Genomic DNA, 43,838 nt, shown 5'->3' on the forward strand with positions numbered 1-43,838 from the left:
CCCCCCCCCCCACCCCCCCCCCCCCCCCCCGGCCCCCCCCCCCGCGGGGGGGGGGGGGGGAGGCGTTCGGTGCGAGGGGCGGGTCAGGTGGCCGCGAGGCGCAGCTTCTCGGCTTCGACGTCGAACGTCGCCTTCGGCCACTGCGGGTCGATGTCCTCGAGCGCCTCCAGCAGCAGGTTCTGGACGGCGAGCCGCCCGTACCACTTGTGGTCTGCGGGCACGACGAACCAGGGCGCGTGCTCGGTCGACGTGCGCTCGAACACCGTCTGGTACGCCGCCATGTACTGCGGCCACAGCTCGCGCTCGTCGACGTCGGTCGGGTTGTACTTCCAGTGCTTGTCGAGACGGTTGAGGCGCCGCATGAGTCGCTTCTTCTGCTCATCCGGCGAGATGTGCAGCATCACCTTGACGACCCTCGTGCCGGAGTCGGTGAGCTGACGCTCGAAGTCGTTGATCGCCGCGTAGCGACGCTCGATCTCCTGCTCGGGGGCGAGGCGCCTGACCCGGCCGATGAGCACGTCCTCGTAGTGCGAGCGGTCGAAGACGCCGATCATGCCCGAGTCGGGAAGCCGCTGCTTGATCCGCCACAGGAAGTCGTGCTTCAGCTCCTCGTCGGAGGGCTTCTTGAACGCCGCGAGCACGATGCCCTGCGGGTCGACGGAGCCCACGACGTGACGGATGATGCCGCCCTTTCCGGCGGAGTCCATCGCCTGCAGTACCAGCAGCACGGAGGCGTTCGTCTCATCGACGCGGCTGCGCGCGTACAGACGCTCCTGGTACTCGTCGAGCTCGGCGGCACCGGACTGGAGGTCGTCCGCCGCGTGAGCCTTGTCCTTCTCGTATCCCGGGGTCGAGCGGGTGTCGACGTCGGCGAGGACGAAGCCCTCGCGGACACGGAGGAGATCGGCGACGTCGCCGCTCCAGTGCTTCTGACTCGAGGCGATCATGGAGCCATCATGGCGGATGCCGCCGGCTCAGCGCTCGAGCGGAACCTCGATGAGCTGACGACCGCCGACCGGCGATGTGAGCACCTGGTCGAGAGCCGCCCGCGTCGTGACCCGGCGGTACTCCCAGCCGTACGCGAGCGCGAGCTGCTCGAGGCGCACGGTGTGCGGCGTGAGGAGCACGCGGTCCATCACGTCCGCGCCCGCGACGGCGGCCACCTCGAGCCCGTCGAAGATCGTGCCGCCGCCGTCGTTGCCGACGATGAGCTGGAGCCGCGGCTCGGCCTCCTGGGGAGGCAGGAGCATCGCGCCGGCGTCGTGCAGCAGCGCGAGGTCGCCGAGGATCACGCGAGTGACCCCGGCTCCGCGCGCCGCCTGGCTCGCGAGGGCGATGCCGGTCGCCGTGGCGATCGTTCCGTCGATGCCGGCCAGCCCGCGATTGGCGTGCACCGGCACCTTCTTGCCCGCGAGCACCTGGTCGGCCACCCGCACCAGGCGCGACGAGCCGAACACGAGGCGGTCATGGGGCCACGTCGCCCGCCAGACGGCGTCGACGAGCGCGGCACGGTCGACGGGCGCGCGGATCACGCCGAGCTCGGCGGCGATCGCTCCGAGCCTCTCCTCCGGCACCGCCGACGCGAGACCGTCGGCATCGGGAGCCGGCGGGGTGAGATCGACGGATGCTGCGCGCGACGCGTGCATCCACTCCCCGAGCCATTCGCGATCGGGGTCGCCCGTCGCGACGGCGATGCGGTCGGCGGCCAGGGTGGCACCGTTGAGGTTGAGCGGCTCGCCCGGACCCCGCACGGCGACGACCTCGATCTCGGGGTCGGAGAGCAGCGCGGCCGCCTCCCGGCTGAGGGTCGGGTGACCCAGCACGACGACGCGCTCGATGCGGCCGCCGAGCTGCGGGTCGCGCAGCAGCGCGCGATAGCCGTGGACGAGCTGACGCCCGAAGCGCGCGCCGCTCACGATCTCGGCGACGAGCGGCCATGCGCCGACGTGGGCGAGCTCCTCCGCGTCGGGGCCGGCGTCGGATCCCGCGAGCACGATGGTACGGGGACCACGGTCGAGCACGAGCGGCGCATCCTCCGGCTCGGTCGGCAGGTCGGCCTCGCCGATGCCGCCACCGCCCTGGTACAGGGCACCGGATGCCTCGTCCTCGGCGTCGACCGCCACCGGGGGTCCGTCGGGGTCGTCGACGACGGCGGTCTCGAGCTCGGCGGCGGGCACGCCCATCCACGCGGGGAGGGCCCCAGACAGCGGCTCGCGGTACGGCAGGTTCAGGTGCACGGGACCCGGCGAGCGGGTGCCCGCACCCAGCGCCGCGGCGACCGCGTCCTCGGCGAGCAGACGGAGCATCGCGCTCTGCTCGTGGGTGCCGTCGGGATCGAGCGCCTCGGGCACCGGCACATCGGCCTCGAGCCGCACGGTGGGCGCGAACATCCCCGGCTGGCGCGTCGTCTGGTTCGCTCCGACCCCGCGCAGCTCCGGGGGCCGGTCGGCCGTGAGCAGCAGCAGCGGCACGCCGGCGTGATGGGCCTCGAGCGCGGCGGGCAGCAGGTTCGCGACCGCGGTGCCCGACGTGCAGACCACGGCCGCCGGCATCCGCGTCTCGCGTCCGATGCCGAGCGCCGTGAAGCCCGCGACGCGCTCGTCGATGCGGACGTGGAGCCGGAGGGCGCCGCGCCGCTCGAGCTCTGCCGCGACCAGGGCGAGCGCCTGCGAGCGCGAGCCCGGGCTCAGCACGACGTGGCGCACACCGAGCTCTACGAGCCGGCACAGCAGCGCGGCGGCGGCATCGGTCGCGGGCGCGGAATCGAGCGCGCCCCCGGCGCTGTCGGAGTCGGTCACGTCAGCCGAGGGCCCCGCGCTGACCACGGGCGTCGTCGTCGCCGTCCGCGGGACGGATCGGCGGCTTCGGCTGCGGCGGGGTGCCCGGCGTCGCGGTGCCGCCCGCGGCGGCCGCACTGCCGGGTACGGCGGTGTCGTCGGACGCTGCGGGACCACCTGGCGGGTTGAAGCGGGGGTCTTCGCCCTCGGCGTCGAGCTGCGCGAGCTCCTCCTCGAGGCGGCGGATGCGCTCGTCCTGGTCGGAGATCGTGCCGATGCGCCCGAGGAACTCGGGGTCGTCATCCGGGGCCCTGCGTGCGGCGACCGACGAGGCGCGCCCACGACCGACGATGAGCCAGAGGATGCCACCCAGCACCGGCAGCAGCACGACGATGAGGATCCAGATCGGCTTGCTTACGCCGCGGTGGCGGGTCGGGGGCTGGACGGCGCAATCGACGATGGTGAAGACCCAGAACGCGGTCGCCACCAGGGCCAGAATCAACAGCACCCGAGGCATCTTCCCATCCTAGGCGGGCGGGGCCCCGAGTGGGCGTTCGCGGGCGCTCCGTGACGCAACCGTCGCAGAAGCGGCCTCCGCGGCGGAACGTAGGATGGATGGGTGAAAGCGCGCTCTGCCATCGTCTACTCGGTGCTGCGGCTGCTGGCGTTCCTCGTGCCGTTCGGCATCCTGATGCTGTTCCCGATCATGCGCGAGTACTACTGGCTCGCCGCCATCTTCGCCGCCCTCATCGGCCTGAGCCTCTCGGTGCTCTTCCTCCGCAAGCCCCTCGACGACGTCACCTCGGGCCTCGCCGCGCGCCGCGCCCAGGCGCGCGCCGCTGCCAGCGACGAAGAGGCGGAGGATGCTGCGGCCGACGCCGCCGCCCCCGCCACGCCCGACGGCGAAGCGCCCGAGTCCCGCGCCTGACGCCGGGGCGCAGCATCCGTCAGCCGATGAAGGCCCACATGAGGAAGGCGCCGTAGGCGACGGACGTCAGCGATGTGAGGCCGAGGGCGACGACGAGCTCGCGCGGGTCGCGGTAGGTCCACACGATGAGGATCGCGGGTGCGCCGGCCAGCAGCGCCAGCAGCGTGAGCCACGCGATCGGGTAGCCGATCCACGCCAGGAACGCGGCGATGGCGAACGCCACCAGCAGGAACACGGTGAACAGCCAGCGCGTCGCGGTGCGGCCGATGAGCACGGTGAGCGTCCGCTTGTGGGCGGCACGGTCCTGGTCGATGTCGCGCAGGTTATTCGCCAGCAGCACCGCGCAGGCGATGAGGCCGACGCCGACGGCGCCGAACCACGCCTCCTGCGGGAGCGCGAAGGCCTGCACCCACGTCGTGCCGAGCGTCGCGACGAGACCGAAGAACACGAAGACGAAGAGCTCGCCGAGGCCGTAGTAGCCGTACGGGCGCTTGCCGCCGGTGTAGAACCAGGCGGCGAGGATGCACACGGCGCCGGCGGCGATCAGCCACCACTGCTGCGTGCGGATCGTGATCGCGAGTCCGGCGATCGCCGCGATCGCGAAGAACGCCAGCGCGACGATGAGCACGGTGCGCGGCTTCACCGTGCGGCCGGCCGTGAGACGGGCGGGGCCGACCCGGAAGTCGTCGGTGCCGCGGATGCCGTCGCTGTAGTCGTTGGCGTAGTTCACGCCGATCTGCAGCGCCACCGACACGATGAGGCAGAAGAGCGCGATCACCCAGTGGAAGACGTCCACCACGAGGATCGCGGCGCCCGTGCCGACGAGGATCGGCGTGATCGCGAGGGGCAGCGTGCGCAGGCGCGCCGCGCCGATCCAGTCGCGCGCGGTGGGCTTCTCGACGTGCGCGGGGTCGCGCGAGACGTGCGCCTTCTGCGGGTTTCCGCGGGGAGGCTGCTTCTTGCGTCCGGCGGTGGTGCGCTTCTTGCTCGGGGTTCCTGCCACGAATGCACATCTTAGGGGCCGAGTCGATGTGGCACCCGCATCCGTCAACCCCCTGACGGATGTCGGCACCCGGGGCGAGGATGAAGCCCATGCTGAGCATCGGATCCATCGTCCTCACCGTGGAGGACATCTCACGCGCCGGCGACTTCTGGCGCGCGGCCCTCGGCTACGTGAACCGCAATGAACCGGGCGACGACTGGGTCATCCTCGATCCGCCGGGCAAGGCCGACTGGTCGGCGCCCGGGGCGAGCCTCGCGCTGTCGGTCACCGGGTACCCGCAGCACTACCCGCCGCGCATCCACCTCGATCTGTACGCCGAGGACCAGGCGGCCGAAGTGCAGCGCCTGATCGGGCTCGGCGCCCGCGAGGTCGACTGGCACGACTACCCCGACGACGCCGACTGGGTCGTCCTCGAAGACACCGAGGGCAACCGCTTCTGCGTCGTCGACACCGGCCCGTACCCGCCGGGCTGACTCCAGCGGCGTCCCGCGTCAGTGCAGGGCCATCACGGCGCGGCGGATCGCCTCACGGTCGGGCTTGCCCGAGGGCAGCGTCGCGAGCTCGTCGACCAGCACGAGCCGTGACGGGCGGGCGTGCGCGCCGATCTCGGCCTGGACGGCGGCGCGCGCCTCCTCGAGCTGCACGGCTTCGCTGCGCCGCAGCGCCTCGCCCCGGGAGGCGACGACGACGGATGCCTCGCCCCACCGTTCGTCGGGAATCCCCACGACGACGGCGAGAGCGAGGCCGGGGATCCCCCGCACGATCCGCTCGACGCGGTCGAGCGAGACGTTGATGCCGCCCGAGACGATGACGTTGTCGATGCGGCCGCGCACGCGCAGAACCCCGTCCTCGAGGAGTCCCGCGTCGCCGGTGCGGTACCACCGGGATCCGTCGCGGTCGCGGAGGAACGCAGCATCCGTCAGTTCGTCGTTGCCGAGGTAGCCGTCGGCCAGTGTCGGGCCGGAGACCTGCACCTCGCCACGCTCGATGCGCAGGCGCACGTTGCCCAGGGCCACGCCGTCGTACACGCAGCCGCCACTCGTCTCGGTGGAGCCGTAGGTGCGCACGATGCGCGCGCCCGCGGCCTCGGCGCGCTCGAGGGTCGCCGCGGGGAGCGCCTGTCCTCCGACGAGGATCGTCTCGAAGGAGCGCAGCGCCGCGAGGACCGAGGGGTCGTGCTCGGCCGCGTCGAGCAGCTTCGACAGCTGCGCGGGCACCAGCGAGGTGTAGCTCGGCACCCGCTCCCCGCGCTCGGTCGACACCATCATGAGCGCGGCCGCCGAGAACGCCTGCGGAGTGAAGGAGCCCGCGAGGATCGCGGGCTCGCGATCGGCGACGAGGGAGCGCACGAGCACCTGCAGACCCGCGACGTAGCTCGCCGGCAGCGCCAGCAGCCACGCGCCGTCGCCGATGCGGTCGGCGGTCGACAGGGCGCTCGCGGTGAGCGCGTCCCGGCTGAGGACCACGCTCTTCGGGATGCCGGTCGACCCGGACGTCGTCACCACCACGGCGGTGCCCGCCCGGACGTCCGCGGGGAGGCCGCTGACGAGGCCGAGGCCGAGCGCCGGTCCTGCGCCGTGCAGCGCACCGCGCAGGCCCCGCAGGATCTCGCGGGGGTCATCGCCGATGACGGGGACGAGCTTCATCGCGGGCGCCGGATCAGAAGTGCCAGGGGTAGGGCGACCAGTCGGGGTCGCGCTTCTCGAGGAACGAGTCCCGGCCCTCGACGGCCTCGTCGGTGCCGTAGGCGAGGCGCGTGGCCTCCCCCGCGAACACCTGCTGGCCCACCATGCCGTCGTCGACCGCGTTGAAGGCGAACTTCAGCATGCGGATCGCGGTCGGCGACTTGGTGAGGATCGTGCGGGCCATCGACACGGCCTCGCGCTCGAGGTCGGCATGCGGCACGACCCGGTTGACCGCGCCCATCTCGTAGGCGCGCTGCGCCGAGTACTCCTCGGCGAGGAAGAAGACCTCACGTGCGAACTTCTGCCCGATCTGCCGCGCGAAGTACGCCGAGCCGTACCCGGCGTCGAACGAGCCCACGTCGGCGTCCGTCTGCTTGAACCGGCCGTGCTCGGCCGACGCGATCGACAGGTCGCACACGACGTGCAGCGAGTGCCCCCCGCCGGCGGCCCACCCGGGGATCACCGCGATCACGACCTTGGGCATGAACCGGATCAGCCGCTGCACCTCGAGGATGTGGAGTCGCCCGGCACGGGCCTGCGCCTCGGCCGGGACCGCGGACTCGTCCTCGGAGTACTTGTAGCCGTCGCGCCCGCGGATGCGCTGGTCACCGCCCGAGCAGAACGCCCAGCCGCCGTCCTTCGGGCTCGGTCCGTTGCCCGTGAGCAGCACGACGCCCACGCGCGGGTCCTGGCGGGCGATGTCGAGCGCGCGGTAGAGCTCGTCGACGGTGTGCGGGCGGAAGGCGTTGCGCACCTCCGGCCGGTCGAACGCGATGCGCGCGATGCGGCCGTCCTTCGAGACATGGGCCGTGATGTCGGTGTAGCCGCCCTCGGGCCGGCCGGGCGCCTGCTGCCACTCGCTGTCGTCGAAGAGTTCAGAAACGCTCACCCGGCCAGCCTACGGGGGGCTCCGCGCGGGCGTCATGTGCAACCGGACACCGGCGGCCGGGGCCTAGCCTGGATCGGTGACTTCGACTCTTCGCGCCGTGGCGGCCGCCGCGGCATCCGCTGCCCTGCTCTTCGCCCTCGCCGCCTGCTCGTCGGGCGCCCCCGAGGCGGCCCCCACGGCCTCCGACACGCAGGCCGTGCAGGTCAGCGACGAGGCGTGCGCCGACGACGCCGGCATCACCGTGGTCGTCGACGCCTCCGCGCTCGGCGAAGACGGCAAGGAGTGGTGCATCGCGACCGATGAGACCCTCGTCGCCGCCGATGCGTTCACACTCGTGAATGTCACGACCGAGGGCACGGAGCAGTATGGCGACCAGGTGGTCTGCCGCGTGAACGGCGTGCCCGCTGAGGACCAGGCGATCACCGCACCCGACGGCTCGGAGTACTTCGAGACCTGCAAGACGATGGCTCCGGAGTACGCCTACTGGTCGCTGTGGGTCAAGCCCGCAGGCGGCGAGTGGGACTACGCACAGGAGGGCGCATCGACCCAGAAGCTCGAGCCCGGCGAGGGCGTCGAACTGCTCTTCACGCTGAACGGAGAGCCGGCGGCGCCGACATCCTGACATGACGTTCCGACCCGGTCCCCTGCGAGCCGCGGCGATCCTCGCCGCAGGGTTCGTGGCGGCCCGGGTCGTCTACCGCATCCTCTTCCACGGCGCCGACGGCGACGGCTTCGTCCTGCTGGACCTTCCGGCGGTGCGACTGCCGTCGCCGTTCGCGCATGTGGTGCTGCTGGGTCCGGTCACGGTCGATGGACTGTGGGATGCCGCCGCCAGCGCCCTGCCGATCACCCTCGCGATCCTCGCGTTCGGGGTGGTGAACGCCCTCGTCGACCTGCACCGCGTGTTCGCGCGGGCGTCCCGGCGCGGCCCGCTGCGGGGCGTCGCGCGGGCGCTCGCGATCGCCGCGGCCACCCTCCCCTCGCTCGCCGACGGCGCCCGGGCGGTGCGGTTCGCGCAGCGCCTCCGCGGCGAGCGCGGCGGGGCACGGATGCTGCTTCCCCTGCTGGAACGAACGCTCGAGCGGGCGGGGGCGGTGGCCGCCGCCCTCGAGCTTCGGGGCTTCGCCGGACGCGGGTTGGACGGAGACTGCCTCGCACCGGTCCAGGCCGAGGGCGCGGAGATCGGGTTCGGCGACGGCGGAGCGAGACGAGGCATCCGTCTCCCGGCCTCGCTCGCGCTCCCGGCGGGGACGCTCACCCTCGTCGCGGGGCCGACGGGGTCGGGCAAGTCGACGCTGCTGCGGGCGGTCGCGGGCCTGCACACGCACACGGACGGCGGCTGGATCGCGGGGTCGCTGCAGGTCGTCGGCCACGAACGCGCGACCGTGCCGCCGCGTGACCTCGCAGAGCGCGTGGGCGTGGTGCTTCAGCATCCGCGTGACGCGTTCGCCACCGAGCGCGTACGCGACGAGATCGGGCTCTCTCTCGAGCTGCGCGGCGTCGCCCCCGTTCTCGTGACCGCGCGCGTGGCCGAGATCGCCGGCCGGGTCGGCGCGACGGCGCTTCTCGACCGCCCCACGCGCGGGCTCTCGGCGGGCGAGGCGACGCTGGTGGCGATCGCCGCCGCGATCGTGGAGCACCCCATCCTGCTGCTGGTCGACGAGCCGCTCGCCGACCTCGACGCCGACGCGCGGGTGCGGATCGCCGGGCTCCTGGATTCCCTCGCGCACGAGGCGGGGATGTGCGTCGCGGTGGCGGAGCATCGCGTCGACGCACTCGCCGGGATCGCCGACTCGGTGCTGCGGATCGACGGCGGTGCGGTCGCAGCGGTCGGGCCCGATGAGCCGGGTTCGGGGCGGACGACGGACGTTCCGGGCGCACGGTCGGCGCCCCGAACGCGCAGCGCGCGCCCCGAATCGACGGGGTCGTCGGACGTCGTGCTGCGCGCCCGCGGCATCACGGTGCGGCACCGGGGTGCGGTGGCCGTGGCCGGTGCCGACGTCGAGCTGCGCGCCGGCGAGATCGTCGCGCTCGTGGGACCCAACGGCGCGGGCAAATCGAGCCTGCTCGCGGCGCTCGCCCTTCCCGCGCGAGGGACCAACATCGAGTCCGCCGGTCGAGTGGCGCTGGTTCCCGACGCCTCGGACGACCTCTTCGTCTCCGACTCGGTCGCGGCCGAGTGCCGCCGCGCCGACCGCCGGGCGGGGCGTGGCGCGGAGCCTGCGGCCGCGATCCGGTTCGCCGGGTTCCTGGGTCTCGACCCGGACGGACCGGCGTTCACCGCGCGGATGTCGCGGCATCCGCGCGACCTCTCCGCGGGTGAGCGCCGCTGCCTCGCGCTGGCGATCCAGCTCGCGGGCGCGCCGCGCGTGCTCCTGGTCGACGAGCCGACCCGCGGCCTCGACCCCGCCGCCCGCGACATGGTCTGGGCCGCGCTGGACTCACTCGCCGCCACGGGCACAGCGGTGCTGGTGGCCACGCACGAGCCCGAGTTCGCCGCCCGGGCCGACGGGGCGCTGTCGATGCGGGCGGGCGTGCTGGCCGCAGCATCCGTCCCGTTCCCTCTCGCTCTCTCCCCCGTCCCCGCCCCCGACGCCCCCGCCGCCCCCGACCGATTGCAGGACGAACCCCGGGTCGACGGGTTCGCTGCCCGGAATGCCGCGGCCGATGCCGGCGTCCGGGGCAATGGTCCTGCAGACGGCGCACCGCGGAGCCCGTCGGGCGGCGCAGCCGACGCAGCCCCACGTCGCCTCAGCGGCCGTCTGCCGGTCCTGGCACTGGCGGCTGCGAACCTCGTCGCGCTCGGGGCGTTCTGCTGGCCGCTGGTCGCGACGGCGGTGCCGGAGCAGGCCTATGCGGCGGTGCCGATCGCGGCGCTCGCGCTCGTGCCCCTTGCGGCGCTCGTCGTCGTGGCCACCCTCGACGGGAGCGTGCGGTCGGCGCACATGCTCGCGCTCCTCGGTACGCTCGCCGCGATCGGCGCGGCCGTGCGCATCGCGGGCACGGGCGTCGGCGGTGTCGAGGCGGTGTTCATCCTGCTGATCCTCGCGGGGCGTGCCTATGGCGCGCGGTTCGGCATGCTGCTCGGCATGGCGACGATCGCCCTGTCCACCCTGATCACGGGCACCTTCGGCCCGTGGACGCCGTTCCAGATGTTCGCGTGCGCGTGGGTCGGCGCGATCGCGGGGCTCCTCCCCCGGCGGATCTCCCGCGGGACCGAGATCGCGATGCTCAGCGTCTACGGCGTCGTCGCCTCGTACGCGTTCGGCCTGCTGATGAACCTGTGGTTCTGGCCGTTCGCCGTCGGCTACGGCACCGGCATCTCGTACGACGGCAGCGCACCGCTCGACGTGAACCTCTCGAGCTTCCTGCTGTACTCGCTGGTCACCTCGACCCTCAGCTGGGACACCCTCCGCGCGATCACCACCGTCATCGGGCTGGTCGTCGTCGGTCGCCCGATCCTCGCGGCCCTCCGCCGCACCAAGCCGCTGGCTACGCGGACGCAGCCCGTGCCCGCCCCGCGGGAGCGCGCTTCTGCCCTATCGTGAGGGTCACGTGCCGGGAGGAGCCCACGTGACCACTGCGACCGCAGCGCCGCCGACGAGCCTTATCGGGGCGTACGTCCCCGAGATCATCTTGCTCGCCAAGCGCGGTCTCCTGTGGGCGGTTCTGTACGGCGTGCTCACCCTCGCCTCGAGCGGTGGATGCCTCGACCCCGCGTCGGGCGGCGACCAGATCTGCTACACCGCGACGCTGCGTCCCTCGCCCCTGACGTGGCTCGTGATGGCGTTCGCCTTCGTGGTCGCCCTGAGCCGCGCCGCGAAGGCCACCACGACCGCCCAGATCACCCGGATCCTCCGGATCGCCGCGACCGCCCTGTGGGTGGTCCCGCTCCTGGCCGCCGTGCTCGGGGTGATGTCGTTCATGACGGCCTCGCCCGAGTCGTGGCTCGACGGCGGCGTGCCCGCCAACGTCGACTTCCGGATCACACCGGGCTGACACGGATGCCGCGGCCCGCGGCATCCGTGCATCACCAGCGCGCCCCTCAGACGGAGAAGTACTTCGCCTCGGGGTGGTGGAAGACGAAGGCGTCGGTCGACTGCTCGGGGTGGAGCTGCAGCTCCTCGCTGAGCTCGACGCCCATGCGCTCGGGGCGGAGGAGCTCGACGACCTTGCGGCGGTCCTCCATGTCGGGGCACGCGGGGTAGCCGAGGGAGAAGCGGGCGCCGCGGTACTCGAGCTTGAAGAGGCCTGCGGTGTCGGTCGGGTCCTCGTGCGAGAACCCGAGCTCCGAGCGGATGCGGGCGTGCCAGTACTCGGCGAGCGCCTCGGTCAGCTGCATCACGAGCCCGTTGAGCTCGTAGTAGTCGCGGTACTTGTCCTCGGCGAAGAGCTTCGCGGTGACCGAGTCGATGTTGGCGCCCGCCGTCACGAGCTGCACCGGAAGCACGTCGACCTGGCCCGACTCGCGCGAGCGCACGAAGTCGGCGAGGCACAGGTGGCGGTCGCGGCGCTGACGCGGGAAGTGGAAGCGCAGGCGGTCGGTGCCGAGCGTGCCGCCCGACCCGCCGTCCGGGGCAAGCAGCCCCGGCACCCCCAGCACTCCCGAGGGGTCGTCGCCGTGGTGCAGCACGACGACGTCGTTGCCCTCGGAGACGACCGGGAAGAAGCCGTACGCGACGGACGCGTCGAGCATTCCCTCGCCGAGGATGCGGTCGAGCCAGTACCGCAGCCGCGGGCGGCCCTCGGTCTCGACGAGCTGCTCGTGGGTGGCGCCGTCCTCACCGCGGCCGGGCTTGAGGCCCCACTGGCCCATGAACGTCGCGCGCTCGTCGAGGAACGCCGCGTAGTCGTGCAGCGCGAGGCCGCGGACGATGCGCGTTCCCCAGAACGGCGGGGCGGGGACGGGATTGTCGGATGCCACGTCCGAGCGTGCCGGCATGGCCTCGGGCTCCGTGAGCGTGAGCTTGGAGCCGGCGGCGTGCCGCCGCTTCTTCAGCGCCGGCAGCCCGACGGACGCGGGGTCGGCACCGCGCGCGATCTTCACGAGCGGATCCATGAGCGCGAGCCCCTCGAACGCGTCGCGGGCGTAGCGCACCTCGCCGTCGAACAGTGAGGCGAGGTCGTCCTCGACGTACGCGCGCGTGAGGGCCGCACCGCCGAGGATCACCGGCCACTTCTTGCCGAGGCCGCGCGACGTGAGCTCCTCGAGGTTCTCCTTCATCACGACCGTCGACTTCACGAGCAGGCCCGACATGCCGATCACGTCGGCGTCGTGCTCCTCGGCCGCCGCGATGATGTCGGCGATCGGCTGCTTGATGCCCAGGTTGATCACGTCGTACCCATTGTTGGTCAGGATGATGTCGACGAGGTTCTTGCCGATGTCGTGCACATCGCCGCGGACGGTCGCCAGGATGATGCGGCCCTTGCCCGAGGCATCCGACTTCTCCATGTGCGGTTCGAGGAGCGCGACCGCGTTCTTCATCACCTCGGCCGACTGCAGTACGAACGGCAGCTGCATCTCGCCGGCGCCGAACCGCTCGCCGACGATCTTCATGCCCTCGAGCAGGTGGTCGTTGATGATCTGCAGCGGTGCCAGCCCGCCCTCGCGAGCGAGATCGAGGTCGGCTTCGAGGCCCTTGCCCTCGCCGTCGATGATGCGGCGTTCGAGCCGCTCCCCCACCGGCAGCGCGGCGAGCTCGGCCGCACGCTGGTTGCGCAGAGCCGCGGTGTCGACGCCCGCGAAGAGGTCCAGCATCCGTGCCAGCGGGTCGTACGTGACGTTGCCGTCGGCGTCGTACTCGCGACGGTCCCACACCAGGTCGAGCGCGACCTTGCGCTGCTCCTCCGAGATCGAGGCGAGCGGCACGATCTTCGCGGCGTCGATGATGCCCGAGGTGAGACCGGCCTCGACCGCTTCGTGCATGAACGCGGAGTTCAGCACGCTGCGGGCGGCCGGGTTGAGGCCGAACGAGACGTTCGAGACGCCGAGCGTGGTGTTGATGCCCGGGTACTTCGCGGTGATCTGGCGGATCGCCTCGATCGTCTCGATGGCGTCGCGGCGGGTCTCCTCCTGGCCGGTCGCGATCGGGAAGGTCAGGCAGTCGACGATGATGTCGTTGACCCGCATCCCCCACTCGCCGACGAGCTCGTCGACGAGGCGCGACGCGATCTGCACCTTGCCCTCGGCCGTGCGGGCCTGGCCGTGCTCGTCGATCGTCAGCGCGACGACCGCGGTGCCGTGCTCCTTCACGAGCGGCATGATGCGGCCGAAGCGCGAGGTCGGGCCGTCGCCGTCTTCGTAGTTCACGGAGTTCACGACGGGCCGGCCGCCGATGAGCTCGAGCCCGGCGGCGATGACCGCGGGCTCGGTCGAGTCGACGACGAGCGGCAGGGTCGAGGCGCTCGCGAAGCGCGAGACGACCTCGCGGATGTCGGAGACGCCGTCGCGCCCGACGTAGTCGATGCACACGTCGAGCAGGTGCGCGCCCACGCGGATCTGGTCGCGGGCGATCTCGACGCAGTCGTCCCACCGCTCCTCGAGCATCGCCTCGCGGAACGCCTTCGAGCCGTTCGCGTTGGTACGCTCGCCGATCGCGAGGTACGAGGCGTCCTGCTGGAACGACACGTGCTGATACAGCGACGCGACCCCCGCGTCCAGCTCCGGGCGACGCGCCGCGGCGCCGCCGACCGGACGCAGGCGCTCGACGACCGCGGCGAGGTGCTCGGGCGTGGTGCCGCAGCATCCGCCGACCAGTCCCAGACCGAACTCGCGCACGAACTGCTCGTGCGCGGTCGCGAGCTCGACGGGCGTGAGCGGGTAGTGCGCGCCGTTCGCGCCGAGCACGGGAAGGCCCGCGTTGGGCATGCACGCGATCGGCACCGTCGCGTGCTTCGACAGGTGCCGCAGGTGCTCGCTCATCTCAGTCGGGCCGGTGGCGCAATTGAGCCCGATCGCGTCGACGCCGAGCGGCTCGATGGCGGTCAGCGCCGCGCCGATCTCGGAGCCCATCAGCATGGTGCCGGTGGTCTCGACGGTCACCTCGACGAAGATCGGCAGACGGATGCCGCGGCTCACGATCGCCTGACGACAGCCGTTGATCGCGGCCTTGGTCTGCAGCAGATCCTGCGAGGTCTCGACGAGGAACGCGTCGGCGCCGCCGTCGATGAGCCCCTCGGCCTGGAGCGCGAAGGTCTGCTTGAGGTTGTCGTAGGTGGTGTGACCGAGGCTCGGGAGCTTCGTGCCCGGGCCCATCGAGCCGAGCACCCACCGCATGCGGCCGTCCGCCGCCTCGGCGGCCTCGACGCGCTCGCGCGCAATGCGGGCACCCTTCTCGGCGAGCTCGGCGATGCGGTCGACGATGCCGTAGTCGTCGAGGTTCGACCAGTTCGCGCCGAACGTGTTCGTCTCGACCGCGTCGACGCCCACCGCGAGGTACGCGTCGTGGATCTCGCCGACCACGTCGGGGCGCGAGACGTTGAGGATCTCGTTGCACCCCTCGAGGCCCTGGAAGTCGCCGTCGATCGACAGGTCGTACCGCTGCAGCATCGTGCCCATCGCGCCGTCGGCGATGACCACCCGCTCGCGCACGCCGTCGAGCAGCTGCTGCGACCTCTCGGGTCGCGGAACCCCGTCGATGTCGAGGGCGAACCGGGGTGCGGGCGGTGCTGCGGTCACCTCGGCGATTTTAGTCGCCGGGGTCTTCGGCGTCCCGTTCCATGACGGACGAACACCGCAGTCCGTGCCCGATGCGGACGCTGGTCCGGGAGGCTCAGGTCCGCGAGAGCACTGCTGGTCGCCGAGAGGTGGGGAACCAACCGCCCTCTCGGCGACCCGCTGCACTCTCGCGGTTCGGGCGAGGCCGGGACGACGGATGCTGCGCCCCGGCGCGGTGCGCCGGGGCGCAGCATCCATGGGTCCGAACGTCAGGCGTTCTTGGCGTCGCGCCAGGCGAGCCAGCTGCGGATGAGGTCGAAGTCCCAGTCGGGGCCCTGGAAGCCGATGGTGAAGAGGCGCACGCCGGCGTCGTGGAGGCCGTCGGCGTGGGCCTCGTCGCGCTGGTGCAGCTCGTTCGAGATCACGAGGTTCGAGGTGTCGCGCTGCTCGCGCTCGGCCCACCGCTCGATGACGTCGAGCTTGTGGGGCAGATCGATCGCACGCACGTAGCTGTGCCAGATGTCGGCGTGCCGGGCGACCAGGCGCAGCGTCTTCTGCTCGCCCGCGCCGCCGATCATGACCGGGATGTCGCGCGTGGGGGCCGGGTTGAGCTTCTGCCAGCGCGCCTCGATGCGCTCGAGGCCGGCGGCGAGGTCGTCGAGGCGCGAGCCGGCGGTGCCGAAGTCGTAGCCGTACTCCTCGTAGTCGCGGGCGAACCAGCCGGATCCGGTCGCGAAGATGAAGCGGCCGACGCCGTCCTTCGCCGAGATGTGGTCGATCGTGCGGGCCATGTCGGCCTGCAGGTCGGGGTTGCGGTAGCTGTTGCAGTTGACGAGGGCGCCGAATTCGACCCGCTCGGTCTGCTCCGCCCAGGCGGCGAGCATCGTCCACGACTCGAAGTGCAGGCCGTCCGGGTCGCCGTTCAGGGGGAAGAAGTGGTCCCAGTTGAAGAGGATGTCGACGCCCATCTCCTCGAGGCGGAGCACCGCGTCGCGGAAGGCGGAGTAGGGCGCGTGCTGGGGCTGCAGCTGCACGCCGAGGCGCACGGGAGTATCGAGGAGGGGCATGGGGAAAGCGTACGGCCGGCGAGAGGGGGCGGTCCTCGTTCGAGGGAATGCGCCGAGATGCGGACCGCCCCAGGGGGTTCGGTCCGCATCTCGGGTCAGACCCTCAGCTGAGGATGCGTGATGAGCCCCGGCGCGCACGCGCCGCCTTGAGTGCGGCGTCCACCGTGTCCCAGATCGCGACACCCGCGATCACGAAGCCGACGATGATCGTGATGATCTGACCGACCTCGGCGCCGTCCTCGGGGATGATCGTCGGGAAGTACGCCGGGTTGATGAGGTGTCCCTCGAACAGCAGCCACAGCGCAGGCACCGCGATGACGAGATTCAGGATGCCGTTGGCCACCGCGAGGCCGACGGTCCAGCGTCCGATCGCGTAGACGACGATCGCGAGCACGGCTTCGAGGGCCATCACGGCGAACAGCGCCAGGATCCACCAGGGCCAGAGCCCCGGGTCGAGGAACGACAGTCCGGGCTCGGTGGGCACGAAGCCGATGAACAGGTCCCACAGCACGACCCCGACCATGATCCCGAGGAACGCCAGCGACGTGATCATGTCGCCGAGGCCGACGCCCTTCTGGCGCGGCTCGGGGAGCTGGTCGGGCGTCCAGGGCTGGCCGGTCATCGTCTCGTGGCCGGTGCGCTCGAGGATGACGAAGACCAGCGTCGTCCAGAACGCGAGGTGCACGACCACCGAGAGCAGCAGCGGCACCAGCGCGCCGATGATCTCGCCGAACGTCGCGCCGTCGAGCACCATCGCGAGCGAGACCCCGAAGGCGGCGCACGCGGGCACGATGTACAGCAGCAGCTTCAGCAGCCGCCACCAGTCGAGGAAGTAGCGCGGGCCGACGAGCCACAGCGGGCGGTCCGTGTAGCCGGCGGCGAGCTTGTCGGGGTCGCCCAGCTCGGTGAGCACGGCGCGCTCCGCGGAATCGCGCGGTTCGCCCTGCTCGACGCGGGCCTCGATCTGGTCGTCGATCGACGCGCGCAACTCGGCGGCGAGGTCGGCGCGCTGCGCCTCGGGGACGGTCCGCATGGCGGCGTCGACGTAGCGGTCGGTGAGGGTGGCGGTGATGGTCATGTCAGTTCTCCTCGGGGAGGGCATCGATCGCGACGGCGATCGCGCGGAAGTCGTCGGTGAGGGCGCCGGCGAGGCGGAGGCCGGCGTCGCTGGTGCGGTAGAACTTGCGGGGACGGGACTCGTCGGTGTTCCACTCGCTCGTGAGATAGCCCTGCTTCTCGAGGCGCCGCAGCAGCGGGTACAGCGTGTTCGCGTCGGTCGGGAAGCCGCGCTTGCCCAACTCCTCGAGCAGCCCGTACCCGTACCCCGGCGTCTCGAGCAGCCGCAGGCACGCGAGCACGACGGTGCCGCGCCGCAGTTCCTGCAGGTGCGTCTCGAGGATCTCGGATTCGTTCATGTCTCACACCATACTGTGTGTCACACACTATCGTCAATGGCACTTTATAGTTCGCGCCAGAACTGGGATGCTGAGCCCATCGCGAGAGGAGGCCTCGACGTCCGAGAAGCCGAGCCGCTGGATCCGCCTGAAGTGGGCGATCTTCGGAAAGCCCGTGAGCCACGAGGAGTACCGGAACGCGCAGTCCTCCTCGTACCGCGATGCCCGCGTGGTCGGGCACTACGAGACACGCGACGCGCGATTCCACGCCGGCGGGTTCTGAGTCCGCGCAGGGGCAGACTGAGTACGTGACCATCGCCGCTCCGCTCCCCCCGCTCGCCGAGATCCTCGACACCGCGCACGTGGTGGCGCTGCCGCTCGCGACGCGGTTCCGCGGCATCGATGTGCGCGAGGCGCTCCTCTTCGAGGGCCCCGAGGGCTGGGCCGAGTTCTCGCCGTTCACCGAGTACGACGACGTCGAATCCTCGACGTGGCTGGCTGCTGCCATCGAGGATTCACGGATGCCCCGCCCCGCCGCCCGCCGGGAGCTCATCGGCGTCAACGCCACCGTGCCGGCGGTGGCCGCAGCATCCGTTCCCGACGTGCTCGCGCGGTTCGAGGGCTGCCGCACCGCGAAGGTGAAGGTGGCCGAGCCCGGTCAGGTGCTCGCGGACGACGTCGCGCGCGTGTGCGCGGTGCGCGAGACGATGGGGCCCGAGGGGCGCGTACGCATCGACGCGAACGGCGCCTGGAACGTCGACGAGGCCGAGCACGCCATCCACGCGCTCGCGGAGTTCGACCTCGAGTACGCCGAGCAGCCATGCGGGAGCGTCGAGGAGCTCGCGGAGCTTCGCCGACGCGTGAAGTACATGGGCATCCCGATCGCCGCCGACGAGAGCGTGCGCAAGGCCGCCGATCCGCTCGCGGTCGCGCGAGCCGGGGCCGCCGACCTCCTGGTGATCAAGGCGCAGCCGCTCGGCGGCCTCCGGCGAGCGCTCGAGATCGTCGAAGAGGCCGGCCTCCCCGCGGTCGTGTCGAGCGCCCTCGACACGTCGGTCGGGCTGTCGATGGGCGTCGCACTGGCTGCCGCCCTTCGCGAGCTCGAGTACGACTGCGGGCTCGGCACAGCGTCGCTGTTCACCGCGGATGTGGTCGACCCGCCGCTCGTGCCGCGGGGCGGCGTGCTCGCCGTGGGCCGCGTGAACCCCGACCCGGCGCCGCTCGCCGAGCACGCAGCATCCACCGACCGCCGCCAGTGGTGGCTCGACCGGCTGGCGCGCTGCTACGCGGTTCTCGAAGCTTCCTGACGGCCCGCGCGACCGGGCCGAAGGGCGCGCGTCAGAAGAGCGGGCGGCCCTCCTTCAGCCGGCGTCGCACGTCGCGGAGGCTGCGGCGCAGCGGCGCCTCGCGCACGGCGAGCGGCGCGAGCCGCATGAATCGCGCGAGCCGCCGGTCGAAGGCGTCGAACGCCCGCGCGTCGGCGTCCGTCCACGGCAGCTGCATGAGTGCGCGGAAGTCGGGACCGAGATAGCCCGCCACCAGCCGCTGCCGCAGGCGGAGCAGACGCGCCGGCACGCGACGCCCCAGGTACTCCAGGCGAACGATGCGCATCAGGTAGTCGCGCGTGGTCGGGTCGATCGAGAGGTCGGCGAGACTGTCGCGCCAGTACTCCCGGAACGCACCGCGCGAGGGCGGCCACGCCTCCGGCGGCAGCTGCAGCGTCGTGCCGAACACGCTGCCCTGGCGGTAGAACCGCTCGGCGAAGGCGCCCGCCAGCGGACCGTGCACACGCTCGTATGCCTGCTCCGCCCCGAGGTAGAGGCATGCCGCCACCCACTTCGTACGCCGGCGCAGCTCGGCCTTCGTCGCCGCCGCGGCGCCCTCGGCGCCATCGCCCGTCGTCATGAGCGCACTCTAGCGCAGAAGTGAACGCTGATTCACAGAACTGCGCAGGGCTCCCTGCGGCCCGTGGTCGCTCGACGAGGGGCGGGAAGCGGGTGCGGTCTACCGTGGCGCAGGACCCCAGGTCGCGTATTGGGCGTCGTCGCCGGGCGGGCTCAACGCCAGCATGCATCGACCCGCCGTGAGGGTCTCAGGCGACGCGTCGAACACCTGGAAGTACGTGGTCGTGACCCCGGGTTCGAGTGCGGCACTCTGCTCCTGACCCGGGAAGCCGGGGATCGCGACCTCGGCGGCGATCTGCGAGCCCTCCTGGTCCGACGCGATGTACAGGCCCGGCGGAAGCGGCATGTCGGACGCGGGTACGGCCATCGCCTGAGGATCGACCAGGGTGACCTCGATCGGGCATGCCACGTAGCCGCCAGTCACCGGTGCGGGCGCCGAAGCCTCCGCCGCGGCATCGGTCACATCGATCGGGGCGAGCACCTCCACGATGGCGGCATCCCGCAGCGTGGCCGCCGACTGGAGCGTCAGCGGCGTGCCGAACGGAAGGGGGTCGAGTACGGACGCCCCACGACCGGAGAAGTCGTGCGCGTGCAGGTTGTCGATCGGATCGCCCCAGAAGGCGTTCTGGCGGTCGCTGTTGAGCACCCACTCCAGACGCCACGAGTACACTCCGCCGGTCGGGTCATCCGCCGGGACGTCGAAGAAGTCGTAGAAACGCCCGTGGGGATCTCCGCTTTCGCGAAGTTGCACCCGCGTTGGGAACCCCTCGAGAGAGAGCTGTACGGGGTCGGACCGCGCCCGCGCACCTGCGGTCCATTGCCCCTCCGGCAGCACATGCACGCCGTTCTCATCGGTGAAACCCGCTTCGTCCAGCGCGTGAACGGCTACCGGCACCGCGATGTACGCGCCATTGATGGGTACGGGAAGTCCCGCGTCGCGAGCGCGCGCGGTGACGTCGATGGGCTGGCTCGCCATGACCTCGATCGCCGGCTCGTGCGTACCGATCGACGTGAGCCGCACCTCGGTTCCGTAGGCGAGCGGATGCTCGGTGGACGAGATGTGCTCTTCGCCCGACAGATATACGTCGTACGGCTGGGTGACGCTGTCGAGGCCGCGCAGCACCGAGGTGCCGTACAGAGTCAGCAGCAGCCCGCCTACACCGACGAACACGACGATGGTCGCCGGAATGCGCATGCGCGCGGCTGGGCGGAACCAGGCGACCACGACGAGCACAAAAGCGGCGGCGAACAGCCCACTCACGAACGCGATGCGTGCCGCCGGCTCCCAGATCGCGAGGAGGAAGTTCACGACCTGGCGTGATCCGAGCGGGAACAGCAGCGCCACTATGCCGATGAAGCCCAGCACTGACAACCCGAGCGACACGGCAGCGGGCGCATTCCAGCGCCGCGTCGGCGCGCCGACGTCGGCACGGTGTTCCGAGGTGGACACACCGTCTCCCCCCTGCACCGCGCCCCCGCGCGGCGTACGCACAGTGTCTCGTGTCGATCGCTCGCTGCCAAGAGGCGTCGGCGGTGAGGGAGGCTCGGATCAGAGGGGGTCGACGAGGGCGGTCGCCAGGAGGGCGGTGCGCTCGTTCACGAGTGCGTGCATCTCGGGGGCACTGAGGCCTGACATGATGGCATACGCCGACGTGTCTTCCCAGGTCTGCAGGATGACGCCGGCGAACTCCTGCGGAGGCACCCGCAGACGGAAGCGATACGCGAGCGCGAGCTCCTCGATGAACGAGCCGACGCGCTCGACCATGCCGGTCTGCCACGCGAGGTAGGTCTCGGCCAGCCGCTGGTCGCGCATCGCGCGGGTGCGGATCTCGCTCGTCAGCAGGATGCCCTGCTTCTTGTCGAACGCCACGTCGAGCAGCTGGCGCACGAGGGTCCCGGGCTCGAGGTCCTCGCCGCGCTCCTGCAGCTGGGCGACGCGCTCGGCGACCTCGTCGATCTTCTCGCCGGCGACACGCTCGGTGAGGGCGAGCATCAGCTCGTCCTTGGTCTCGAAGTTCGAGTAGAACGCACCGCGGGTGAATCCTGCGCGCTCGCAGATCGCTTCGACGGATGCTGCGTCCAGGCCGACTTCCGCGAAGACCAGGGCGGCGGCGTCCAGCAGCTTCTGCCGGGTCGCCTCGCGGCGACGAGAGGTGCCGGTCGCTTCGGCCACGGGGGTGTCGGTCATCGGTCCTCCATCTCGTCCAGTCTCACACGCACTACTCAGGTTGGGGCGGGCAACCCGCCCTACGATACACTCATGTATCCGATACAGCGCTGTATCGACGGTTCCCGAACTCTCCACCCGTAACCGGAGGCGCTGTTGTCGACTCTTCTGTATGCGCTCGGTCGCTGGACCTACCGTCACCCGTGGCGGGTGCTGGTCTCGTGGCTGATGCTGCTGGGCATCGCCCTCGGCTTCGCGATCCCGCACCTGGGCGGGACGGACAACTCCTTCTCGATCCCTGGCACCGAGGCCCAGGAGGGCATCCAGCTGCTCGATCGCAGCTTCCCGCAGGCGAGCGGGACGAGCGCGCAGCTCGTCATCGTGACGGCCGAGGGCGACCGGATCGATGAGGATCCGTACTCCGGCGCCATCGACGACACGGTCGCGCACCTCGAAGACCTCGACGGGGTCATCGCCGTGACCGACCCCTTCAACGAGATGGTGACGGGCATGGTGGCGGACGACGAGTCCGCCGCAATCATCCGCCTCCAGTTCGACGGCCAGTCGACCGACGTGTCCGACGAGACGAAGGAGGGCCTCGAACAGGTCGCCGACGATCTGCGCGAGACGCTTCCCGAGGGCTCGCAGGTCGCCATGGGCGGCGACCTCTTCTCGACCTCGGTGCCCGCGCTGTCCCTCATCGAGGCGGTCGGCGTGCTCATCGCGCTGTTCGTGCTCATCGTGACGTTCCGCTCGTTCGCGGTGGCGTGGTTCCCGCTCGTCTCCGCACTCATCGGCGTGGGCCTCGCGATCGCGCTCATCTTCGTGGCCACCGCGTTCGTCTCGGTGTCGTCGACGACCCCGATGCTCGCGATCATGCTGGGACTCGCCGTCGGCATCGACTACGCCCTCTTCATCGTCGCGCGACATCAGGACCAGGTCCGCGCCGGGGTCGAACCCGAGGAATCCGCCGCCCGCGCGACGGGCACGGCCGGTTCCGCGGTCGTCTTCGCCGGCATCACGGTGCTCATCGCCCTCATCGGCCTCGGCTTCGCCGGCATCCCCTTCCTCACGACGATGGGCATCGCCGCGGCTGTCGCCGTCGCCATCGCCGTCGTCGTCGCGATCACCCTCACGCCCGCGCTCCTCGGCTTCGCGAAGCACCGCGTCGCCGGCTGGGGCCACGGCAAGAAGCGGCGCGGGATGCCGCTGCCCGGCGCGCGCCGTTCCACCGACGCCGACGAATCGGCGGCCGGGGAGGATGCGGAAACCCCACACCCCCTGGACGGAGTTCGGCCGGAGGAGACCTCGAGGCGCGCGCGAGCGGCCACCGAGGCGGCGGAGACGCGCGAGCCGAAGCACGTCGCAACCACCGACGCGACCCACGCGACCCCGCAGACGACGCCGAAGAAGACCAATCGCTGGGTCATGCTCGTCACGAAGCACCCGATCGTCACCACCATCGCCGTCGTGCTCACCCTCGGCGTCATGGCGATCCCGGCGGCGAGCCTCGCGCTCGCCCTGCCGAACGCCGGCCAGCAGCCGGAGTCGAGCCAGGCACGTCAGGCGTACGACCTCACGGCCGAGCACTTCGGGCCCGGGTCGAACGGCCCGCTCATCATGACCGGCACGATCGTCACGTCGACGGATCCGCTCGGACTCATGGCCGACCTCAAGGCCGAGATCGAGAAGGTGCCGGGTGTGAAGGAGGTCGCACTCGCGACGCCGAACGAGACCGCCGACACCGGGCTCATCCAGATCGTGCCCGAGACCGCGCCCGACGACCCGGCGACCGCACAGCTCGTCCGGGACCTTCGTGCGCTCGCCCCGGAACTCGAGGACGAGTACGGCGTCGACCTCAAGGTGACGGGATTCACCGCCGTCGGCATCGACATCTCGGACCGCCTGGGCGCCGCCTTGCTGCCGTTCGGCGTGTTCGTCGTCGGCCTGTCACTCGTGCTCCTCATGATCGTGTTCCGCTCGATCTGGGTGCCGATCAAGGCTGCCCTCGGCTACCTGCTGTCGGTGATGGCCGCGTTCGGCGTGGTCGCCGCGGTCTTCGAGTGGGGCTGGGGCGCCGAGCTCCTGCACGTGGACCGTACGGGCCCGGTGATCAGCTTCATGCCGATCATCCTGATGGGCGTGCTGTTCGGCCTGGCCATGGACTACGAGGTCTTCCTCGTCAGCCGCATGCGCGAGGACTATGTGCACGCCCGCCGCGCTGCGGGCGGCCACGCGACGCGTGGAAGCCGCGACATCGCGGTCGGCGCCGTGCGCTCGGGCTTCACGGCCTCGGCGCGTGTGGTCACAGCCGCCGCGGTCATCATGTTCGCGGTGTTCGCGGCCTTCGTGCCCGAAGGCGACTCGTCGATCAAGCCGATCGCGCTGGGCCTCGCCGTCGGCATCGCCGTCGACGCGTTCCTCGTACGCATGACTCTCGTGCCCGCCGTCATGACCCTGCTCGGCGACAAGGCGTGGTGGATGCCGCGCTGGCTCGAGCGGGTCCTCCCCCACTTCGACATCGAGGGCGAAGCCGTCGAGCGCGAGCTTTCGCTCGCCGAGTGGCCGGAGCCCGACACGACGGCCGTGGTCGTCGGCGACGGCGTCGCCGTGCGCGCGGACGCGGGCGGCTCGGCCGGCGAGGTCGTGCTCTTCGAGGACGCAGCCTTCCGCGCGGAGCCCGGCGGCACGCTCATCGCGACCGGCGACCCCCGCGCGGCGCGGGCCTTCGCGCTCACGATCGCGGCGCGGCTCGCGCCGACAGACGGGCGACTGCGCGTCGCCGGCCACCTGCTCCCCGAGCGCGGGGCCTGGGTGCGTGCGCACGTCGGGCTCGCGCTCCTCGCCGATGCCGACGACCGCGTGCCGGCGCTGCGCCGCGCCCTCGCCGGAAAGGCGAGCCTCGTCGTGATCGAAGGCGTCGACGCGCTCGATCACGCGGAGCGCGACCAGGCCGCCGCGCTGCTGCGCGACGCCGCCGCGGCGCTCGCGGCCGGCGACGAGCGTCTGACGCTCGTCGTCACGGGCCGCACCGAGAGCGCGGCGCTCGCCCTCCTCGCGGACGCGCACCGCCCCGACGTGAGCTCGATCACGCTGCGCTCCGCCGCCGCTCAGACCACCCCCACCGCAGAGGTGAACGCATGACCCCGAACTGGATCACCACGGCCGTCGAGCGCGCGCGCTCGACCCGGCCCGTCACGTGGCTGACGCTGATCGGCGTGCTGCTGCTGCCCGTCGTCATCGGCGGCATCCTGGTGGCCGCGCTGTACAACCCGGTCGAGCGGCTCGACAACCTGACCGCCGCCGTCGTGAACGAGGACGAACCGGTCACCGTCGACGGGCAGCTTGTGCCCCTCGGCCGCCAGCTCACCGCCGGGCTCGTCGAGGGCTCGGACGACCTCGACAGCAACCTCACCTGGACGCTCTCGAACGCGGATGACGCCGCCGCCGGCCTCGCGGACGGCACCTACGCCGCCGTCATCACGATTCCCGAGAACTTCACGGCGGCCGCCCTGTCGACCCGGCCGGGCGAGACGCCCGAGCAGGCCACGATCGAGGTGACGACGCCGCCCGACAGCCTCATCGTCGACGACGCCATCACCGCGCAGGTCGCCTCGGCAGCCGCCTCGACCATGGGCGAGCAGCTGTCGACCGTGTACCTCGAGAACGTGTTCCTCGGTTTCACGACGCTGGGCGACCAGCTCGGCACCGCGGCCGACGGCGCGCAGCAGCTCGCCGACGGCGCGACCCAGGCCGCGGACGGGGCAGCGGAGCTGCCCGGCGGCATCTCGCAGCTCGCCGACGGCAACGAGCAGCTGGCGAGCGGGGCCTCGCAGCTCGCGAACGGCGCCGGCCAGATCGCGGGCGGCGCGACGTCGCTGCAGTCCGGTCTGACCACGATCGCCGGCAAGACGCGCGAAGCCTCTGCCGGCGCGCAGCAGATCGCCGACGGCGTGAACGCCGGCGCGGCGCAGCTCGAGCAGACGGGGCTCGTCCCCGACGGACTCACACAGGCCGCGAACGGCGCGTCCGCAGCGACCGGTGCGGCGGCGTCGGAAGCGAAGGCGAACTTCGAGGCTCTGCAGAAGCTCGCGGCATCGTGCGCGCAGCCCGGGGACTTCTGCACGCAGCTCGGAGCAGCGGTGGCGTCGGCAGCGAAGACCTCGGCGATCCTCAACGGAACTGATCCGAAGACCAATCCCGGTGCGGCGAGCCTGACGCAGCTCACGGAAGGCGGGCTCGCCCAGTTGAACACCGATGGCACAGCGAAACTCGCCGCCCAGTTCCGCGAAATCGGCACCGGCGTCGGCACGCTCGCGGGCGGTCTCACCCAGCTGGCCGGCGGCATCGATCAGTCGGCGGCGGGCGCGGGGCAGCTGGCGACCGGCGTGACCGGCATCGAGAGCGGCGCGGACGGACTCTCCGACGGCGCCTCCCAGCTCGCGTCCGGCGCGACCCAGGCCGCGGACGGCGCCACGAGCCTCGCCGACGGCGTGGCCCAGCTCGCCGACGGCACCGGCGAGCTCGCGACCGGGCTGGCCACAGCATCCGATTCCCTTCCGTCGTACACCGACGACGAGGCAACCGACCTCGCCACGGTGGTGGCGAACCCCGTGGCGGCGGAGGGCGTGGGCACGTCGCTGTTCGGCGCCTCCGCGATCCCGCTGCTGGCGACCCTCGCACTGTGGTTCGGCGGACTCGGCACGTTCGTCGCGCTGCAGGCGGTGTCGCGTCGTGCGCTCACGTCCCGCCAGCCCTCGGCGCTGCTCGCGCTGCGCTCGTTCGCCCCGGCGGCGGCGCTCGGCGCCGTGCAGGGCATGCTGGTGGCCGGCGTCGTGCAGCTCGCCGCGTCGTACGCGTGGGCGGACTGGTGGGTGTTCGCCCTGGTCGCCGTCGTCGCGGGCATCGCGTTCGCCGCGGTGAACCAGGCGCTCATCGCCGTGTTCGGCGGTGCCGGGCGGTGGATCGCCGCACTCATCGGCGTCTTCGCCGTCGCGACCGGCGTCGTCTCGACGGTGCCCGGCGTGCTCTCGAGCGTTGCCGCGCTGCTGCCGACCGGCCCCGCGTACAACGGCATGCTCGCCGCGCTCACGTCGGCGTCGGGCCTCGGCGCGGCGATCGCCGGCCTCGTGGTGTGGACACTGCTGGGCCTCGGCGCGACGATCCTCGCGGTCGCACGCCGGCGCAGCACCTCGGCGCGAGCGCTGCTCAAGGCGGCGCCCGCCACCGCCTGATCCGCTCGTCCTCGGAGCCCCGGCCTCGCGGCCGGGGCTCCGTCCCTTTGCGGACCTCGGCCGATCGGCGGGAGATCCTGGCCGATCGGCCGATTGCCCGCACGGCGGCGCCGCGTCAGGATCGGAGCCATGAACCTCCCCGACCCCTCCCCGCATCCGGCCGAGGCGCGCCGCGACGCCGCCCGGATCCCCCCGCGCTGGTTCATCCGCACCGCGTGGGTCGTGCATCGTGCGCTGTACCGGGTGACCGGCGGACGCGTGGGGCTGCGTCATCCGTCCCCCACCGTCTACGGGATGATGCGCCTGCACACGGTCGGCCGCCGCTCGGGCGAGCCGCGCGTCGCGATCCTCGGATACTTCGAGGACGGCCCCGACCTCGTCACCCTCGCGATGAACGGGTGGGGCGATCCGCCGCCGGCGTGGTGGCTGAACCTCCAGGCCCGGCCCGCGGCATCCGTCGACCTCCCCGACGGCACGCGCGAGGTGCTCGCCCACGAGGCGACAGGGCCCGAGCGCGAGCGGCTCTGGGCCGTGTGGCGCACCCTCGAAGGCGACGCCGACCTCGACGCGTACGCGGCACTGCGCAGCCGCGAGACCCCGGTCGTGGTGCTCGCCCCGGCGCTCTGAGCGTCATGTCCGGCGGGGTCGGGTCCCTCGGGGGAGAGTGAGACCCGACCCGCCGGCGCCGGCGACGGTCACCCGTCGTCGGTCTTGATCGTGACCAGCCCCTGCGCGTCCGCCAGATTGGCGCCGGGCGCCGGCTGCAGTGTCACGATGAATGCTTCGTCCGGTTCCTTCAGAGAGTCGCCCACGACCGTGAACGTGATGGTGGCGGTGGTGGCGCCGGCGGCGAACGCCACGACGCCGGAGGTGGCGCCGGTCACATCGACGCCCCACATCACACCGTTCGCGATGAGGGCGTCGACGCTCCACCCGATCGACAGCGCCGAGCCCGCCTGGTCGCGGGTGACCGTGAGCGTCACCGTCTTGGTGGTGCCTGCGGCGCCCTCGGTGACCGTCGCGTCCGAGATCCGCACGGCCTGCGCCGCGGGCGGCGATCCCGTGTACGCATCCTCGTCGGTGCGCAGGCGATAGTCGGCAGCGGATGCTGTGACCCCGGCGCCGAACGCAAACAGACCCTGTCTGCCGTCGGCGAGCGGCGAGTTGTACGAGTACGACGCGAGCACCTGGCCGCCGAGCGTGACCGTGACCACCGTCGCCTTGAGGACGATGTCGAGCACGTAGTCGGTGCCCGCGACGAGTGCGCGGGCGATCGTGAGATCGATGGTGCGGACCCCCTTCGCCACATGCCCGATGACCACGCGCTGGCCGGCGACGTCGATCCCGACGAACTTGTAGTCCTTGGCCGAGTACCAGTCGAAGAGGATGCCGGTGATCCCCGCAGCCCGGAGGGTGGCGGTGAGCTGCACGTAGCTGGTCGCATCGAACTGCGGCACGCTGCTGTAGCCCGTGCCGACGGGGACGCCGATGAGCGCCGTCGCGGTGCCCGCAGCATCCGTCGTCCCCTGCAGCCGCCCGCCCGCGGTCGCCCACGTCCCCGTGACGGCCTGCGTGGCCGACGGGCCGCCGCCCTCGAAGTACTCGGTGCGGTCGATCGTGATCTCGGGCGAGATCACCGTCAGGCTGATGTTGTCGAACAGCCCCTTCGCCTGGTTGGAGCCGAAGCCCGTCAGGCCGCGGTTGAGGGCGACCTGCTGCCCGCCGATCATGCGCGGCGCGAAGGTGTAGCTGAAGGCGTTCTTGCCGTCGGCGGTGACGGTGACGACCAGACCGTTGATCACGACGTTGAGGTTGTAGAAGGTGTTGGCCTTCACACCGCCGGGGACGCTCCCCTGCGCGCGCACCCACCAGCCGGTGGCCGTGCGCTCGCCGATCACCATCTTGTTGGTCGACTGGTCGATGCCGGCGAACTTGAAGTCGGTCGGGCCGAAGTAGTCGAAGATGATGTACGCGTTGGCCTTCCAGCCGCCGGTGGGCTTGTCCATCGAGATCCGCGCCGACACCTCGTAGTACACGGTCTGGTACGCGTCCGAGTACCAGACGGCCACCGCGTCCCCCTGCGAGCTCGCCGCCGTCACCGTCAGCACGCCCTGCGTGATCGTGAAGGTGCCGGAGTCGGTGAGGAACCCCTGCAGCGTGCCGTCGTTGAAGTCGGCACCGCGCACGCTGTCGCGCTTGCCGCCCGGGATGTTGCCGGCCTGCGGGTCGGTCGGTCCGCCCGTCTGCGTCTGCCAGTAGCCGTGGTCCTCCTGGCGGATGAGCCCCAGCTCGCCGAACGGCTCGCCGTTGCGGGCGGGATCGCTGCCCTCGTCGCTCCAGCGCGTCGGATCGGCGCCCTGGCTGCGGCTGAGCGCGTACAGGAACTCGGGCAGCGCCGGGTTGTTCTGACGGCTGACGGTGGCCATCCCGAACGGCGCGAACGGCACAAGGTAGCTGTTGAACTCGCCGACCCAGTCGATGAGGCGGTCGCCGGCGGTGTTGCCGATGAGGACGTCGAGTCCGGCGCCGCCGTAGGCGCGGTCCTGGAAGCTCGAGTTCACGCCGTCGGCGATGTCGTTCAGCCACGTGTCGCCGTACTGCTGGCACGTGCCGTTGTTCGCCATGACGAGGCATCCGCTGTGCAGATCGTCGTCCGCCTGGTGCAGGTCGTTGCCCCAGCCGCCCCACAGCGTGTCCTGGCCGGTGCCGCCGACGACCCAGTCGTTGCCGAGGTCGCCGAAGATCGCGTCGTCGCCGTCGGTGGCCTGGTCGTACTTCCACGCGAGGCAGTTGCCCTGGTTGTCGACCGACACGCACGTCTTCACGAGGATGTCGCCGACGAGGTCCTCGTTGTTGAGGAAGAACTGGTTCGGGAACAGCGCGCGGTCGGAGCTGCCCGTGCAGGTGTGGCCGCTCGGCGACCACGAGGTGCAGCCCCAGGTCTGGCCCGTCGCGCTGAACAGGATCGCACGGCGCGGGTCGTACTCGTCGTACAGGAGGAACTCTCCCAGGCGCATCTCGTTGTGGTTGTTGGCGTGCCACGGGTTGGTGTCGGCACCGAAGTGCAGCACGTCGCCGGGGTTCCACGGGTGGGCGAAGTCGATGTACTCGAGACCGACGAGGGTGCCCGCGAGATCGAAGTGCTGGGCATAGCCGCTGCCCGGCTGCTTCGGCCCGTTGACGCCGTTCGGAGCGAGGCGGTTGTCGTCGGGATCGGTGCCGATGGCCTCCGCGCCCGAGATGGCGTCGTCGCCGGCGCCGCCGTGGATCCAGTCGCTCCCCCAGCCGCCGAAGATGATGTCGTCCGAGTTGTTCGCGTCGTACAGCGGCGAGTTCGCCACGTGGTGCAGGCTCGCGTTCACGTCGGGACCGAGGTTGTAGATCGTGAGGTCGGCCGCCTTGTTCAGCTGGCCGCCGATGTTGATCGTCGCCGTCTGGCCCTGACCGGGCGTGTAGATGAACTCGTTGAGCACGTTGCCGTTGGAGTACTTCGTATCGGGGTCGGTCGCCAGGAGCGCCGTGATGCCGTAGAGCCGCTCGCTGTAGCAGGCGTTCACGGCGCCGGGCACGGTTGCGTTGCCGGAGCAGGCGGCGCCGCCCGTCAGGATGCCGGTCGAGGTGTTGCGGCTGGTGAAGATGCGGCCGTCGTCGCCGAGGATGCCGTCCTGGCCCGTGCCGCCCGAGATCCAGTCGTTGCCCCAGCCGCCGATGATGTCGTCGTCCTGCGCATCGCCGTAGACGACGTCGTGGTCGGCACCGGTGTAGACCGTGTCGTCGCCGGTCTCACCGTGGACTTCGTCACGGCCGCCGGTCTGCGCGCCGGCCGTCGGGTCGTAGGCGACGTTGCGCCACTGACCCGTGGCCGTGTCGAGCACCTTCGAGCAGATCGGCTGCGTCGGCGAGCCATTGGTGCAGTCGCTGCCCACGCCGAGGCCGAAGTTCTCGGGCTCGAAGTCTGGCCCGCCGAGGGTGTAGTCGAGGAGTGTCACGCCCCGCACGATGAGCTTCTGCGTGCCGTAGGTGTCGTACTGGAATGTCACGTAGTTCGGCCCGGTCGCCGGCGGGACGCCGACCCCGCCCGTGTTGCCCAGGCCGTTGACGTCGCCGTGGCTCGTGCCGACGATGCGGACGATGCGGCCGTTGTCTCCGATGATCGTGTCGGCATCGCGGGCGTGCATGTCGGCGGGCAGCGTGCCGTCGACCAGTGTGCCGCCGGTCGTCGGCGTGCTGACCATCGTGCCGCCGTTGGTCTGGTCGTTGATGCCGATGCGCGATCCCGCACCGCCGAAGATGACGTCGGCACCGCGGTCGTGACCCGGCAGGTAGTCGAGCGCCGGGTTCTGCAGGCCGTCGGGGCGCTTGTCGGCCGTGTCGAGGCTGAAGAAGTCGCTCGAGCCGCCGACGATGTCGTCCTGGCCGAGACCGCCGAAGACGACGTCGTTGCCGGCGTTGCCCTCGATGTAGTCCTCGCCGTCCGTCGCCGCCTCGAACGAGGGCACCACCACGAGCACGCCCGTGTAGTCGCAGAGGATCGCCACGCCCGCGCCGGGGTCGTTGTCGTAGCAGCCGAGGGGGGTGCGCGAGGCACCCACATGGGAGGCGGAGGTCGCCGCGTCGCCCACGCCGTTCACGACGGACGGGTGGTCGTCGATCCAGCGGCGGAAGGCGCTGTCGATGCCGCCGTCGCCCTCCAGGACGTCGTCGCCGAGCTGCCCGAACAGGACGTCGTGGGCCGCGCCGCCCGCGAGGTAGTCGTTCCCCCACGTCGCGGCCCACTTGTCACCCCGGTCCGACGCCACGTCGTGGAACAGGTTCGTCACGTCGTACTCCGCCCACCACGGCGCCCCGTCAGGATCGCGGTACGGACGCGGCGTGCCGTCGACGAGCAGCACGCCCGAGTTGTTCTCGGTCGGAGTGGGCGCACCGTTGCAGAGGTTCGAGGCGTCCGTGATGTCGCTGCGGCTGTAGAGCAGCGTGCCGCACAGCGACTGGAACCGCGGGCTCGTCCAGTTGCCCGGCGTGCGGTCGAACCACACGGCATCGCCGAACAGGATGTCGTCGGACTGGTCGCCGTCCATCATGTCGCTGCCGGCGCCGCCGACGAGCACGTCACGGCCGAGGCCGCCGAAGACGATGTCGTCCGCACCCTTGTCGAGGTTGACGCTGCGGATCCGCAGGATCGAGGCGAGCGCCGTCGTCTGGATCTTCTGCAGCCGCGGGTCGGGCTCGTTCGGGTCGGCCACGTTCTGGTCGATCGCGCCGTGGTCGCCGAAGACGATGTCGTCGTACGCCCACTCGGGCTGCCCGTTGGCGTTAACCGTGAACGACCCGAGGCCGAGGCCCGGCGCGCCGTCGCCGTAGATGAGGTCGTACCCGGCGACGAGCAGGTCGTCGACGACCCCGATGACACCACCCACGATCGGCGTGAGGGTCGTGCCGTTCGGGATGAAGCCCGCGCCGGTCACCGTCGGCCGTGGGCTGCGGTTGATCGTCGCGATGTCGAGCGCGCGCGTCAGCACGTCGACGTTGACGCCCGAATCGCCGTAGATGTGGTCGACGCCGCGGAGGCCGCGGATCTCGTCGTCGCCCGAACCGCCGGCGAGGTGGTCACCGGCCTGGCTGCCGATGATGAGGTCGTCGCCCAGGCCGCCGTAGGCCGTGAAGCCCACGGTCGGCAGGTTCGCCGGGAGGAGGTCGGCGAACAGGCCGGACGCGTCGATGATGTCGTTGCCGCTGTGGTCGAACGGGTTCGCGAGACCGAACACCCACTCGTCGTCCTCGTTCTCCCCGTCGGGGATGTGTGTGAACGGGTCGAACGGCTTGGGACCGAACTCCATGCCGAGGTTGTCGCCCGGTGTGCCGGAGTACCAGACGCCGTCCTGCGACGTGTCGCCGTAGACCACCAGCGGCGAGCCGGGTCCGGCCGTGTGCGTCGCGTCGCAGCGCACCGGATCGTCGACGAGGCCGTCCGGCTGCGCGGCGATCTTGAAGAGCAGGCTGTCGGCCGCGCGGTTGCAGACGGTGATCACGTCGCCGCCGATCATGACGCCGTTCGACGCGCGGAACTCGTCCCATGCGGTGAGGCTCAGGGTGACGGCATCCCAGATCGCCACGCCGGTCGCATTCAGGTGCATGCTGGGCGCCCACGCGACGTTCGCGAACTCCACGACGCTGTCGTTCGGGCCCGAGAACTTCGAGATGGTGAACGGACCCGCGAAGCCGCTGATGCGCACCTGCATGCCGACCTTGAAGCCCGCGGCCTTCCAGCTCGCGCCGTCGGTACGGGTCAGGCTCGACGTCCGCACCTGCACCGGCGTCGTGACCTCGATCTTCACCGGCTGCGCGACGCGCACGTCGGTGGCGAGGCCCACGCCGAGCGGAAGCGCGACCGGAACGGTGGGCGCGATGTTCGGGCCGCCCAGGATCATGATCGAGCCCTTGCCGCAGCCGGGGAAGGGGTCGGCGTACGGGCACTGCGCGAACGGCAGGTCGAGGAAGCCGAGGATCATGCGCGTGAAGTTCTCGCCCGCGAGCTGCACGTGCTGGAAGGCGTGCAGGTACGGGTCGCCGGCGTAGTAGCCGCTGCCGGGGAGCAGTCCGTTGAACGCCCAGTTGAGTCCGTCGAGCCGCGTGAGGACGAGTGCCGCGCCCGGGAACGCGGAGGCCTGAGCCGGCGTCGGAGCGGTACGCGTCATCTCGAACACGGTCTGGATCGGCGTGTTGCCTCCGCCGTGCACGGCCGTGAGGCCACCGTGCGGTCCGGGGACGAAGACGTTCTGCGAGGTGGGCGCCGCGATCGACGGGAGCACATCGCCGCGGTCGAGCGTCAGCGTCGTGGCCGTCACCCCCACGAGGCGCCACTGGCCCGCGATGTTCGCGATCCGCACCAGCTGGCCGACGACGAAGCCGTCCGCGATCCAGCTGCCGGTTGCACGGGTGACCGTGCCGCCTGCGGGGCCTCCGGCCACCGTCACCGGGACGGTGATCGTCACCGGGACGTCCTGCGCGACGACCGTCGGGGCATTGACGCCGGAGCCCGACGTGCCCGGCGTCGGAGCGCCGCCGCTCACGAGCTGCAGATACATGACGGTGTTGTCGGTGGTGTCGCTCGGGTCGGAGTCGGCGAAGCCGACGACCTTGAACACGCGCCCGGGCTGATTGCTGATCGTGACCGGCTGACCGATCAGGAAGCCCTGCGCCTTCCAGTCGAACGGCGACGGTCGTGTGAGCTGCAGCGCACCGGCCGGCGGCGCCGCGAAGCCCGGATACGTCTGGGCCGGCGCGAGGACGATCTGTCCCTTCAGCTTCACCGGGTCGTCGGGCTGGAGCGTGCCCTGGATGTCGAGGCGGTCGTTGCCGGAGCCCAGGAAGAGGTTGAGCACCTCGATCGAGCTGCGGCCGGCCGCCGTCTCATACTCGCCGTCGACGAACGACACCGAGCCGAAGCTGATGCCGCCGGGGAAGATCTGCGGCTCCCCGAACGTCTCGTTCTGCGATCCGCCGTACGCCGCCCCGAAGTCGAGGTCCTTCGCCATGCCGAGGCCCCGGAGGGTCGTCGAGGTCATGACGCCCCAGTTGTGCGCCACGCTGCCGTCGCCGTAGATGTTGAGGACGTCGATCTGCTTGGACTCGGGCGCCTGGGTCGCGATCGCGAACAGCGGACCGTCCTGCTCGCCCGGCAGCTTCAGCCCGAGCTCGAGCGAGCGGTCGGCGCCCGTCACGCCGCCTTCGACCGCGAGCGGGCCGCGCAGGCGCGTCAGCAGGTGCTGCGACGCCGGGAAGTTCTTGACGCCCTGGCGCACGATCGGCTGGTAGTACCCGAGGTCGGCTTCGAGCTCGACCTTCTGGTCGAGATACCAGTCGGCGGCGGTGAAGGTCGCCTGCGCGGCGATCCTCACGACGCTGAACGCCGAGCCCGACAGGGCCGAGAAGTCGTCGTACGAGTCGGGGCGGAACTCGAGCTGCTGGTCGTGCGCGAGGTTGGTGCCGCGGATGTTCTGGATCTTGGCACGGACGCAGTCGCCGTCGCCGTCGCACACGAGCACCCACTGGCCCTCGAGGAGTCCGTCGGCGAGCCAACCTCCGCCGGCGCGGGTGAGGCGGAAGTGCGTCAGCAAGTCGTCGCCGACCTCGGTGGCGAGCGACGCGGCGCCGTCCCAGATGCCGCGACGCGTGAGGACGTTGATCGAGGTGCCGTTCGCCGCGCCGCCGCAGCCGATCAGCGGCGTCGACACAGTGAAGGTCTTCCCGTCGACCGCGATGGACTGCACCGTGTAGACGCCGGTGCACGCCGCGAACCGCACGCGCTGGCCGATGGCGAGACCGTCGTCCCAGAAGCTGCCGGTGTCGCTGCCGTTCGCGCGGGTGATCGTCGAGCCGGCGAACGAGAGGTTGCCGAGGAACACCCGAGACGGGATGTCGCCGCCGATCTCGACATAGTCGTCCGGCGTCACCGCCACCCCGTTGATCGAGACCACGTCGACGAGTCCGTCGGGCGTGATCACGACGTGCACGTCGCCGGTCGGGGTGGTCGTGAGGCGGATGTAGTAGCCGTCGCGGAGCCCCGGGACCGAGCAGGCGGCGTCGCCGCACTTCACGACGACGGTGTCGGTGCCGGTCGGGATCGTCACCACCTGCGCCGTCTCGTCGTCGTAGACGAGCACGTCGGTGCGCTGCTGGCCCGAGCGGAGGTTCGGGAACTTGTATGCCGAGGTCGCGAACTCCTGCCCCCAGAAGATGATCGCCGTCGTCGGGTCCCCGGGCTCGGGGTTGCTCCGCGCCTGCAGCGTGAGGCGCACCGGGGCGTTCCAGTTCGTGCTGTCGAAGGTCAGCAGGTAGTAGGTGCCGAACGCCTCGCCGGTGACCTTCGTCCAGCGCGAGCCGAGCACGGGATCGAGGATCTGCAGGATGCGCTGGGAGTCGGCATCCATCGTGATCTTCACGGTGATGGTGAGCGCGCCGGGGTCCTTCGCGAGCTGGACCAGGATCTCGTCGGTGCGCTGAGTGGTGCTGCTGCCCTCGATCACGATGCCGCGGTCGTCGAGGACGCAGTCCTGCGTGTCCGCGGCGCACGCGATCTCGGTCGGCGTGTTCGGCGCGGTGGCGGGGTTCTCGGTCGACGGCTCGACATGCGTGACGTAGACGCCCGGGGTGTCGTTGTCGTACACGCGGACGTTCACCTGGCGCGCCGCCGCACCGTGGAACTCGGCATCCGCGACCTTGTCTGCGGCGATGACCGAGTGCTGCACCACCACGGTGCGGTCGCCCTCCGAGCGGAGGTCGTCGTAGGCGCGGATGTACACGCGCTGCGGGGAGTTCCAGTTCCCGGGTGTGAACGTCAGCACCACGGCGCGTCCGGCCTCGTCGACGACGACGCCGTTGCGCACGTAGTGGCGCTGGAAGTCGCCGATGCTGTTGCACTGGTCGCCGTACGGGAAGGTGTCGACGCAGAGCCAGATCGTGTCGGCGGCGCCGTCCGTGAGCCCGAAGCCCGTCGGGTTGTCGAAGGTGTCGCGAGCCTCTTCGTCGGGTGAGAGAGCGGCCGAGACCGTCACGAAGATGTTCGAGGTGGGGGCATGGCTGAGCTCGACGGTGTAGTAGTCGGTCTCCCTGATCGGCCCGGTCGTCGTGCCCTCGCGCACACTCGTCGAGGTGCCATGCTCCTTGATCACGACGACGCCGGTCTCGGGGGTCGCGAGGTTGTAGGGCACGCCGTCGACCACGATGCCGTCGTAGCGCGGGTCGTCCGAGAGCACGATGTGGTCGACCGCCCCCGAGATACCCTCGAGCTCACGGGTCACGATGTCGGCGGTGACGTCACCCGCGACCGAGATCTGGTCGGAGCCCAGGCCTCCGATGACGCGGTACGCGACCCCGTACGCGGTGGACAGGACGAAGAACTGGTCGTCGCCCTCGAGCCCGTCGATCTCGAGGATCTCGATCGTCGTGTACTTGACGTTGAGCCCGGCGCCGTAGATCGCCTTGTCGGTGATCACGAAGTCGTCGGCGAACTCGGTCCCGAGGACGACGAGCTTGTCGAAGCCGGTGCCGCCGTCGACGTTGACCGGCGCGTTGACGTTGTACTGGACCTCGTCCTCGCCGCCGCCGGCCCGGATGTCGAGCGGACGGTTGGTCGAGAAGCCGAGCCCGATCACCGGCACGGCGACGCCGTTGGCGTCCAGCGGGATCACGTCGTCCTGCCACATCGTGTTGTCGAGGTCGACGTTGCTGCCGGGCGCGTGGTGGTACGTGATGTGCGCGTCGGCGTTGTTGCAGACATCGTCGCCGTTGTTGTCGTAGCGGATGTAGCCGCCCGCGAGCACGCACTGCCCGTCGTCGGCGCCGTCCGCCGCGTCCTGCGGGAAGACGCCGCCCGCCGGCCGGTAGTCGACGTCGCTGAGGCCGCAGCCCGCGATGTTGTCGGCATCGGTGTCGCACACCGCGGCGATCGCGAAGGCCCGGACGATGAACAGGTCGTTGTCGTCGTCGCCGTTGAGCTGGATCTCGGCCTGGTTCGAGTAGACGATGAAGCGGTCGTTGCCGGTGCCGCCGGTGGCGAGCAGCGGGGCGTGCGCACCGGGGCTCAGCCAGCCGCGGGTCGTCGGGACGAGAGCCGGGAAGGTGTCGGCCGGCAGGAGCGCGCCGCCCTCGGGCGCGGCCTCGCCGTCTCGCTGCGTGCCGAAGATCTGGCCGATCTGGAACGCGTCGTTTCCGGCGCCGCCGTCGAGCGTCATCGTGGCCTGGGTGTCGTCGACGTAGAACGCGTCGTTGCCGCCGAGGCCGAAGACGGTGATGCGGCCGTTGAGCGCGCGATCGTAGTTGATGCGCTGCACGAGCGCGCTGGGCTCGTTGCCCGGCGTGCGGTCGCGGTACAGGCCGATGCCGCCGTCGGCGTTGCCGTTGCCGGCGAGCAGGGCGATGAAGGCCGGGTGATCGGCGGTCTCGGTCGGCGTCGCACACGTCGCCGGTACACCCGCGGTCAGCGCGAACGGCGACTCGTTGTCGATGCAGGTCAGTGCCCGCAGCAGCCAGATGTCGTCGGTCGCGCCGTTCGCCCCGTTGTAGGCCGCGGCCCCGTTGTCGTAGCCATAGACGTGGAGTTCGTCCGCACCCTGGTTCGCAAGACCCGTGTCGAGGACGTTGATGACGTAGTTGCGGATGTTGCCGTGGCTGCCGTTCGTGTAGATCGCGTAGTGGTCGGTCTCGCCCTGGCCGTCGAGGGTGAGCGTGTGCCCTGCTCCCGTGCCGGACTGCAGGCCCGTCGGGCTCGTCACGACGTCCATCGACTGCAGGTACCAGACCGTGAACTCGTCCTCGCCGTCGGCCGTGGTCGACGTGAGGGTGGCATTGCCGTGCACGATGGTCTTCGCACCGAAGAAGATGTAGCCGGCGTCGCCCCACTGCTCTTTGTTCAGAGCCGCGTTGCTGGTCTGTGCGAGGTCGAGACCCGACCGGTCGCCGAGCTGGAAGACATCGACGTCGCTGCCGCCCCACACGTTCGTCTGGCGTCCGGCGACGGGGTTGGCGGTCGACGGCGTGCAGGTGCCCACCGGATAGCCGTAGGTGCCGCCCGCCCCGACGACGCAGTCGGCGATGATCCGACCGCGAAGGATCATCGTGGTGCCGTGCTCGGGGTCGGGAACCGCGAGGGTGCCGCCGGTGTCGGCGTTGCCGAAGTCGCCGCGGATGTCGATGGCGCGGTCGGCGAGGATCTGCGTGAACGGGTGGAGTGTGACGTCGTCGCCGACCCGCAGCTCGACACCGCCCGCCTCGGCGAAGATCGTGCCGTTGGGGACCACGCGCGGGTGGTCGGGGTTGTTGCCCGGCACCGTGCTGTCGTCCTCGGCGAAGTTCGCGGTGCCGTTGCGGATGAGGAACAGGTCCTCGTCCAGCTGTGCGCTCTCACGGACGGTGATGCGGATGTCGCCGCCGGTCGCGTGGGCGAAGAGGAGGCGGAGGTAGGCGTCGGTCTCGGTGAGCCAGATTCCGGCGGATGCCTCGAGCGCGACGTCGTCGGCGATCGCGACGAGTCCGGCATCCGAGGTGCCGTTCGCGTTGTCGGCGCAGTTCTCGTTGTCGCACGCGAACGGCGAGCCGACGAGCGAGTCGATCTCGAGGTCGTTCGCGGCGACGCCGATCGAGCCGCCGTGCGCGTCGATGTCGATCGTCTGGCCGATCACGTCGGCGGCGGCGTCGTCGAGGGTGTCGAGGATGCTGCCGCTCCGCGTCCGCAGCGACACGTTGCCGGTGGCGAGCGAGTCGTCACCCGCGGTGTGCACGATGCCGATCTGCAGGTGGCCGGCGACCTGGTCGATGTAGATGCCCTGCGTCTTGTCGTCGTCGGCCGCCGTGTCGAACGCGTCGAGGTGCCCGGTCGGGCCGCCCACCGCGTCGACCTGGATCTCGAGGAAGTTGCCGGCCAGACCGATGCCGCCCGAGCCCGACACGCTGCCCGGCTGGCCGAGGCCGTTGTCGCCGGCGACGAGGGTGATGTTGCGGCCGGTGACGTCGACACCGGTCGGCGTGCCTGCCGCGCAGTCGAGGTCGTAGGCGTCGACGCAGGTGCGGTCGTCGTCGGTGTCGATGATGCCGGCGTCGAGCTCGGCATCCAGGATCCGCGCCGGCGAGCGGAGCGTGACGTCGGCCGCGATCGTGGCCGTGGTGCACGCCTTGGGCGTCGCGCCCGAGCACAGGCCGGTGGAGTGGATGTGGCCGACGCGCAGGTCGCCCTTCGCGGTCTGCTCGACGACGGTGATGTTTCCGTTGGTCAGCACGTCGATCTTGCCTGAGCCGTCGGTGACGCCGTGCACCGCGCCGGTCTCGTCGTCGGTCCACGTCGCGTCCCCGTCGGTGTAGGCGAGGATGGTGACCTCGGTCGCCGGCGAGGGGTGGAAGATCGCGATGCTGTGTCCGGCGCGGATGTCGCTGAAGGTGACGTTCGTGCGGATCGGGTCGAGATCCGAGCCGAGGCCCACGAGCACGACGGTGCCGCCGACGATCACGGGTGCGTCCACCCCGCCGGCGCACGACGGTCCGTCAGGGCGGAAGTAGCAGGTGGTCTGCACGCTCTCGATCGGGCTGCCGGAGCCGTAGGGGGCGGGCTTGTCGTTCGGGTCGTAGATGTCGACGCGGATGTCGGCGACAGCGAGCGGATCGATGCCCTCGGCCGAGTCGCGGAGGATGACGACGGCGTCGTGGCCCGCCTTGATGGGGCCGAGGACCGGGGCGATCGGGGCGGTGCTCGCGGTGAGCGACGAGCGCCGGAGCGTCGTGACGTCGAGGTAGAGGTCCTGCCCGGCCTCGGCGTCGAGGAAGACGGGCTTGAGGACGGCCGGGACGGCGATCTCTCCGGTGTGGAAGATCTGGACCAGGACGAGGGCGATCGGGTTCGGGATCGTGCCGATCGAGCCCTGCTCGGCGTCGAGGGTGACGCGGTTGCTCGTGATGACTTCGTCCCCGGCGTCGGTGCCGCGGAGGATCGAGCCGCGGTGGTTCGTGATCCGGGTCGACCCGAGGTTGTTGCGGATGTCTCCGTCGTAGGTGATGTCGAAGCCGGTCGTCTTCGTGGCGCGCAGGCTCTCGATGACGACGTCGGTCGCGGGGAAGATGTGCTGGAGGTGCCAGAACCACTGCGTCGCCGGGGGCGCGTGCGGACCGTTGTCGACCGACACGCTGATGATGGCGGACGGCACGACGTCCAGGTCGGCGTTGAGCACGTCGATCGAGACGCTGTCGGGGTCGGCCGTGCCCTTGATGAAGATGGCTTTGTCGGAGCTGTTGCGGATGAGCACCGAGTTCCAGGTCTGCTGCATGTAGAACATGCCGGCCGTGCCGTGGATGAGTCCGCTGCAGTCGCCGTCGCAGCTGCCGCCGGCGTCGTTGGCCTCGAACAGGGCGGCCGGCTTCTCGTCGTACAGGATCGGGTCGATCCAGATCGTGCCGCCCGAGATCGTGTCGCCGATGCCGAGGGGCGCCCCGAACTGCGTCGAGCGCACGACGACGTTGCCCGACTTGGCGATGATCCTGCCGGACGCGTCGACGATGAGCACGGGGTTGGGCTCCCCCAGAAGGAACACGGTCGACTCCCACAGGATGTCGCGCCGGGGCTGGTAGTTCACGTCCGCGTCCGAGCCGCCGACGTCGAACAGTCCGCCGGAGCGGTGCGCGTAGGCATACAGCCGGTCGAAGTTCGTCAGCGACGAGACGACGAGCTCGCTCGTGCGGACGATCGACTCGTCCTCGCCGCGGATGAGCGAGTCGCCGAGGAAGGTCACGTGCGCGCGGGCATCCGTGTCGCCGCCGCCGCAGCCGCAGTTGGAGTTGGCGATCGCCTGCAGGTCGAGGTTCTTGTGCACGGCGCGCAGCCGGACCTCCTCGCCCTCCGACACCGACCCGTTCGCGATGGTCGTGGTGACGCTGTCGTTGACGTGGACGTAGGCGCCGGCATCCGAGTCGGCCCCCAAGGCGTACGCGTCGGAGTCCGACCGTGCGAACCCGCGCGCCAGCTCGTTGTGCTCGACCCGTGCGCCGGTGTCGCCGGCGAAGTCGACGGTCCAGCGCACGCCGCTGCCCGCCGAGTACTGCACCAGCGCACCCCGGACGCTCGCGGTGCCGGTGAGGGTGGTGGCGACGGATGCCGCGTGCTCGCGGCCGACGCCGACGCCCTGCTGGTCGTCGTCATTGGCATCGGAGTTCGTTCCGAGACCGCCCGACCCGGAGGAGGCCCGCGCGTTGCCGAGGAAGGCCGCCGCCGCGTCGAGGAGGATCGTGCGGTTCGCGAAGAGGTCGCCGGCGACCTCGACGTCGATGTCGTAGCCGATCTCGAGGTCGACGTCGGTGTCGGCGCCGGCGATGAGGCCGCCCGTGCGGTTGACCGCCTCGCCGTTGGCTCGGCTCTCGCCGAAGGCCGTGATCTGGATGTCGCCGCTCGCGAAGATCGAGGCGCCGTCGGCCACCTTCGTCTGCACCGTGTTGACGAGGTCCGCGATGGCGTTCGAGGCGCCGAATCCGAGGAAGCCGCCGCCCTTGCCCACGGAGCTCACGGCGACCTGCGCGTACGAGCGGCCGTCGACGAGGACGCCCTTCCCGCGAAGCGTGCCGCCCTGCACCTCGACCGACACGGTGGGCTTGACCGTCGCCTCCGAGTACACGTCGCTGAAGCGGAACAGGCCGCCGCCCACGCCGGTCGACGTGGCGCTCACGATGCCGTTCTCCGACGGGCCGACCTGACTGCCCGGGCCGCCGACGCCGATCAGCACGTGCGGTGCGGCCGGGGGCAGTCCGCCCGCGTTGAGGTCGATGTAGAGCCGTTGGGTGCCCGTCGCACCGCTGGTGACCGCGATGCCCTGGTCGATCAGGAAATGGGTGCCGAGCTTGTCGACGAGACCGCCGACGACGTTCCCCGCGGCATCCCGCAGCCGGATGTGCGTGCCGTCGACGACGTCGATGAAGTACATGTTGCCTTCGACGAGGCCGATCGACTCGTACCCGACGCGACGCAGCGAGTGGTTGGCGAGGATCGACGGGAAGTAGTTCGGGTCGCTGATGTTCAGCACCGTCGACAGCGAGATGACTTGGATCACGTCGGCGCACGAGTTGCCGACCCCGCCGTCGCCGGGCGTCGTGTTGTAGGTGCCGATGCCGGCACGGCAAGGGTTCAGCGCGAGGCGCAGCATGTGCGGCCCCGCGGCCGAGACCCCGAAGAGGCCATCCGGGTCGCCGAGGAACACGTAGTAGGTCTGGCCGTCGTTGAGCCCCGTGATCGCGGGCCCGTTCGTGACCGAGTACTTCACGGCGTCACCGGTCGACCAGCCGTGGCTCGGCGCGTAGATGGTGTTCCACGAGCCGTCGCGCACGATCTGGCCGTTCCCGTCGGTGACCAGCTGTCCCGAGCCGTTCGTGTCGATGTCGATGAGCGTGTTCTTGAAGTCGACCGTCGCCGGTGCCGCGTAGACGACCGCGCGCCCGTCGAGGCCCGCCGAGTTCGCCACCGCGATCTCGGTGGGACTGGTCACGGTCGTGAAGCTCACGACGACGTTGCCGTCGTCGTCGAGCTGGCTCGTCGACAGACGGATGCGGTTGTCGTCGATGGCGAAGATCCAGTAGGAGAGGCCGCAGACGAGACCTGCCGCGGGCAGCGTGCCCATCGCGCCCGAGCCGTTGCAGTCGTAGACCACCTTGTCGCCGGTGCGGAAGTTGTGACCCTGCGGGAAGAAGATGCTGCCCGTCGCCACCTCGACGCTCACGTCCGCGCCGGTGTCGGGGTCGTTGAAGTCGAGCTCCTCCCCCAGCCGGATCGTCGTGTCGTCGACCTTGATCACGCCGTAGGTGCGGCCGTCGCCGAGTCCGCCGATGGCGTTCGGGTTCGGGAGCGTCCCGTTGTCGATCTGCGGGATGCCGGTGGCCGGGGCCGAGTAGCTGACGTTGGCGCCCGTCTGCACCCCGTGCGGGAGCGCGAAGCAGATGGTGTCGGCGCCGTTGCAGTTGATCGCGAGGATCGTGCCGTCGGAGACCGTGCCGGGTGCGACCCCGTGCAGACCCGTCAGCGACAGCAGTCCGCCGGCCTGGACGAACCCGCCCGTGACGAGCGCGTAGACCTTCGGCTCGGACGTGGACTCGGCGGTGAACCCGGCCTGGATGTCGATGAGGCCGCCGGAGGTCGCGTCGGCGTAGGAGTCGGCGTCGGCCAGCGACTGTGCGAGGACCGTCACGTCACCGGAGGCCGTGACCTCGCCGCCGCCGATCGTGGCGCGCACCTCGGACTTCGTGGTCGCGTCGGCGGAGGAGGCCGAGACCGCGAGGAGCCCGATGCTCAGGCTGTCGACACTGGCCGTGGTCGAGTCCTGCCCGATGGCCTTGACCTCGATGGAACCGGCGCCGGCGATCCCCACGGTTCCCACGGCCGGATCGATCGCGGTTGTCCCGACATCGCCGATCAGCTGCGCCTTCGTGACGGCGAAGCTCGACGCGTTCGGGAACATCACCCCGATGCTCACGGCACCGATGCCCTTGCCGCCGGCGATCGCAGCCGCGTCGTTGTCGGCGTGGGCGTCGAGGAGGAGCTTGCCGCTGAGGCCCGAGATCTCGGCCGGATCGCCGACGATCGCCGACGTGACGGTCGCGGCGGCGATCGTC

The 43,838-nt window shown here is 71.0% G+C and carries 24 protein-coding genes; 10 read left to right on the forward strand and 14 right to left on the reverse strand.

Going from position 1 to position 43,838, the window contains the following annotated elements:
• Window positions 1–83: 83 nt before the first annotated feature.
• Genes ACLBXX_RS18545 through ACLBXX_RS18555 form a run of 3 tightly spaced genes read right to left on the reverse strand, consistent with a single transcriptional unit; the run spans window position 84 to window position 3,294 of the window.
• Window positions 84–947: a polyphosphate kinase 2 family protein gene (locus ACLBXX_RS18545; protein ID WP_447659233.1), complete on the reverse strand. Its 864-nt coding sequence runs from the start codon at window positions 945–947 to the stop codon at window positions 84–86.
• Window positions 948–974: 27 nt separating this feature from the next.
• A complete protein-coding gene (gene menD, locus ACLBXX_RS18550) occupies window positions 975–2,798 on the reverse strand; it encodes a 2-succinyl-5-enolpyruvyl-6-hydroxy-3-cyclohexene-1-carboxylic-acid synthase (RefSeq protein ID WP_447659234.1) in 1,824 nt (607 codons plus the stop codon).
• Window position 2,799: 1 nt separating this feature from the next.
• Entirely contained in the window at window positions 2,800–3,294 is a 495-nt protein-coding gene (locus ACLBXX_RS18555) for a PLD nuclease N-terminal domain-containing protein (protein ID WP_447659235.1), read from the reverse strand.
• A 102-nt stretch (window positions 3,295–3,396) separates the two neighbouring features.
• On the opposite strand from ACLBXX_RS18555, the gene ACLBXX_RS18560 reads away from it, so the two are divergent.
• Entirely contained in the window at window positions 3,397–3,705 is a 309-nt protein-coding gene (locus ACLBXX_RS18560; RefSeq protein ID WP_447659236.1) for a DUF4229 domain-containing protein, read from the forward strand.
• A gap of 19 nt (window positions 3,706–3,724) precedes the next feature.
• On the opposite strand, the gene ACLBXX_RS18565 is transcribed toward ACLBXX_RS18560, so the two are convergent.
• Entirely contained in the window at window positions 3,725–4,708 is a 984-nt protein-coding gene (locus ACLBXX_RS18565; RefSeq protein WP_447659237.1) for a 1,4-dihydroxy-2-naphthoate polyprenyltransferase, read from the reverse strand.
• 89 nt (window positions 4,709–4,797) lie between these two features.
• Between ACLBXX_RS18565 and ACLBXX_RS18570 the strand changes: the two genes are divergently transcribed.
• Window positions 4,798–5,181: a VOC family protein gene (locus ACLBXX_RS18570; protein WP_387139395.1), complete on the forward strand. Its 384-nt coding sequence runs from the start codon at window positions 4,798–4,800 to the stop codon at window positions 5,179–5,181.
• An 18-nt stretch (window positions 5,182–5,199) separates the two neighbouring features.
• Here the strand turns inward: ACLBXX_RS18570 and ACLBXX_RS18575 are convergent, their stop codons facing one another.
• Both ACLBXX_RS18575 and ACLBXX_RS18580 read right to left on the reverse strand, forming a co-directional pair.
• Window positions 5,200–6,354 (reverse strand): AMP-binding protein, encoded by a 1,155-nt coding sequence (locus ACLBXX_RS18575; protein WP_447659238.1) that lies wholly within the window; start codon window positions 6,352–6,354, stop codon window positions 5,200–5,202.
• A 13-nt stretch (window positions 6,355–6,367) separates the two neighbouring features.
• Window positions 6,368–7,282 (reverse strand): 1,4-dihydroxy-2-naphthoyl-CoA synthase, encoded by a 915-nt coding sequence (locus ACLBXX_RS18580; RefSeq protein ID WP_447659239.1) that lies wholly within the window; start codon window positions 7,280–7,282, stop codon window positions 6,368–6,370.
• A 76-nt stretch (window positions 7,283–7,358) separates the two neighbouring features.
• Here ACLBXX_RS18580 and ACLBXX_RS18585 point away from each other — a divergent pair, with 76 nt between their 5' ends.
• From ACLBXX_RS18585 to ACLBXX_RS18595, 3 genes are read left to right on the forward strand one after another with little or no spacing between them, the layout of a single operon-like run.
• On the forward strand, window positions 7,359–7,904 hold the full coding sequence (locus ACLBXX_RS18585; RefSeq protein ID WP_447659240.1) for a hypothetical protein: 546 nt from the start codon (window positions 7,359–7,361) through the stop codon (window positions 7,902–7,904).
• 1 nt (window position 7,905) lies between these two features.
• Window positions 7,906–10,830, forward strand: a complete 2,925-nt coding sequence (locus ACLBXX_RS18590) for an ATP-binding cassette domain-containing protein (protein ID WP_447659241.1) — start codon at window positions 7,906–7,908, stop codon at window positions 10,828–10,830.
• Between the two features lie 25 nt (window positions 10,831–10,855).
• On the forward strand, window positions 10,856–11,281 hold the full coding sequence (locus ACLBXX_RS18595; protein ID WP_447659242.1) for a hypothetical protein: 426 nt from the start codon (window positions 10,856–10,858) through the stop codon (window positions 11,279–11,281).
• Window positions 11,282–11,327: 46 nt separating this feature from the next.
• Here ACLBXX_RS18595 and metH read toward each other — a convergent pair whose 3' ends face one another.
• From metH to ACLBXX_RS18615, 4 genes are all read right to left on the reverse strand, one after another.
• Window positions 11,328–14,960: a methionine synthase gene (gene metH / locus ACLBXX_RS18600; RefSeq protein WP_447659243.1), complete on the reverse strand. Its 3,633-nt coding sequence runs from the start codon at window positions 14,958–14,960 to the stop codon at window positions 11,328–11,330.
• A 248-nt stretch (window positions 14,961–15,208) separates the two neighbouring features.
• A complete protein-coding gene (locus tag ACLBXX_RS18605; RefSeq protein WP_447659244.1) occupies window positions 15,209–16,006 on the reverse strand; it encodes an LLM class F420-dependent oxidoreductase in 798 nt (265 codons plus the stop codon).
• Window positions 16,007–16,109: 103 nt separating this feature from the next.
• Entirely contained in the window at window positions 16,110–17,084 is a 975-nt protein-coding gene (locus ACLBXX_RS18610; protein ID WP_447659245.1) for a permease prefix domain 1-containing protein, read from the reverse strand.
• 1 nt (window position 17,085) lies between these two features.
• The gene (locus tag ACLBXX_RS18615) at window positions 17,086–17,421 is read right to left on the reverse strand and encodes a PadR family transcriptional regulator (protein WP_447659246.1); all 336 of its coding nucleotides are present in this window, start codon (window positions 17,419–17,421) and stop codon (window positions 17,086–17,088) included.
• Window positions 17,422–17,488: 67 nt separating this feature from the next.
• On the opposite strand from ACLBXX_RS18615, the gene ACLBXX_RS18620 reads away from it, so the two are divergent.
• Window positions 17,489–17,683, forward strand: coding sequence for a hypothetical protein (locus ACLBXX_RS18620; protein ID WP_447659247.1), 195 nt, complete (start codon window positions 17,489–17,491; stop codon window positions 17,681–17,683).
• Window positions 17,684–17,708: 25 nt separating this feature from the next.
• Window positions 17,709–18,707, forward strand: a complete 999-nt coding sequence (locus ACLBXX_RS18625; RefSeq protein ID WP_447659248.1) for an o-succinylbenzoate synthase — start codon at window positions 17,709–17,711, stop codon at window positions 18,705–18,707.
• Between the two features lie 31 nt (window positions 18,708–18,738).
• Here the strand turns inward: ACLBXX_RS18625 and ACLBXX_RS18630 are convergent, their stop codons facing one another.
• The 3 genes from ACLBXX_RS18630 to ACLBXX_RS18640 form a co-directional block, all read right to left on the reverse strand.
• The gene (locus ACLBXX_RS18630) at window positions 18,739–19,305 is read right to left on the reverse strand and encodes an oxygenase MpaB family protein (protein WP_447659249.1); all 567 of its coding nucleotides are present in this window, start codon (window positions 19,303–19,305) and stop codon (window positions 18,739–18,741) included.
• 99 nt (window positions 19,306–19,404) lie between these two features.
• Window positions 19,405–20,754, reverse strand: a complete 1,350-nt coding sequence (locus ACLBXX_RS18635; RefSeq protein ID WP_447659250.1) for a hypothetical protein — start codon at window positions 20,752–20,754, stop codon at window positions 19,405–19,407.
• A gap of 99 nt (window positions 20,755–20,853) precedes the next feature.
• The gene (locus ACLBXX_RS18640) at window positions 20,854–21,492 is read right to left on the reverse strand and encodes a TetR/AcrR family transcriptional regulator (RefSeq protein WP_447659251.1); all 639 of its coding nucleotides are present in this window, start codon (window positions 21,490–21,492) and stop codon (window positions 20,854–20,856) included.
• Window positions 21,493–21,627: 135 nt separating this feature from the next.
• Here ACLBXX_RS18640 and ACLBXX_RS18645 point away from each other — a divergent pair, with 135 nt between their 5' ends.
• The 3 genes from ACLBXX_RS18645 (at window position 21,628) to ACLBXX_RS18655 (ending at window position 27,332) form a co-directional block, all read left to right on the forward strand.
• On the forward strand, window positions 21,628–24,615 hold the full coding sequence (locus ACLBXX_RS18645) for an MMPL family transporter (protein WP_447659252.1): 2,988 nt from the start codon (window positions 21,628–21,630) through the stop codon (window positions 24,613–24,615).
• Window positions 24,612–26,705, forward strand: coding sequence for a YhgE/Pip family protein (locus ACLBXX_RS18650; protein WP_447659253.1), 2,094 nt, complete (start codon window positions 24,612–24,614; stop codon window positions 26,703–26,705). Before ACLBXX_RS18645 ends, ACLBXX_RS18650 begins: the two co-directional genes overlap by 4 nt.
• Before the next feature lie 129 nt (window positions 26,706–26,834).
• Entirely contained in the window at window positions 26,835–27,332 is a 498-nt protein-coding gene (locus ACLBXX_RS18655; protein WP_447659254.1) for a nitroreductase/quinone reductase family protein, read from the forward strand.
• 68 nt (window positions 27,333–27,400) lie between these two features.
• Here ACLBXX_RS18655 and ACLBXX_RS18660 read toward each other — a convergent pair whose 3' ends face one another.
• Window positions 27,401–43,699, reverse strand: a complete 16,299-nt coding sequence (locus ACLBXX_RS18660) for a hypothetical protein (RefSeq protein ID WP_447659255.1) — start codon at window positions 43,697–43,699, stop codon at window positions 27,401–27,403.
• Between the last annotated feature and the right edge of the window lie 139 nt (window positions 43,700–43,838).

It is taken from the genome of Microbacterium sp. C23T, assembly GCF_053345975.1.

Excerpts from the sequence above, each read along its gene's own strand:
- ACLBXX_RS18570 (WP_387139395.1), top strand. The coding sequence starts at position 4,798 with ATGCTGAGCATCGGATCCATCGTCCTCACCGTGGAGGACATCTCACGC.
- ACLBXX_RS18605 (WP_447659244.1), bottom strand. The coding sequence starts at position 16,006 with ATGCCCCTCCTCGATACTCCCGTGCGCCTCGGCGTGCAGCTGCAGCCC.
- ACLBXX_RS18575 (WP_447659238.1), bottom strand. The coding sequence starts at position 6,354 with ATGAAGCTCGTCCCCGTCATCGGCGATGACCCCCGCGAGATCCTGCGG.
- ACLBXX_RS18545 (WP_447659233.1), bottom strand. The coding sequence starts at position 947 with ATGATCGCCTCGAGTCAGAAGCACTGGAGCGGCGACGTCGCCGATCTC.
- ACLBXX_RS18620 (WP_447659247.1), top strand. The coding sequence starts at position 17,489 with ATGCTGAGCCCATCGCGAGAGGAGGCCTCGACGTCCGAGAAGCCGAGC.
- ACLBXX_RS18610 (WP_447659245.1), bottom strand. The coding sequence starts at position 17,084 with ATGACCATCACCGCCACCCTCACCGACCGCTACGTCGACGCCGCCATG.
- ACLBXX_RS18590 (WP_447659241.1), top strand. The coding sequence starts at position 7,906 with ATGACGTTCCGACCCGGTCCCCTGCGAGCCGCGGCGATCCTCGCCGCA.
- ACLBXX_RS18640 (WP_447659251.1), bottom strand. The coding sequence starts at position 21,492 with ATGACCGACACCCCCGTGGCCGAAGCGACCGGCACCTCTCGTCGCCGC.
- ACLBXX_RS18555 (WP_447659235.1), bottom strand. The coding sequence starts at position 3,294 with ATGCCTCGGGTGCTGTTGATTCTGGCCCTGGTGGCGACCGCGTTCTGG.
- ACLBXX_RS18655 (WP_447659254.1), top strand. The coding sequence starts at position 26,835 with ATGAACCTCCCCGACCCCTCCCCGCATCCGGCCGAGGCGCGCCGCGAC.
- ACLBXX_RS18615 (WP_447659246.1), bottom strand. The coding sequence starts at position 17,421 with ATGAACGAATCCGAGATCCTCGAGACGCACCTGCAGGAACTGCGGCGC.
- ACLBXX_RS18650 (WP_447659253.1), top strand. The coding sequence starts at position 24,612 with ATGACCCCGAACTGGATCACCACGGCCGTCGAGCGCGCGCGCTCGACC.
- ACLBXX_RS18630 (WP_447659249.1), bottom strand. The coding sequence starts at position 19,305 with ATGACGACGGGCGATGGCGCCGAGGGCGCCGCGGCGGCGACGAAGGCC.